Source organism: Nibrella viscosa (assembly GCF_039541875.1).
GTDB classification, from domain to species: domain Bacteria; phylum Bacteroidota; class Bacteroidia; order Cytophagales; family Spirosomataceae; genus Nibrella; species Nibrella viscosa.
Genome location: NZ_BAABHB010000020.1, coordinates 1 through 57,671, shown reverse-complemented (window position 1 = coordinate 57,671; position 57,671 = coordinate 1). Strand labels below are relative to the sequence as shown.

Here is a 57,671-nt window from a genome sequence, read left to right as displayed (position 1 = left end):
GCTATCTGACTACCGCTTTGTGCGGCTGGAAGAAACCCTGATCGAGTTCAATAACATCCAGGGGCGCAGCGAACGCATTAAAAATACACCGTTTCCCCGGCAGTTTAGTTTTTTCTCACGGGTATTTGTGTTTATTCACGCGTCGCTGCTGCCGTTTGTGTTTGTGGAGGAACTCCGCTGGGCCAGCATCCCGATTTCTTTGCTGATCTCCTTCGTGTTCCTGTGCCTGGACCTGATCGGTGAGCGTTCGGAAGACCCGTTTGAAAACCGGATTGAAGATGTACCAATGACGGCCCTTAGCCTCACCATTGAAACGAACCTGAAAGAACAATGGGGCGACCCCAACTTTCCGGCCCGGAAAAACGCCCCAGGGGGTATTGTGCTATAAGGCTACCGCTAAATAAAACGTTTGACTATTCTGAAAAAAAACAGCATAACTTAAAGCGCTGTTGCCGGAGATTTATTTCTCTATTCCAGATACTTACTTATACAAATGCGTACTCATCTTCAGAAAGATGACCTGGATTTGTTAGATTATAAAATTAGCATATATGAAAAGTATAGAGGAACGAATACGTCTGGCCGTAAGAAAAGTAGAAACATCGGATAAGCAATTAGCTAAGGAGTTTGAGAAGATACGCCGTACGGAAAGTGCGAAGGAAGAAGCCCGTAGTATGTCGGCCTTACTGGAGTCGGCGGTGATGGGGCCGGTACCGCTTAAACCGGGTATTGGCCTCGAAACCATAGTGCTTCGGCTGGGCCGGCCGGTGCTGTCGGTCCTGATGGATAGAGCCGTGCTGCAGTTCGGCGATGTAGAGAGTGAAGTCTGGCGGGAACGGCTGGAGAAAGCCGACGAACTGCTCACGAGCGCCATCCGATCCGTTGGCCGGATTGAACTGACTAATCATACCTTTTTTGACTGGGTTGGCACCGGCTGGCTCGTAGCGGACGATGTTGTGGTCACCAACCGGCACGTTGCCGAGCTATTTGGCCGCCATGAGAACTCGAAGTTTGTGTTCCGCCAGGGCCGGGGTGGTCGTACCATTTCGGCTACCATTGATTTTCTGGAGGAGTTCAGTCGGACCGACGATCTCACCTTCAGCGTGGAAAGTATACTCCATATTGAGCCGGAAAACGGCCCGGATATTGCCTTTCTGCGGGTAAAAGTAGAGGCCGGCCGGCAACTGGCCGAGCCTATTATGCTGGAGACGGACCGCATCACCGGTACACCCGATGTGGCCGTGATTGGCTATCCGGCCCGCGACAGCCGCATACCGGATCAGCAGTTGATGGTCGATATCTTCGGGGATGTTTTTGACAAAAAGCGACTGGCCCCCGGTCAGATTACGGGCCTTACCACCGAAGCGCTGCTGCATGACTGCTCCACGCTGGGGGGCAACTCAGGCTCCGTTGTGCTGGATATGCAAACCGGCCGGGCGCTGGGCCTGCACTTTGCCGGTCGTTTTCTGGACAGCAATTTTGCCGTCTCCGCCGAACTAATCAGCGACCGGTTGAAAAAATTTACGAAACAGCCGGTTCCCTCACCTTCGGGTAATAAAGACCAGGGATCATTTAACGGCATCCATCCGTCTACCCATATGATTAACATACCAGCCGGCGCCGGCCAGCCAGGGCAGCATACTATCCAATTCACTATTCCGGTCCAGATCAGCGTAACCATCGGCAATCCCGTTCAGAGTCCGGTGGCACCATCCGGGGGCAGCTCCTCTGCCGGCCGGCAGACCGGGGTTGCGGAGGAGGAGGACTTCATCGAAGAGGAAGCCCGACCCGCCGACTACGTCAACCGCCCTGGTTATGTGCCGGATTTTCTGGGTGCCAATGCCGAAGTGCCGCTGCCGGAGCCTGGCGATCAGCTCCGCGAGGATGTGCTTACCTTTACCGGCTTAGGCGGACAGACCGAGTACATTCTGAAATACCAGCACTTCTCGGTGGTGATGAGCCGCAGCCGGCGAATGTGTCTGTTCAGTGCGGTCAATATAGACGGCAAAACCTCGGCGAAGCGGAAGCGGGTAGGCTGGCGGCTTGATCCGCGCATACCAACCAACGCACAGATCAGGAATGAGTGCTACGGAGACCCGCCTAAATTTAGCCGGGGGCATATGACCCGCCGGGAAGATCCCGTTTGGGGTAGCGCCGATGCCGCCAGTACCGGCAACGCCGACTCTATGCACGTGACCAATGCCGTGCCACAAATGCAGCCCTTCAACGCCGGTATCTGGCTGGGTCTGGAAGACTATGCCCTGGACCATGCGCGGGAAGACGACATGCGGATCTCGGTCTTCACGGGTCCTGTATTCCGGGAGGATGATCCGGTTCGCTTCGGTGTCCGGATACCCCGCACATTCTGGAAAATCATCGCGTTCATTCATGACCATACGCAGCAGCTCAGCGCCACGGGCTACACCATGTCGCAGGAGGCTTTTCTGCGCGAGGAGGAGTTCGTGTTTGGTCAGCACCGGACCGCGCAGGTTCCCATCGCCGGCATTGAGGCCTTAACCGATCTGTCTTTTGGCCGGCTTACCGAAGCTGATCCCCTCAACAGGCAGCAGGAGGCTCCGCAGCCCGACCTGACAAGCCTCAGCCAGATCCGGTTCATCAGCCGGAATTCATAACGATAGTACAGCCTATTTATCCATAACCCTATATCCTTATTGCCATGAAAGAGCCCCATATTATCCTCCGGAGCCTTAGCGCTGTCACCCGTGATCCTTTTTTAGGCCCCATGTCAACCCCCAGCGGACCCGCTGGTATTGTGGTGGAGGTAGAAGACATTGAGCGCAGCAAGGTGGGGTCGGTTACCCAGCATGCCGATGTGCTGGCCATCGCACCTTCCATGCCGATGAAGCTGATTGAGCCTTTAGACGCTGAAGACGCGCCTGAACCTCTGGCGCAGAATACCACCTGGGGCGTAAAAGCCGTTGGAGCCGATACCTCGCCTTTTACCGGTAACGGTATTGTAGTGGCGGTACTCGACACGGGCATTGATGCCAGTCACCCGGCTTTTGCCGGCATGACCATTGAGCAGAAAGACTTTACGGGCGAGGGGAACGGCGATCAGAACGGGCATGGTACCCACTGCGCCGGTACAATTTTTGGGCGTGATGTGAACAATACCCGGTTTGGTGTTGCTCAGGGTGTACAGAAAGCCCTGATCGGTAAAGTACTCGGCAACCAGGGCGGTTCAAGCGAACAGATCGTCAGCGCCATTCAGTGGGCGGTGCAGGGTGGTGCCAACGTGATTTCGATGTCGCTGGGTATCGATTTTCCGGGGTTTCAGCAGCGGCTGCAGAACGCCGGTCTGCCGCCGGCCCTGGCTACCTCGCGGGCGCTGGAAGGCTACCGGGCCAATGTGCAGCTCTTTGAAAAACTGGCTGCGCTGGTGCGGGCAATGGGTAACTTTTCGCAAACGACGATCATTGTGGCAGCTGCCGGAAACGAGAGCCAGCGCAACGTAAATCCTAACTTTGAAATCGCGGTTAGTCCGCCTGCCGTTGCCGACGGCATCATTTCGGTAGCTGCCCTGGGGCAGGTGGGTACCACGTTTCGGGTTGCTCCCTTCTCCAATACCGGGGCAAATATTTCAGGACCCGGCGTCGGTATTCTGTCGGCCAAAACAGGAGGTGGCTTTCTCTCGCTGAGTGGAACCAGTATGGCGACTCCTCACGTAGCCGGGGTAGCAGCCCTCTGGGCCGAACGCATTAGAAGTTTCGGCTTTCTGAACCCCTTTGCCTTAACCGCGCAGTTGGTTGGCTCGGGCGTGACAACGGGTATGCAGGCCGGCTTTGATCCCTTCGATGTAGGTACCGGTATGGTTCGGGCTCCGCAATGATATGAGAAAAAGCCTGTCTATAGCCGCAGATCACCTGCCGCAGTATGATGAATTGTATGTGATCTCGGACCTTCATCTGGGTGGGAGGAACGGGTTCCAGATTTTCAACGCAGCGGCTGAGTTGGGGCATCTGGCCGATGTAGTGTGTAGTCGCGCCAAAGACAAGCAGGTTGCGCTGCTCATTAACGGCGATCTGGTCGACTTTCTGGCCGAAAAACCCGCCCTGGCCTTTGATCCGCACGGGGCCGTCGACAAGCTGGAGCGCATTGTGGGCGACCCGGCTTTTGCCCCGGTCTGGAAAGCCCTGCAGAAAATAGCCGCTACCAAAAACCGGTGGCTGATCATTAATCTGGGTAATCATGACCTGGAACTGGCTCTGCCGTGGGTGCGGGCCCGGCTGCTTGACCTACTGGCCGGGCGCGACGAAAAGGCCAGGGGGCGGATCATGCTTACCTTTGAGGGTGCCGGATTTCTGTGTCGCGTAGGTAAGGCAGAGGTGCTTTGCGTACACGGCAATGAGGTGGACACCTGGAATGTGACAGACTACGAGAGGCTCCGGCGCATTGGTCGGGACATGGTGCAGAGCCGCCCCGTTGATAGCTGGACACCCAATGCCGGTTCTCAGCTGGTGGTGGAGGTCATGAACGATATAAAAGAAACGTATCCGTTTGTGGACCTGCTGAAACCTGAGATGCAGGCGGTGATTCCGACCCTACTGGCCCTGGACCCCAATCAACGGATAAAAGTAAAGGCGATTGCGGCAACCCTTACCCGCCGTATCGTTGACAAAGCCAGGCGAATCACCGGTTTCCTGAGTGCAGAGGGTCAGGCGGAAATTGAACAGCAGGTTTTACCGCCCGACCTGCTGACCACTACCCAGCCCGATGAGCTGACCGGAGTAGCCAGACGGGGCGGCACTGCGTACAAAGAAGCCTTGCTGAAAGCCGCCGAAGCGCAGTTCCTACAGGGCGTAGACCCCTTGTCGCTGGTACCCGCCGACGCCAGGGGCGAATACCTGGGCCTTTCTGATGCGCTTATAAGCCTGGTTTCCGGCTCTGAGCCCCACGAAGTGTTGCGCCGGGCGCTGGAAAAACTTCAGCATGATCGGAGTTTTGATCTGACCGATGATGACACGACCTTCCGAGACCTTGACGAACTGATTGGCAACGGCCCCGACTTTCTGATTGCGGGGCATACACACCTCCGGCGGGCGTTACCCCGGCGAAAAGGGCGGGGGTGGTATTTCAACAGCGGTACCTGGGTTCGCCTGATCAGGCTGGACGCCAACGTGCTGAAGGATGCCGACGAATTTAAGAACGTCTTCGATGTATTTGGTGCCAGGGATATGCAAAAGCTGGATGATTTTCCCAATCTGGTACAGCGGCAGCTAACAGTTGTGGTTATTTGGGCGGACGGAGAACGGACGCATGGCGAATTACAGGAAGTACAAAAAACTACGTCGGAAACATACCAGCTCGTTTCTGTTGAAAAGAGTCGTTTCACCAGGCATTAACCCAATGGCAATGCGCACCATTACGCTTGAACTGCTGCGGCACGGTCCACCTAATAACCAGTTGCTGTCGCCACTGACACCCTATCTGGCTCTCTGCGAAAATCACGCAGCCGTGACCATCTATGTTCCCTTCGAGCATAATCAGTTTCTGCATCGGCTGAGTGGCCTTCGCTATGAAGCCGGCGACAATGCCCGTCTGTTTGAGCTTACCGATACCGCCAAGATAATTGGGGAACTGCTGGGAGGCATTCCCGGTCTGACGGCTGAGTCGAACAAATCGGATCAGTCGACAAATAGCCTGACGCACCTGCGGCTGATCATTTCGGCCTCCGAACTGGCCCTGCTGCCGTTTGAGCTTTCGCTGGCACCCAACGGCGTACCGGGTGCGGGGCAGCATTTGTTGTTACAACCCCAGATGCCCATCTGCCTGACCAGAGAAATCCGGCGCGTTCCCGGCGAACAGTTGCAGTGGCCTAAAAAACCGCGCATCCTGTTTGTGGCCGCAGCCCCTCCGGGCGTAGGTGACATTCCGTTACAGTCGCACTTGTTGACGCTGCGAAAACTCATTGCGCCCTGGGTGAAATATTACGATAAGAATAACCCGGACATGCAGCGCGAGAAGCTGGAAGAACACTTTGTTTTTCTGCCCGAGGCCACTATTGAACGCATTGAGCGGGCGTGCGCCACCAACTCGTTCACGCACGTCCACATTCTGGCCCACGGCATTAAGCGCGAAGAGAATTTTAACTCCCGCTTTTACCTGGCCTTGCACAATGAGCAGGACCCATCTAAGCCGGAGTACATTAGCGGGCACCGGTTAGCCACCGCGCTGCGCCCTTCTAAACGCCCCGATAGTGACAGTCTGGCCAAACCGGTAGTGGTTACCCTGGCCAGTTGTGATAGCGGCAATGTAGGCTCAGTGGCCGGAGCCGGGGCCAGTATTGCCCACGCCCTGCACGAGTCGGGTATTCCGATGGTGGTGGCCAGTCAGTTTCCGCTCTCGTTCCAGGGTTCCGTCAGGCTGGTGGAGTGTCTGTACGAAGGTCTCTTGTGGGGCGTCGATCCGCGCCGGTTGCTGTACGATCTGCGCCGGCGCCTGTACGCCCAGATGGAGAGTACCCACGACTGGGCCAGCCTGACCACCTATGCGTCGTTGCCGGCCGATATTGACCAGCAACTGTCGGACGTCCAGATTGAACAGGCCAGACACAGCATCGAGGCTGCCTTAAATTACACGGATGAGATTACGCGGCAACTGTCTTCCGACTGGAAAGAAATGAATTTTTCACCCTCTGACGACAAAAAACAGAGTATGTCGGCGGAAGCAAACGATGCCGAAGAACGAATCGAGAATGCCAAAGCACGACTTAACCGACTTCTGGAGCGGATACCTGATAAAAACATCGATATTTTCAGCCTACTGGCCAGTACCGAAAAACGGCAGGCTCAGATCCGGTTCACCATGAACGGGGAGGGTACGAATGATCAGGTTTTTACGCTCCTGAGTCAGGCGCGTGACCATTACTGGGAAGCCTATATGCTGAAGCGTAATAACGCCTGGCTGCTGGTGCAGTATATCTCCCTCACCATTGTTTTGCATCATATGGACATCAACGCTCGAAAACGGGTAGTGGGCAACAATGATTGGGAGTCGATCAATGACCTGTGGTTTCTGACGCTGGAACTGTCCCGAATCGACCTGCGTAGCAAAAAACAGCAGGAGGTCACCTGGGCCTACGGAAATTTGATCGAGATCTGGTTGCTTTCTTTGTTGCTGCCGGACAAAAAAAAATCCTCTGCAACTAATGAAGAGGCAGAGGAACAGGCGGTTGGCTGTGTCCATGCGTTACTCCATTCGGCGGGTCGGAACTCCTTTGAGGTTTATTCGACCCGCCGACAAATTGCACGGTATATTCACTGGTATCCGGAGCTGATCGAGTCTAGCCAGGTAAGCGTAGCTCACGTTGGGGCCGTTCGGCAACTAGCCTACCGAATTGTATCCTTGTTTCCGCAGGGAACAGAGGAAAGTTAGGAATGGCTACCCCCTTGGTTTTGCCTCACGCTGTCTTACGAGCCACCCGCCCGGCGCTTTTCTTCCTCTGCACCACCGGCCCGCCGGCGGGCCGGCGGCACCGTGTCGCGACCGAAACGATAGGTAAACGAGACGGTAGCTGCGCGGGAATCCTGCCGCTGGTAGAACCGCTCGACATAGTTGGCATAGCTCGATGTGGCCCGTACCTTATTGGTGAAGAACAAATCCGTGGCGTTGAAGCGGAACGTGCCTTTTTTGCCCCAGACACTCTTCTGCACGCCAACCGCTACCTGACCGAGCGGCCGCACCAGCATGAAACCGTACAGTTCGCGGGACTGGAACATGGCCGTCAGGTCGGCACCCCAGCCGTTGCCCAGCGTGAAGGTGTTGCTGCTGTTGATGTTGAACGCGGGCAGGCCTTTGTTGATGGAGGTTCCGGCCAGATCGCCGATAAAACGGCCGTAATACCCGACAAAGTTGTTCGACATGCCCCACCACCTGGTGACCTCAATCGGGATGGTTAGCGTGAGCGTGTAGTTATCCTGCCGCTTCAGGTTCTGGAACGTAGATACTACCATCCGGTCGCCGTCGGGGGCGGGCTGTACCACGTTGATGATGGGATAGGCCGTTGAACTGATACCGAAGGAGGTCACATACTTCTTCAGGAAGGTATGCGACAGGTCTACATTGTAGCTGAGCTGCGGCCGCAGGTAGGGGTTACCGGAGCCGTAGGTAGTGACGTCGATATAGGCCCGGAACGGATTGAGCTGACTGTACGAGGGCCGGTCGATCCGGCGGCTCATGGCTATAGCCAGTTCGTGTTTGTCCGACAGGGTTTGCTTAACAGATGCGCTGGGGAATAGCTGGAAATAGTTGCGGGTGAAGTTCTGATTGCCGATGTCCTGCCGCCCGATGGCCAGGGTCTGTTCGCCCCGCAGGCCAAGCTGGAACGATAGCTTTTTAACTGACCGGCTGTAGTTGATGTACCCCGCCCGGATGGTTTCGTCGTACCGGAAGCGGTTAGACTTGCCGGTGTCGATAACCGACTGCCCCTCGCTGAGGGTGGTGAACAGCACGTTGTTATCCGAATTGACTTTACTGATTTTGACGCCCGTTTCGAGCCGGCCTTTCGGGCCGAACGAGTGGCTGTAATCGGCTTTGGCGGATTGGATAATCAGCTCGCCGGTCTGGTCGCCGTTCAACTGAACCGGCGACCAGACCGGGAAGGTGTAGGTGGTTTTAAGCTGCTGCACCCGGTGGGTAGTGTAGTGGGCGTAGTCGGCATCGGCGGTCAGTTCGCTGCCCTGTTTGAAGGTGTGCTTCACGTTCAGGTTACCAGAGGCATTCGGGTTGAGCGATGTACGATCATTGGCCGACTGGTAACTGGCCAGCGGCTTTGCCCATTCGTCGTACGTTCTGCTGGCATTGCGGCCTTCGCTGATGACCTGGCTGACAACTCCACCGGCCGCTACACCGATCACCGTTTTCCTGGAACTGGTATACTCAGCACCGGCCCGCCAGTTATGCACCTGCCGGTCGTGTACGCCGTCGTTGGCCTGATCGCTGCTGCCGACAAACCGGCTGTTCTCAAAAAAATCACGGTGAATATCCAGAGCATTGACGGTACTCTGATTGGTGTAGGTGTAGTTGCCAAACACGTTCAGGTTCTTCTGCCGGTGGTTGAGCGATAAGCCACCGACCAGGCGACTGAACCGGCCGTGCCCGTAGCTACCATTGACGTTACCGTTGGTGCCGTTGCGGCCGTCTTTCTTCATTTTGATCGAGATGATCCCCGCACTGCCGGCGGCATCATACCTGGCCGACGGATTGGTAATCAGTTCAATTTTCTCAATTTGGTTGGCGGGCGTCGAGCGCAGCAGGTCGGCCAGTTCGCTGCCGGTCATGGGAATACGTTTGCCGTCGATCAGCACTAGTACGCCCTGCTTACCGCGCAGGCCAATGTTGTCGTTCTGGTCTACCGTGACGCCCGGTGCCCGGCTCAGGATGTCCAGTGAAGTGGCCCCGGCGCTGAGTGGACTGGACTCGACGTTGACGATCAGCCGGTCGGGCTCGCGCTCAAAGAGCGGCTTCCGTCCCTGTACCGTCACTTCCTGTAAGGTAGTGCTGCCGCTGGCCGTAAGTTTGATGGTGGGCAGGTTAGTACCCGTTTCGGTATGGCTGAACGGCTGGGTACGGTAGCGGTCGAAGCCGACCATCGATACCGACACAAAGTACTGACCCGTGGCGATGCGTTCAAACAGAAAGGCTCCTTTGCTGTCGCTGAACTCCGTTTTGACCACCACCGAATCACCGGCCCGGTGCAGCGCCACGGTAGCAAACTCAACGGCCGCCCCAGCGGGATCAATAAGGGTGCCGGTAATTGACTGGAGATCTTTGGCTTGGGCTGTAGTCAGCAGAGCTGGTAAAAAGAAGATAATGCTGACAACGAATTTTCGTAAAGTGTTCATCATGGTGTGGTGTGTTATAAGTGCTGACTTTTCTGACGCCAAATTATATGTTATATCATAGATAATAAAAAGCAATTGTTTAAACGGTAAAAATCCGGTATGAGTGGAGAAGAGAGGAAAGGGGTAAAAGGAGTAAAGGAGGATTACTTGGTTAGAATGGACCTGGCCAAACGGCTCCATGAGAAACTGCATATTAGAGCCGAGTTTATTTTGAAGACAGCCTAAAGCCCTCCGACGTCGGAGGGCTTTTTTGTTACCATGCAAAATAAGAGGGAGGATATGGAACCTTTCGCTGGGTAGTTTCGTGTAGCTTTTCTTCCGAATCGTAATCAAATGTTTTAGTTAGCACCTGTACTGCCAGGATTTCGTAATCCAATTTATTACTCGACTCTATAAAGGAAGCCCTAACCTCCTCTTGTTCTTTATCTTCTATCCGACCGATGTTGAAAAAGGACTAAGTTGAACAGGCTGCTGATAATTAGAGAGTTACTCCTCATCACCGGCAGCTTTACCCGACTTGCGTTCCCAGTTTCTTACCTCTTTGGTAATTAAATCGCGAATCAGAGCTTTATTTAGTCAAAAATAACGAAAAACGCCGGACACTGGACCGGCGTTTTCAGTAGGTTGTTATGCGGTAGAATTGCTACTACTCAATCGGCAACTGGTAATCCGTTTCCATAACAGCCTCCCATGAAAGCGTATCCAGATCAATGCGCTTGCCGGTTTCAATAGCGGCTTCCCGTTTGGCCTGCGCGAAGGCTTTGGCCCAGAAATCTCGTTCAATGACAGCACGCGTCAGGCTGGGACGTTCCTCCTGGAGGTCGCGGATAAGGAAACGGGCGTTCTCAATTGACAATGCCCAACTGCGGCTGCGTTTCTCAGGCTGAATAGTCCACTTCAAGATGTGCATCATCAGGCGGATTAACTGGCTTTTCAAAGCCCGGCGGCTTTCCTGCGACATGCTTTCGTAAAGGGCATCCAACCCCAGGGCTACTTCGTCAAACTCCTGGTTCTGAAGGGCCTCTCTCAATTCTGCCACCGACTCCTGGTACGATGTTGCCGTCAGTGTTTCCCAATTCCGTTTCATAACCGCTTTTGGTTGACGTTTTTATAAGACGTTAGACAGTAGACGTTAGACTAAAGATGTTAGACCTCAAAAACCTCTCCAGCGTTTAATATCTACTGTCTAACGTCCAACGTCCTTTCCGTAAAGATAACAGATTCCGGGCTCCTTACGCCTTTACATCCACCAATGCACCGGCTTTGATGTCTTCCACTACACCGGGGTCGAGCAGCGTCGAGGTGTCGCCGAGGTTGGAGGTATCTCCCTCGGCAATTTTGCGGAGAATCCGGCGCATAATCTTGCCCGACCGGGTTTTGGGCAGGCCATTGACAAACTGAATCTTGTCGGGCTTGGCAATGGGGCCGATAATCCGACTGACCGTCGCCAGAATATCCCGGCGCATCAGATCGGCTTCATGCGCAGGGTCACTCTCGGTGATGACGTAGGCGTAAATGCCCTGCCCTTTAATGTCGTGCGGGTAGCCGACCACGGCACTTTCCACCACGCCGGTGTGCATGTTGATGGCGTTTTCGACCTCGGCGGTACCGATGCGGTGACCGGAGACGTTCAAAACGTCGTCCACCCGGCCGGTGATGCGGTAGTAACCGTCTTCATCGCGCAGGCAGCCGTCGCCGGTGAAGTACATGCCGGGGTAGGTGGAGAAGTAGGTCTGGCGGCAGCGCTCGTGGTCGCCGTAAGTGGTGCGGATGATGCTCGGCCACGGGAACTTGATGCACAGGTTCCCACTGACGCCGTTGCCTTCGATAACGGCTCCGTTCTCATCAACCAGCACCGGCTGCACGCCCGGTAGGGGCAGCGTCGCGTAAGTCGGTTTGGTTTTGGTGATGCCCGCCAGTGGAGAAATCAGGATACCCCCGTTTTCGGTTTGCCACCAGGTATCCACAATCGGGCAGCGGTTCTTGCCGATGTTATCGTCGTACCAGTGCCAGGCCTCGGCGTTGATCGGCTCGCCAACCGAACCCAGCACTTTCAGCGAACTCAGATCATGCCCTTTTACATAGTCGAGGCCGAAGCCCATCAGCGAGCGAATGGCGGTAGGCGCGGTGTACAGAATGTCAACCTTGTGTTTGTCGACAATATCCCAGAACCGGCCGGCATCGGGCCAGGTCGGAATGCCTTCAAACATCAGGGAGGTAGCGCCGTTGGCCAGCGGGCCATATACGATATAGCTGTGGCCGGTAATCCAGCCGATGTCGGCGGTACAGAAATGAACATAACCCGGTTCGTACTGGAATACGTTCAGGAACGTGTAGGCCGTGTACACCATGTAGCCCCCGCAGGTATGCACGACCCCTTTTGGTTTGCCGGTCGAGCCGGAGGTGTAAAGGATAAACAGCATATCTTCGGCGTCCATCTCCTCGGCGGGGCAGTCGGCGGTCACCTGCTTCATTTCGGTTTCCCACCAGACATCCCGGCCTTTAATCATGGATACGCCCGTCCGGGTATGAGTCAGCACGATCACGCGCTTTACCGAAGGGCAGCCAATTAGGGCGTCGTCTACGGTATCCTTCATCGGGATACTCTTATTGCCCCGCATGGCTCCGTCGGAGGTGACCACCACGTTGCACTGCGCATCGTTGATCCGGTCGGCAATCGATTGCGCCGAGAAGCCCCCGAACACGACCGAGTGAACGGCTCCGACGCGGGCGCAGGCCAGCACGGCAACGGCCAGTTCGGGTACCATCGGCATGTAGATACAAACGCGGTCACCTTTCACTACGCCATTGCGCTTCAGCACGTTGGCGAAGCGGCATACCTGGTCGTGCAGCATTTTGTAGGTGAGGGTCACTGCCGGTTCGGAGGGGTCGTTAGGCTCCCAGATAATGGCCGGCTGATCGCCCTTATCGGCCAGGTGGCGGTCGAGGCAGTTTTCGGTGATGTTCAGTTTACCGCCGATATACCACTGAACGTTAGGTTCGTCGAAATGCCACTGGAGGGTTTTCGTCCAGGGTTTACGCCACTGAAAGTTCTGGGCTATTTCGCCCCAGAAGCCTTCAGGGTCTTCTACGCTATAGGCGTATGCCTGCTGATACTCCTCAAAGGTCCGGATTCTCATGTTGATTGGATATGATCGGTTTATGCTGCGTTTAGTTCGTTTGAAAGTGGGATGTTTGGTTCATGGTCGGCAATAACCACTTTAGGCTGAAATCTCATGTAGAACGGAGTTGCAATCCGTTGCAATACCTGTTTGCAACTCCATTTTACTCCCCTGAGCAGCCTGGTAGAACGGATTGCAAATCCGTTTTACTTGTCGCGGTTAAATTCGCCCTGAAGCGCATATTTGCCGAACAGCACCAGGCCACCGACGATGATCGGCACCAGCACCAGCAGCACGACGTAGCCGAATACCTGATCTTCCAGTTTTCCGCTGCCGATTTTTTCGATACTGTCGATCATACCGGCGTAACCAACATATAGGCCCAGGGCGATCCAGACTATGCCTAAATATTTTTTTATCGTATTCATGAAGCGTTTTGAGTTAAAAGTTGCCTTGGCGGTTTCAGGTTTCAGGTTTCAGATTGCTTCGCCCAAACCTGGAACCTGAAACCGCTTTTAATCATCTGCCCGGGTGTAGGCTTTGTTGTTGAGGTAGAGAACGCCGATGACGAAGCAGACGCCGGCGATGATGATCGGGTACCAGAGTCCTTCCAGATAGGCCTGTTTGATCACCGGAGCCTGCCCGGCTTTTTCGGCGGCTTCGTTTGCTTTCCTGGCGGTCTCGACCAGGGCCGTGGCCAGGAAGGGGGTTAATCCGCCGAAGATGCCGTTACCGATATGGTAGGGCAGCGACATGGAGGTGTACCGGATGCGCGTCGGGAACAGCTCCACCAGGAAAGCGGCAATCGGGCCGTACACCATCGTCACGTACAGTACCTGCACCAGAATCAGCAGAACCATCAGCCAGTAGTTGCTGCCGCTCAGCGTTACCGATTTGGTTACCTCCGGATTCGGTGCTTCCTGGAGGGCAACGGCCGGCACGGTTTTCTTTTCAACTTCTTTAACCGTGGTGCCGTCGGTGTAGGCGCGGGTTGTCGTTATGGTGATAAGCTGGTCACCGTTTTCCTGCGTTGTTGTAATCGGGTCTACTTTGGTCTGGTCAACCAGTTCCTGCTTGGTTTTCAGGTCTGATAGCTCGTACATCTTCTGGTAGATAGGCCGGTAGGTCAGCACGCCCAGCAGCATTCCCGCCAGCATGATACCCTTACGGCCGATGCGGTCCGACAGGCCACCGAAGATGATAAAGAACGGCGTGGCAATCAGCAGGGCAATGGCTACAATGTAGTTCGATTGCACGAACTCTATATTACAGGTCTTCTGGATAAACGACAGGGCGTAGAACTGACCCGTGTACCAGATCACCCCCTGACCCGCCGTCGCCCCGAACAGGGCCAGCAGCACCATTTTCAGATTATCTTTTTTTCCGAAGCTCTCCGCCAGCGGGTTTTTCGAGATTTTGCCTTCCGACTTGATCTTCTGGAACAGCGGAGACTCCGACATCTTCAGCCGGATGTAGATGGAAATAGCCACCAGAAACGCCGACAGCAGGAACGGCACACGCCAGCCCCAACTGCTGAACGCATCCACCCCAACGGTTTCGCGGGTGAGCACAATGACCCCCAGCGATACAAACAAGCCCAGCGTAGCCGTGGTCTGGATAAAGCTGGTAAAGAAACCCCGCCGGTGGTCGGGTGCGTGTTCGGCTACGTAGGTAGCGGCTCCGCCATACTCCCCACCCAGCGCCAGCCCCTGCACCAGCCGGAGCAGCAGCACCAGCAATGGTGCCCAGAAGCCGATGGTGGCGTAGCCCGGTATCAGGCCGATCAGAAAGGTAGAGCCGCCCATCAGTACCAGCGTGACCATAAAGGTGTACTTGCGCCCCACCAGGTCGCCAAGCCGGCCAAATACCAGCGCCCCGAACGGCCGGACAATAAAGCCGGCGGCAAACGTCGCCAGCGTCGACAGCAGGGCAGCCGTGGGGTTATCTTTCGGGAAAAACTGCGTCGACAGAATAGCGGCCAGGCTGCCGAAGATATAAAAATCGTACCACTCGATCAGGGTGCCGACCGATGAGGCCGAGATCACACTGAACAGGGTCCGGGCGTCGGTCGTAGGGTTGGATTCAGGCGTTGCAATCATGTATGTTTGGTTGTAAGGGTTCTCCTGCCTTGTAAGAATAAAGAGAATTATTGTATTTTCTAATTACCCGATTTTTCCGGGGCGATTTTGCGGGGTACCACCTGGGCTACGCCATCAGGCTAAAAGGGCCGGGCAAACCACTACCGGAGATTTTAAAGCGGATCAGATAGCTGTATCGGTATCGGCAAACGCCAGCCCGATATGGCGGGTTTGCAGCACCATCCGAATCTCGTCCAGAATAGCCGGGTCGTCGATGGTGGACGGAACGGTAAATGCTATACCGTCTGCCATTTGCCGGATACTCTTGCGCAGGATCTTGCCGGAGCGGGTTTTGGGCAGACGCTTTACAATGGCAACACTGCGAAAACTGGCTACCGCACCAATCCGCTCCCGGATCAGCGCAACCAGTTCGCTTTCCAACTGCGGCTCTTGAATCTGCACCCCGTCTTTCAGCACCACCAGGCCAATAGGCCGCTGCCCCCGAATGTCGCAGGCAATACCCATTACAGCGCATTCGGCCACGGCCGGGTGGCCTGCCAGTATCTCCTCCATCTCGCCCGTCGACAGCCGGTGGCCGGCTACGTTGATGACATCATCCACGCGGCCCATGATGAACACATAACCGTCCTCGTCGATGTACCCGCCGTCGCCGGTCAGGTAGTAGCCGGGGTAGCGGCTGAGGTAAGCCTGGCGGAAGCCTTCGGTATTGTTCCAGAGCGTGGGCAGACAACCCGGTGGCAGCGGCAGTTTTACGCAGACGTTGCCCTCCTGGTTGGGACCGAGCTGGTTACCGTCTTCGTCGAGAATCTGGACGTCGTAGCCGCAGACCGGCCGGGCTGAGGAACCTGGTTTGGGCGGTACTGGCTCCACACCCATCATGTTGGCGACCATCGGCCAGCCCGATTCGGTTTGCCACCAGTGGTCGATCACGGGCAGACCGGTCAGGTCCGTCAGCCAGTGGAAGGTAGAGGGGTCGCAGCGCTCGCCGGCTACGAACAGGTAGGTGAGGGATGAGAGGTCGTATTTTTTCTTTAATTGACCCTCCGGGTCTTCTTTTCGGATGGCGCGGAAGGCCGTGGGAGCGGCAAACAGAACCTTTACCCGGTGGTCTTGCACGACCCGCCAGAAGGTACCGGCATCGGGCGTCCGGACCGGCTTGCCTTCAAACAGCACCGAGGTGCAGCCATGCATCAGCGGCCCGTATACGATATAGCTATGGCCCACCGCCCAACCCACATCCGAAGCCGCCCAGAATACCTCGCCGGGCTTTACGTCGTAAATGGCATCCAGGCTGAACCGCAGCGCCACTGCATGGCCACCGTTATCGCGCACAATACCTTTCGGTTTGCCGGTCGTGCCCGAGGTGTACAGAATATACAGCGGATCGGTGGCATCGACCGGAACGCAGCCGGCCGGTTGGGCGTCGTGTACCAACGCCTGCCAGTCGGTATCCTGCCCCGCATGGAGCAGAGCCGGCTGCATGGGCCGCTGGAGAATCACGCAGCGGCTTGGGTGGTGCGAGGCCAGCCGCAGGGCTGCATCCAGCAGCGGCTTGTAGGGAATGACTCTGTCTACCTCAATGCCGCAAGAGGCCGACAGAACGACTTTAGGCTGGGCGTCATCAATCCGAATGGCGAGTTCGTGCGGGGCAAAGCCACCAAACACCACTGAGTGAACCGCTCCCAGCCGGGCGCAGGCCAGCATGGCAAACACTGCTTCCGGCACCACCGGCATGTAAATCACCACCCGGTCACCTTTACCAACCCCCAGCGACCGCAGCCCACCGGCCAGGCGGCTCACCTCATCCTGTAGCTGCCGGTACGTATACGCCCGGATAGTCTGCGTTACCGGTGAGTCGTACACCAGCGCCGGCTGATCGGCCCGGCCGTTTTCGACCTGGTAGTCTACGGCCGCGTAGCAGGTATTCAGCCGGCCACCGGCAAACCAGCGGGTCAGTCCGCCGGCGTCGGTCGACAGGATGCGCCGGGGCGGAGTATACCAGGGTACCGCATCGGCATACTGTTGCCAGAACGCTTCCGGGTTGGCTAAGCTGCGTTGGAACAGCTCGTAATAGGTCGTCTGTTGCTCCATGACTGACAGGTTCGGTAACGGGTTTGGGTATTCTCCCAAATGTATAGCAATAGCCCGGTATCAGACAATGAAATCATCAACTATGTATAGCATGGAAAGGAAAATTGATAGAATCAGGCAAAACAAAAACAACGACTCCGGTTTGGAGTCGTTGTTTTTGTTTTGCCTGAGGGGCAGGTACACACCTTAATCGGTAACCGTCACTTCCTGGTTTGCTTTATTTGGACGGCTAACCAGCTTTTTCAGCCCAACATCTTTCAGTTCGTAATAGATGTTCAGCGAATGGGCCGTCTCTTTGAATGCCAGCAGCATGTTATAGATATCATGATCGATGAAGCCGGCCTGGGAACCATCGATCACTACCCGATCGCCCGGCTGAAGCTCCCGCAGGGCTTCTTTCAGTTCGGGTTTGCTCAGGAAGTACATATCCTTCTGGAGCCGGATCAGCACATCTTTGCCGTTGCGGACAACCCGGAAGGTCGACTGCGAATTGGTGTACAGCACAAACAGAATGCCGACTACGGTACCTACGGCGATACCAATCAGCAGGTCGGTAAAGATAATACCCAGCACCGTTACGATAAAGGGGATAAACTGACTGAAGCCCTCTTTGTAATACTTCACGAAGATATCCGGCTTTGCCAGTTTATAGCCTACGGTAATCAGCACGGCCGCCAGACAGGCCAGCGGAATGCGGTTGAGCAGCGAAGCACCCAGGAAAACGGCGATCATCAGCAGGAAACCGTGGATAATGGCTGATACCCGGGTTCGTGCGCCACTGTATATGTTGGCCGACGTACGCACCACCACCGATGTAACCGGCAGACCGCCAATCAGGCCCGACAGCATATTACCCATTCCCTGAGCCACCAGTTCCTGATCGGGCGATGAGACCCGCTTTTCCGGATCGAGCCGGTCGGAGGCTTCCAGATTCAGCAGCGTTTCCAGACTGGCCACAATAGCGATGGTAATAGCCACTACATATACCTGCGGGTTGCTCAGTTCCGCAAAGTTCGGCATGTCGAAAATAGAGAAAAAGCTTTGGCCGGCGGCAATCTGCGGAATCTGCACCATGTGCTGACTGGCCGAGCGGCCCATATACAGCGTAGGAGCTGCCAGCCGGAACAGTTCATTCAGACCAATGCCTGCTAAAACGGCAGCCAGTGCACCGGGGAACACTTTAAAGAAGGTAACCCCTTTTTTGGCTATTCGCTCCCAGGCGATCAGCAGCAGCAGGGCCGATACACTGATAATGACCGCGCCCGGACTCATAGTGGCTATAGCCCGATAAATCTCCGACAAGGTGTTTTCGCCGTCGGCCAACTGCTGGAACTCAAACTCACCTTCGTAGTCGTTATCCCGGCCCAGGGCGTGGGGTATCTGCTTCAGCACAATTACGATACCGATGGCCACCAGCATACCTTTGATCACACTATCCGGGAAATAACCACTGAACCGTCCGGCTTTCAACAGGCCTAGGGCCAACTGAAAGACCCCCGCCAGCACAACTGCCACCAGAAATGTTTCAAATGACCCCAATTTCAGAATAGCATCGGCTACAATGACGGCCAGACCGGCCGCCGGACCGCTGACGCTAAGTTCTGAACCCGATAGCGAACCAATGACAATCCCCCCGATAATACCGGCTACCAGGCCCGAAAAAAGCGGTGCGCCCGACGCGAGAGCAATACCCAGACACAGCGGAAGCGCCACCAGAAATACGGATAAACCGGCCGATGCGTCATACCGGAGCAGGGTCGAGGGGTAATTCGTTAATGTCCTGAGAGGATGAAAAATTTTCATAAAGTTCGTGAAATGAGACCAAAGGTGTGCTTTTAAAAGCGGTATATCGTTTTTACCTACTACTAAGCGGCAAACTTTATAACGAAGATAAAAAGATTTATGAGTCTTGCAGAATAAGGTAATTTTACCGGGGATGGTTCACCTACCCAAGCTAATATCCGGAATGACTGAGCTGACTGCCGCCGAAAAACGGTTTATCCAGCAGAACCTACAGATTAACGTTCAAACCCTGCTGCTGCGAAAGCACGAGGAGACTATACGCTGGAAAGAAGTGGCGGCCCAAATCCAGGCCCGGCAGAAGGCTGCCCAGAAACTACCCACCTGGTACGCAAACCCAGATCTGCTCTTTCCGCCGACCCTGTCGGTGGAGCAGGCTTCTTCTGAGCGAACGGCCCGGTATAAAGCCTCGCTGGTAAATGGCCACCGCCTGCTCGACCTTACCGGTGGCATGGGCGTCGATAGCTGGGCGTTTGCCCAACGCCTTGACCAGGTCACGTATGTAGAGCAACAACCGGCACTGGCTGCGCTGGCGGCTCATAATTTTCCCATTCTGGGGATGACGAATGTGGAGATTCATCCTCAGGATGGTCTGTCGTACCTGCAATCAATGATTGATCCGGTCGATTGGATTTATCTGGACCCCGCCCGCCGGAACGAACACGGAGGTCGGGTGGTCCGACTGGAAGACTGTGTGCCGGACGTTACCGCAACCGGGCTGCTCAACCGGCTGCTGGCCAAAGCCGACCGGTTGCTGCTGAAGGCTTCTCCGCTGATGGATATCGATGCGGCTGTGGGCCGGCTACAACAGGTTGAGGCTGTGCATGTGGTGGCGGTACAGAATGAGGTAAAAGAGATCCTGTTTATAATCAGCCGTTTACCATTATCGACAGACGAGGTGAGCATTGCGGCCGTAAACCTGACCGAGCAGGGCGACGGGCCGGCGGTTACCTTCCGGCGGGCCGAGGAGCGGGCTGTACCAGTGACGTTCGGCAATCCGCTCCGCTACCTGTACGAGCCGAATGCAGCCCTGATGAAAGCCGGGGCGTTTCGGGTAGTGGCCGCCCGCTATGGGTTACAGAAACTGGCCCCGCACAGTCATTTATACACCACCGATGCGCTGGTGTGGCCCTTCCCTGGCAGGGTTTTTGACCTCATGGCTGTCAGCAGGCCCGACCGGAAAGAACTCCGGACGGTGCTGCCGGATCTGAAGGCGAACCTGACGGTCAGGAACTTCCCGCAACCGGCGGAGGAGTTGCGTAAAAAGCTGGGATTACGCGAAGGCGGTGACATTTTTGTGCTGGCAACGTCTCTATTAAACGGCGATAAACGGCTGCTGATTACCCGGAAGGTAACAAATGTGCAGTCATCTTAACAAGCATCGCTGATACGTACACGTTTGGTATATGCACTAAAAATGATGGCTATGAGAGGTACACTTTACCTGATTGGTCTGTTGCTGGTTTTCCGTAGTCTGGACCTGAGCGCCCAGACAGTTTATGCCGGCGAGCAGGTTATCGACAAGAACAAAATACCCGGTCTGTTTCTCACCGTTCCGCTGGAGAGCCGGATTGTGGAACGCGAATGGGAGAACCAGTTGAAAAGCTGGGGCCGGGTGGTAGGATCGAGGGGCGTTTATAAGGTGTCGACGGCAGATATACCGCAGGTATCATCGGAACCGATCAATCTGGTGAGCCAGGTAAAATCAGGCCGGAACTCAACTAGCATTTTTGCCTCATTTGATCTGGGGGCCGCCAACTACCTTAGGGTAGGTGATGGGAAGTACCGGGAAGCGGAACAGTTGCTAAAGGATTTTGCCGATAAAGTGGCCTATAGCGAGGAACTTCGGCTGGTGCAGCAGAGTTTCGACGAAGCGCAGAAGAGTCATCAGAAGACTGTACGCACCGGCGAGAAACTGCTACGGGATATCGAACGGAATAAAAAAGACAAAGAAGCCCTGCTCAAACGGCTTGACGAAAACACCAGAGAGCTGGAGCAGTTAGAAAAAGACATAGTAACGAACAAAGCCGATCAGACCAATGCGCTGACGGACGTTGAAAACCGCAAACGAGCGGTGGAAGCCGTGAAAGCGAAGCGAGGGGAACAGTGAAGAGGTAGTAGGTAGTGGGCAGTTGGTCGATGGCAGGTTATATTTCTGCCTGCTGCCCACTGCCAACTATAAAACTGCCGGCTAAAAATTTGAGGGGAGCGATAGAGGGGAAGAAAAAGCCCACCGGACGCCATCCGGGGGCTTTCTTTTTTTAGGCCGGCGAGGGTGCGTATACAGCCCCTGGTTTTTTAGTCATTTCGTCCGGGCAGATGTAGATTTGACGCAAAAGCGCTTGCTGAAACCGCTTTCAGCCTGTAAGTTCAATCGCCGTTTTTGATAAAAGGCGGTTCAACTCCAGCTATTAATAATTTACCCATCGTACAATGAAGAACATGAAATCGATTCTGCTCATCAATGCCGATGAGACAGAGCAGCAAAAGATGAAGCGGGCGTGTCAGCTGCAGGGCCTGACTATGGTAGGTCTCTTGACCTTATTTGACTTTATCGTAACGGCCCACCTGGACCTGCACGTTATCGATCCGGATGTATTGCCTTGCCACATTGTTGTTGATCTGGATATGGGCTATCAGCCGGCGCTGGATATAATCCAGGCTATTCGGCAGCATCCCTGTACCTGTCACATTCCCATTACGGTCTACAGCCAGTACGGTAGTGCCTGTATTATGCAGCGGGTAGCCGAATGCGGTGTACAGGCGTTTGTGGTACGTCCGGCCCGCTGGGAGACGCTGGCTAAGGAAATTGGGCGGCTGGTGTCGGCAACTTCCGATAATCTGGTACTTGACCGGCTACGGGCCGCCTAAAGAAAAGGTTTATTCAATTGAAGATAAAACATTGTCGGCTAAAAGCTTAGGTGGCTACTCTTTGTAAAATACCCGCTTTACCCGCTCGCTCACACCCGTCAGCAGCTCATATGGAATAGTACCAATCCGGGCGGCCAGCGTGGTGATCGGCATCTCCTCACCGAAAACGATTACGTCATCGCCTTCCAGGGCGGGGGCCTGCGTAACGTCGATCATGGTCATATCCATGCAAACGTTGCCGACGGTGGGGCATAAAACGCCATTGACGAGCACCTGACCTACACCATTGCCCAGCCGGCGGTCGTAGCCGTCGGCGTACCCTACCGCGATGGTGGCAATGCGGGCCTCCTGGTTGAGTACACCCCGGCGGCTGTAGCCGACGGTTTCGCCGGCTTTCAGTTCCTTGATCTGGCTGATTACGGTTTTCAGCGTACCTACCGGCCGCACCTGCGCTTTTTCGAGTTGGCTGGCTTCGACGCCGTACAGGCCGATGCCGACGCGTACCATGTCCAGCTTAAACTCCGGGAAGCGCACAATACCTGCCGAATTGAGCAGGTGCCGGATCGGCCGGTAGCCCAGGCCATTTTCCAGCGTAGCAACGCCTTTCATAAACTGCTCGTACTGCTCCCGCGAGAATGGGTTGAACTGCGCTTCGTCGGCCCCGACGAGGTGGCTGAATACCGAGGCTACCCGCAGGTTGGGATGGTCGTTCAGGTAGGCAATGACCTCGGGCAGGTCATTGGGCAGAAAACCGAGCCGGTGCATGCCGGTGTCCAGCTTCAGGTGAATCTTTACCTGGCCGGTGCCGGCAAAATCGCCGAACTCTTTAAGGATGCGGGCGCTGTACAGTTCCGGCTCCAGGTTGTACTCGATTAGCGTCCGGAAGGTTTCGGGCGCGGGGTTCATGATCATAATGGGCCGGTCGATGCCGTTCTGGCGCAGGAAAACACCCTCGTCGGCATAGGCCACGGCCAGGTAGTCGACCCGGTGAAACTGGAGCAGTTGGGCCACTTCGGCGCTGCCGCTGCCGTAGGCAAAGGCCTTGACCATGACCATGAGTTTGGTACCCGGGCCTACCTTACCCCGGTAATAATTGAGGTTATGCGTAAGCGCATCCAGATTGATCTCCAGCACGGTGCCGTGTACCTTGCGCTGTAGCCGGTTGACGATCCGCTCGAACGAAAACGGGCGCGCCCCCTTCACCAGGATGGCGCTGTCGTGCAGGCGGCTGAGCGGAAACTCGGTCAGAAACTGGTCAGTGCCGGGATAGAACACACACTCAGGGGCATCGGGCAAAGCGGTAAAGGCATCGGCGTTGCGCCCGATTACCGGACCAATGCCGATAAACTGACTGACGCCCTGCTCGGCAAGGAGCCGGCCGATCTGCTGGTACAACTCATCGTCGCGCTGCCCGGATTGCAGCACGTCTGACAGAATGACCACTTTCCGGCCCCGGTTGATCTGTTGATGCAGGAAGTTGAGCGCCAGTTGCAGCCCGGCCATGTCGTTGTTGTACGAGTCGTCGATTATGGTGCAGCCGTTCATGCCTTCTTTCAGCTCCAGGCGCATAGACACGGATCGAAGGCGGTTCAGGCGGCTTTGCAGCCGGCTTTCGTCCAGCACGCCGAGCGTGAGCAGGGCCACAACGCAATGGATGATGTTTTCTACCGAGGCTGGGTCGGTAAACGGAAGCTGTAGTCGCCAGTGCCCGTGCTCGGCGGTAAGCGTCAGGCAGTCGCCTTTCACCTGGGCCTGATAAACGGCATTTTTGGCCGGAGTTGATTTGTCGGTGCGGAGCGACCAGTGAATCAGCCGGATGGTGGGGTTAACGGCCCGCAGCAGCAGATTGATTTCCTCGTCAATGTTGGTATAATCCTTCCGGTAGATAAGCGTTTCGGTCTGGGTAAACAGCCGGAGTTTTTCGGCCACCTTTTGCTTGCGGCTGCGGAATCCTTCGTCGTGGGCTGTCCCGATATTGGTAAAAATGCCCAGCGTAGGCCTGATAATGGGTTGCAGGGCCTGCATTTCGTGCGGCTTGGAGATACCGGCTTCAAAAATACCCAGTGTATGCGTTTCGTTTAGCTGCCGGACCGATAGCGGTACCCCCACCTGCGAATTATAGCTCCGGGGGCTCTTGGCAATGACGTAACTACTGGCCAGCAATTGTGCCAGCCATTCCTTAACAATGGTTTTGCCGTTGCTGCCCGTAATGCCGATCACCGGAATCCGGAACTGGCTCCGGTGCCGGGCCGCCAGTTCCTGCAGCGCCCGCAGGCTGCTGTCTACTTCTGTAAACTGAGCCTCTGAATAACCGGCCAGTTCAGCCCGTCGTTCGGGGGTAAGCGCGGCCATCTCCACCACAAACTGCCTTACGCCTTTGCGGTACAGCTCGCTAATGTAGTCATGGCCGTCGTGGTGTTCGCCCCGGATGGCAAAAAAAACGCTCTGGTCCGGCACAATCACCTGCCGGCTGTCGGTAACCCAGTATGGCGCGTCGATGGTTAAATCAGGCATGGTACTTGTCGGTCACTATATAGTCACATCCACCCCCGGCGTCGGAAGTAGATAATCATCACTACTGCCAGCAGGCCCATAAAAAGCCAGACTTTGTAGTAGCCGAGGGGGTCTTCCAGCTCGGGCATTATCTTAAAGTTCATCCCGTAAATCCCGGCAATGAAGGTTAGCGGCATAAAAATAGCCGAAAAGATAGTCAGCGTTTTCATGACCGAGTTCATGCGGTTACTCACCGTCGACAAATACACATCGAGCAGGCTGGCCATCAGCTCCCGGTACGAGTCAATGGTTTCGAGGACCTGCGTCACATGGTCGTACAAATCGCGCAGGTAAGGGTTCGTGTGCGCATCGATCAGGGGCGATTCTTCGCGCACAAGCAGCCCCAGCATGTCGCGGAGCGGCCAGACCGACCGGCGGATGACCCCCAGTTCGCGCTTCAGGCCGTACAAGGTTGCCAGTGTCGGCTGGCCGGCGGTATTCTGAACAATGCGGTCCTCGATAATATCGACATTACTGCCGATCTGATCCAGTACCAGGAAGTAATTATCTACAATCAGGTCTATGAGCGCATACAGCAGGTAGTCGGGGCCGTTCTGGCGGGTTTTGCCGGCAGATGCCACGATCCGGTTCAGCACGGGTTTAAAAATATCGCCCTCCCGTTCTTCCTGAAAGGAGAGGAGATAATGCCGGCCCAGCACAAAGCTGATATGCTCTGTATCTACTTCCTGAGTGGTGGTATTGTACCGGAGCATCTTCAGGGTAAGATACAGCGTATTGTCGTCGTACTGCTCCAGTTTAGGTTTCTGGAGAGTGTTCATGATATCTTCCAGCATCAGGCGATGCAGCCGGAAGTGCTGCCCCAGCGTTTCAATGACCGGCGGCTCATGGATACCATCTACGCTGATCCAGGAAATAAGGGACGTGCCCGGTGCCGGAATCTGGCAGTGCGTTAGTTTGCCGGACTCATCGATCTGGTAGTTAGCTTCGTTGTACTCAATCCGTTTGATGCGGGTTGCGTGTTCAATTTCCTGGCCGATGTAGGTCAGCGTTCCGGGCGAGGCACCCAGCTTTTGTTTGTATAGTTGCTTCCGCCGTCTGGCCATAGGGTTTCCGCATTATTGGCGTGCTCAAAGATAAACGGATTAGCTTTACCGCCGGGTAGCCGGCGCGCCAAAATTCGCCGGTAGCGTTGCGGGATGTTACAATCGTTTAACGGCCAGGTTGACGCGGGCGTCGAGGTGCAGCAGAATGTCGATACTGGTGGGTCGGATGGCGATTTGCCGGGGAACCAGCCTGAACTCGTTGATACCAAGGGCCGCTTTTCGGCCCGCTTTACTGCGGGCAAAGGCCAGTTCGACTTTATCCGGAAGCTGATTGAGCTGGCTGCGTAACGGAACATTCAGCAGACTTTGCAGGGTGTCTTTTACCGTATCGTGCAGGAGCCAGTCGGCGGTCGAAAGCAAAAGTTCCTCCGTGAGTACATCAAAATCAACATGTTTGACCATCAGCATCTGCCGGGTGGTGTCAAATTCGGGACGGCCCCGAAAGAAAAGAGTTCCATTGACGGCTCCGCCTACTTCCGTCTCCACAATCAACGTCTTTCCCCCACCATACAGCCGGGCTTTTTTAATTTTGAGCATATGGCCGGCAACTTTCAGCTTCTCGTTCCGGATTTCTTTCTCCAGAATCTTATTGATGTCTTCGTAGTAAATACTCGTCAGCATATTGAGGTCACTGACCATAGCGATGGACTTCACCCGTTCCAGCCGGGGTAGTTTGCCCGACAGCGCATACTGCGGCCGGGGACCGAAGGCCGAGCCGATGTTCAGAAAAATCCGGATGGGCAGCACCAGGTTCTGCCGATTGCCGCCGATGGGCGCCACCTGCACCCGGTAGGGTTTGGGAATCAGCCAGACCGAATCTATTTTCTTATGAATCAGCAGCGGTTTCTGAATATCACGCCAGACTTTGCTCAGTTCCTGGTCCAGTCGCAGGTTTTGGTACACGGCCCGGTCAATGGCGATTTCGATGCTGTCTTTGTTCTTCTCAATCAGATTCTCCACCGTCTTCACCACCGGTATCTTAAAACCCAGAATCTTTAAGGACGGTGGTTTTACCCATTCATATTTGTAGAACGTCGATTTGGTTTGTACCCGCCAGTCGTTCCGGACGTTCAGTGGGCTCTGGAACCGTACGTCCATAATGCAGAACGGCTCCCGATCGGGGTCTTTCTTTTTACTCAGCCGGAGCGGATTGTTGAGGTAAATAGTTAGCGGGGCGCTGAAACTCATTTTATGGCCGTCGTAGGTGAGCCGGATAGGGCCGGAGCGTTCCACCTTCAGGTCCAGCTTCCGCAGTTTTTCGTTCTTCAGGTTACGCTCACTCACCAGCACAATCTTCAGCTTATCGTTGATTTTCTGTTCGAGGTCGGCAATGCGGATGATAATCGGGGAGCTGACGTACGAGTTGCCGACGGTAAGGGAATCGTCGAAATCGGTAATTTCCGGGCGCTGAGGTTTGACCTTTTGGCAGGCAACAACGCCCCCCAGTATAAGCAGCAGACATAAGCCGGCCAGCAGCATGTTGCCGGGCCGGTACAGGCATCCATCGGTGTCCATACGTTGAGTAAATCGGAAAAAGATAAAACGCAGCCTACCAGGCCGACGCTTTACCGGATTGCCTGACCGCACGAACGGGGGTATCCGTATCGCATCCGCACCCTTTTGCGCAACCGGCTTTTTTGGTAAAAAAGCTTTTCCATACCCGCCGGCCCAGAAAAGCCAGCGCAGCCAGAAACACAAGTCCTATTATGATCTGTTCCAGCATGAAAACGCGTAATTACCCCGGCTACCGGGTATGATTATACTAACATAGTATCGGCAGCCTATACTAAACTACGTGCTCCAGCCAATTGTTCCGGGTGGCCAGCTGATAAATGTGCTGGTAGTGGTGTTCGCCATGCCAGGCGTACAGGGCTATGACCTGATGCAGCGAAAACTCGCGTCCGTTTTCGGGATGATGATAGGTACGTTGCAGGTCCTTTTCCGACAGCGACTCCAGAATGGTAGCCCAGCGCAGGTGCAGGTTACTCAGAATCACCAGCGAGGGGGCAATGCTAAGCAGTGAATCGGGCAGTTTGGCCCACTCGCCCTCTTTGTAGGGTTTAATGGTCGGATTGTCTTCCGTCAAGGCCAGTTTGGTGCGCACATAGGCGTTGATGTGGCTGTCGGTAATGTGGTGAACCAGCATCCGGACGGTCCAGCCGTCGGGCCGGTAGGGGGTATCCAGCCGTTCGTCGCCCCATTTGCCCACCAGGTCGGTGAGCTTCTTCGGCAGGTGCGCAATCTGCTCAATGGCTTTTTCTGTCTGCTCAAACGTATAGGTCTGAGCCGGCGCAAATTTCCCGATCGGGTAGCGGAGAATATCGATGTCCTGCATGGCTGTTTCAAGTTTCAGGTTTCAGGTTCCAAGTTAAGGAGTCAGCCAACAACTTGAAACTTGGAACCTGAAACTTGAAACAAAAACTAATCTTCCCAAAAACTCCGTATCTCCTCCAGCAGCTCGGGTTGCATGGCGCAGCCGGCAATGACGTCGCCCCGGAAAAGGAATTCGTCGCCCCCGTGGAAGTCGGTGACAATGCCGCCGGCTTCTTTCACCAGCAAAACGCCGGCGGCCATATCCCAGGAGTTGAGATTGAATTCGTAAAAGGCTTCAAACCGGCCGCAGGCTACGTAGGCCAGGTCGAGGGCGGCCGAGCCCATCCGGCGCAGGCCGTGGGTTTTCTGCATGAGCGTCTCCAGGATCTTGAGGTAGCGGTGCATCCGGTCGAAGCGGGTGTACGGAAAGCCCGTAGCCAGCATACTCTCGTTCAGCGTTTTGACGGGCGACACCCGGATGCGCTGCCCGTTGCGCCAGGCTCCTCCGTCTTCGTAGGCCGAGTAGCACTCGTCGCGGTTGATGTCGTACACTGCCCCGGCAATGGTTTTACCCTTGTCGATGAGGCCCACACTGACGCAGAACATAGGGACATTATGGATGAAATTGGCCGTGCCGTCGAGCGGGTCAATCACCCAGTTCAGGCCGTTGCGGTCGGCGAGTTGCCCGGTGGTGCCTTCTTCAGTGATGAAGCCGGCTTCGGGCAGCAGCTTGCTCAGGCTCTCGACCAACTGCACCTCGGCTTCCTTATCAACGTACGACACCAGGTTATTGACGTCTTTATACTCGACGGCTTCCTGACTGAAGGAGAGCCGTTCCTGCCGGATAAACGCCCCGGCCTGTTTGGAAATGGTACTAATCTGTTGCGTCAGCGAATTCAGGTCGTTCATAAAAAAGTGGTTGGGACTCAGGCGGCACTGGTCAGCACCGCCTGAGGGGCTTTGTGCTTGATAAACATATGGTAGGCGCAGCGGACCAGCAGCGTTAGGATGAACAGCGAGTCGGCCTGCCCCGGCACGTTGGCTCCGTACAGAATCAGCGAAATCAGGGCCAGCGCAAACGTCAGCCGGAAATAGTTGATGGTGCGTCTGGGATGACCCGGCTGCGTAGCCCAGAAAATCAAGGGCATATGGAAAGGCGGCAGCCACACCAGCGAGGGATTCCAGGCCGTAACACCGTGGTCGGTGGCTACCCATAGCAGCAGCAGAATCCAGCCGCAGACACCCGCAAAGCCAAACAGCAGGTGATCGATCCAATAGCCGGGCTGTTGCCGCATAAGCTGACGACCCGTCAGAATGCAAACGAGCAGCAGTAGAAGCCCAAACACAAACTCAGGCGTTGCGTAGAATGGAATCGGCAACGGTTCGGCGCGAATGGCCTGAAACACCGTCTGATCAACCGTCACCAGCGGAGCCGGTTGTCCGTCGGGTTGCAAAATAGTGGCATGGGCAAATTGCTGGTACAGGTTCTCGGGCAGAAACATTTCCTGGTAATCCGAGGCCGTTTCGTCGGCCGGGCGACCCAGTCCTACATTCATGCCAAAACGCGCCCAGGGCTGATTGCCCAGGTAATCGTTCATCCACTCCCGGAACGATTTGGTGCCCAGATTAAACGATTTCGATAACTTAATACTGTCGGCGGCTGCTTTGAGGATAATGTCACGCGGGCGGCTCGAACAATTATCGTAGTAAAACTTATAGCGGTACGAGCGGTTTTCGGGCAAATAATTCGTCTCCAGCAGGTCCGACAGCCGTTGCCGCTGCGTAGGAGAGAGGTTCAGCACCTGCTCCTTCACCGACCGGTTTTCGTACTGCGAGCCGTAGACCATAGACGACATATCCGCTACCGAGAGCTGGTAAGGGAGCGTGCCCTGCAAAAACTTCAGGTAAAAGTTTTCGGTCCGGAAATCGAAGGTGCCGTAGTTGTACACCTTATCGAGGCCGTTGGCGGGGTCGTAGATGCGAATGGCGGTGTGGCCAAACGACGAATACAGTTCGGCACCCGGCGATACGGTGATCAGGCTGACGCGGGCCGAGGGGGAGAGCGGCTGGGCAACCGACAAAGTTGTAATGAATAAGGAACAATAAATAATGAACAAAAGGTGTTTATTCATCTTCATCTTCCTCCACGTCGGCGGTAGAGCGGTCGCGTTTGCGTTTTCCTTTTTCCGGTTCTTTTCCCTGAACAACAATGACAAGTTCACCTTTAATCGTTTTTTCGGCAAAGTAAGCAATTATTTCGGGCAACGTGCCCCGTACGGTCTCTTCATAAACTTTAGTTAACTCACGCGACACACTCGCCAATCGGTCGGAGCCAAAATACTGGGCAAACTGTTCCAGCGTTTTCAGCAGCCGGTGGGGCGATTCGTAAAAGATCATCGTCCGCTCCTCCTGCGCGAGCTCCTGCAGGCGGGTCTGGCGGCCTTTTTTGTGCGGCAGAAAGCCTTCAAAGGTGAATCGGTCGGCGGGCAGACCGGAGTTAACCAGGGCCGGTACAAAAGCGGTCGGGCCGGGCAGGCACTCCACGGGTATCTCGTTCCTGAGGCATTCCCGCACCAGCAGAAAACCAGGGTCGGAAATGGCCGGTGTGCCGGCATCGGAGACCAGCGCGATGGTTTTGCCGCTCTTGATCTGGTTAACGATCCGCTGCACCGTTTGGTGTTCATTGAAGATATGGTAGCTATGCAGCGGTTTGCTGATACCTAGGTGTTTGAGCAGCACGCCCGACGTGCGGGTGTCTTCGGCCAGAATGGCGTCGGCCTCTTTGAGGATGTTTATTGCCCGGAGGGTAATGTCTTCGAGGTTCCCGATGGGGGTGGGTACAAGGTATAGTTTCATTTACTCGCGTTCTTCCAGCAGCAGGTCAATGGCCTCCGCCAGTTTACGGTCTTTGTCGGTGACAATATTGCCCGCATCGTGTGTGTTCAGTTCGATGCTTACCTTGTTGTAGACGTTCGACCACCAGGGGTGATGATTCATCTTTTCGGCGAGCAGGGCCACGCGGGTCATAAACGCAAAGGCTTCGCTGAAATCGGCAAAGGTAAAGGCGCGGGTGAGTTTGTTATCTTTTTCCTGCCACATGGTTGTAAAGAAATGCGTTGCAACTTACCACAAAACCGGCGTATCGGAAAAGTGTTTTGCCGAAGGCGACAAAACAAAAGCCCCACTCCTGCTTGAAGTGGGGCTTTTTTCGGCATCTAAACCGCTGCCGGGGGTTACTGCTTCATTAATTTAATCAGCTTAACCTGCTGCTCGGTGATGGCCTGTAGCAGCAGCACACCGGTAGCCTGCCGGCGCACATCGAACGTCTGCCGCTCGGTGTCTGCCGCACTTTCAATATGGCGGCTTTCGATAACTCTGCCCTGCAGATCGGTAAGGCGCAGTTGCAGCGACTTACCTTCTGCTCCGCGAATCGCCACCGTCAGTTCATCCTGAACCGGGTTACCCAGGGTGGTTACCTCCAGCTCACTGGCTACCTCCGGCGTACCCAAGCGGCCTGCCGATCTAACGACCGTCAGCGTGAAGCTGGTAGTACCCGAGAGCTTACCGGGGTCGGTGGCCGTCAGCGTAATGACCGACACCCCAACTGCCGAAGGCGCTCCACTGATGGTGTTCGTTTTGGTGCTGAAGCTTAAGCCCTTCGGTAAGCCACTCACGCCATAGCTGAGTTGGGTCGGGGTCTCGTTATCTGTAAACACCTTGGTCACATCCAACGAGTACGACTGTCCCACTGCAATGGTGGTATTGGAAACCGGTGTCGCTACATAGGGCCTCGTGTTACCCTGATTCACCGTAATGCTGAAGCTGGCGCTGCCCGTTAGGCCGCCCGGATCGGTGGCCGTTACCGTTACGGAGGTTATACCCGTTACCGACGGCGTACCGCTGATGGTCAGCTTCGATGCGTTGAAGCTTAGCCCATCCGGTAAAACGGAGGTGCTGTAAACGAGCGATTTTGGCGTTTCGGCATCGGTAAAGGCCGGTATGCTCATACTGAAGGCCACACCCACCGTCGCCGTCTGGCTGGCAATAGTCGAAGCAACCGGTGGCGTATTCGGAACCGGCACTACGCTCAACGTAAAGCTGGCGCTGCCCGTTAGGCCGCCCGGATCGGTGGCCGTTACCGTTACGGAGGTTATACCCGTTACCGACGGCGTACCGCTGATGGTCAGCTTCGATGCGTTGAAGCTTAGCCCATCCGGTAAAACGGAGGTGCTGTAAACGAGCGATTTTGGCGTTTCGGCATCGGTAAAGGCCGGTATGCTCATGCTGAAGGCCACACCTACCGTCGCCGTCTGATTAGCAATAGTCGAAGCAACCGGTGGCGTATTCGCCGGCGTGTTGACCGTGACACTCACCGGAACCGCTACGGTCTGACTGACCGGTGAGGTGGCATCGGTTACCACAACCGTAAACGTTTGCACACCTGCCGTTAAACCGGAAACGGTTGCCGTAGCACTAGTTCCATTCGTGATGGTTCCGGGACCGTTCCAGACGTACGTATACGGAGCTGTACCGGCAACGGCATTTACTACCAGGTTAGAAGACTCGTATGGGAAAATAGAAGCCGGGCTGGCCGATGCGGTTGCCGAAAGCTTCGATATAACCGTTACGGTTACCGAAGTCGGATTGCTCAGACACTCACCTACTTTGCATTGTACGTTATACACATAGCTGCCCGGCGTAGTTGTAGCGACGGTGATCGAACTACCTGTACCACTTGCGGCACCGGACCACACCAGCGTACCGGTGCAGCTTGTCGTTGACAGTACCACACTCGGCGAACCCTGCACCGCCGTTACACTGGCCAGCGCCGGTGCCGTTGGTAGCGGATTTACCGTTACCTGAGCCGAAGCCGTAGCCGAGCAACCGGCCGCTGAGGTGACTGTTACCGAGTAAGTACCCGTAGCCATGGCGCTGATGGTAGCTGTTGTGGCTCCTGTGCTCCACAGATACGAACCTCCTCCACTGGCCGTCAGCGTCGCACTCTGACCCTGGCAAACCGTGACACTCGACGGGGTGACCGAAGCCACCGGCAAGGCATTCACCGTTACGGTCGCTGTTGTGGTAGCCGTCTGGCTGTTGGCATCCGTCACCAGTACAGTGAAGACGTTAGCGCCCGTAGCCGTCAGACTCGCTACGGTTGCGGTAGCACTCGATGCGTTGGTGATTGTACCGGCACCGGACCAGGCGTAGGTATATGGCACCTGACCACCACTCACCGACACGGTCAGGGTAGCTGTACCACCGACGCAAACCGCATTTGGCGTAGCCGTAGCCGTCAGCGAACTGATCGGGGCGGGCGTTATCGTTACGGTTGCCGAAGTCGGATTGCTCAGACACTCACCTACTTTGCATTGTACATTATAGACATAGCTGCCCGGCGTAGCCGTCGAGACGGTGATCGAACTACCTGTACCACTTGCGGCACCGGACCACACCAGCGTACCGGTGCAGCTTGTCGTTGACAGTACCACACTCGGCGAACCCTGCACGGCTGTTACACTGGCCAGCGCCGGTGCCGTTGGTAGCGGATTTACCGTTACCTGAGCCGAAGCCGTAGCCGAGCAACCGGCCGGTGTGCTGATGGTTACCGAATAGGTACCCGTAGCCGTTGCGCTGATAACCTGCGTGGTGGCACCATTGCTCCACAGATATGAAGCACCTTCGGCGGCCGTCAGGGTTGCTGACTGGCCCTGGCAAATTGTGGCACTCGACGGGGTGACCGAAGCCACCGGCAAGGCATTCACTGTAACGGTAGCCGTTGTCGTGGCCGTCTGCCCATTCTTATCTGTAACTACTATCGTAAACACATTAGCCCCGGTAGTGACCAGGTTAGACACCGTTGTGTTGGCGCTGGTGTTGTTGGCAATCGTCCCCGGTCCGCTCCAGGCATACGTGTACGGAGCGGTACCACCACTCACCGATACCGACAGGTTCGTCGTTCCAGAGGTACAGATGGCACCTGGCGTAGCCGTAGCCGTCAGCGAACTGATCGGCGCTGCATTTACCGTTATACTCACCGTCGCCGAAATAGTCTGGCTGGTCGGAGTAGTGGCATCACTGGCTGTTACCGTGAAGGTTTGCACACCCGTGGTCAGACCCGATACCGTAGCCGTGTTGCCACTGGCATTAAGCGTGCCCGGACCCGTAAAGCTGTAGCTGTAGGGAGCCGTTCCGCCCGTTACCGTTGCCGACAGGCTGGTAGTACCGCTGGTGAGCAGTGTTGTCGGATTGGCTGAAGCAACCAGCGTCAGGGCAGTAGCGGGCGACGTCAGATTCAGGCCAATAATGACCGGATCGTGATCGGAGGCACGGTAGGGGGCAGCGCTGTAAAGACTGCTAATCTGTCCTGCCGATTTATTTTCCGTGTTATAATCCAGTACAATCGGCTCATCGGCGTTGATGTGCCACTTATCAGCACCGCTCACCTGTCCCTGTAAACTGGACGAACCGAGGGCATGGTCAAGTGCCCCAACAAAACCGTCAAATACATACGAGTAGGTTGTGTTAGGTACCAGATTGGTGTACCCACCATTTTCCAGTGTTGTCAGCGGGTCTTCTTTCGCATAAGCGTTCAGGTCACCCACAATCAGGTAATCCGGATCGGTTGTGCCTGTTGGCCTGGTGGCTAACCAGGAAACCAGGTCCTGCGCCTGCCGCGTACGGGTTCCGTTGGAAGCAGACTGTCCATCACCGCTATCGGTATCACCGGCACCGCCCGAGCTTGAGCCTTTCGATTTCCAGTGGTTAGTAACCAGCGTAAATACGCCATTGGTTGTGTTATCCCGGAAAGTCTGGGCCAGTGAGCGCCGACCAACCGCCGTAAATGCACCGGTTCCGTAATTGGACGGAATGGCAGCGGATGCCCCTAACGGCGTTACTTTGGCGGGCTTGTAAATGATGGCTACCGTAATGGCATCGCTTGAGATACAGCCTGAGTTAACGAAGGTGTAGGAATTGGCACCGGCAACGGCGTTCAGTCCATTAATCAAATCCTGGATAGCACTGTTGCTGCCGAAACCATTGTTTTGCATCTCATTCAGCCCCATCACGTCAACCCCGGAGTTAATAATGGCACCAATAACCTTATCGCGCTGACGGGTAAATTCAGTCTGGTTAGTGGCTCCACGTCCTGCAATAGAACCACCATCGCATTTGGTGAAACTGGCGGTACCAAAGGTGTTGAAGTAGTTCAGCACGTTGAAACTGCCTGCTTTGAGTGTTCCTCCTACCACAGGCGGATTAGCCGGGCGTGGGTTGGTCGGCTGGAAATTAGCATCGGCCCCGTTTGTGGTTTGCAGACGATACCCTTCCAGACGCTCATCCAGCACCGCCGTGATGCTCTCGACCTGATCGCCACCGCGCAGGGTATTCGATGCGCTCAGCGGCTGACCGCCCCGGCCAAAGATGATCGGGTCGGGGTTCTGGGTGGTGCTGCCATCATCCAGAATGATCTTGCGTTTGGCTACCTCCGCCAGATAGGCCGTGTAACCGGGTACACTGGGGGTGCTGAACTGCGTGTACTGATCCAGACGGGCGTCGGTGCCCGGCACATCCGAAGCACCCGTTGCCGAAAGCACCACCTGACCATAGCGGCCCAACTGGAAGTACTCGGTTACGGCCAGATTGCCGCTGGCGGCCCGCATATTGACCAGCATCCCTTCATACCGCTCCAGGTCCGAGACACTGCCGACGGGCAGCGTTACGGTAACGGCAGTGGGCAGGGAGGCCGTGCCGGTTTTAGTCACACTGCTCAGATTGCCTAGCTGCGTGAGGCTGCTGCTGACGCCGTTGCTGCTGCTGGTAAACTCGGCTACGATACCCGTCACGCGGACTTTGTCGCCTTCACTGACGGAGAAGGAGCCAGTCGGGTCGAAGACGAAAATTCCTTCGGAGGTAGCCGGGTCGGTGTCGGCATCACTATCCTCCTCCTGCACGTAGAAACCGTTGAGTTTGGTAGCGCCGGTGAAGGTGCGGGTAACCACGCCTTCAATGGTCCGTGTACCACCAAATGCCGTGTTGAAGGTTGAACCACTACCCTGTATATCGTGGATCAGGGTGATGGTGACCTGCGATGAGACTACCGTGCCACTCACCGGAACAGTCTGGGTAGCGCCCCCACCGGTCAGGGTGATGGTGCCTGAGTAGGTACCGGCCGGCAAGCCTGCTGCCAGTTGCACCGTCACCTGACCACCCACCAGCGCTGAATTGCTAAAGGGCAGGGTAGCAGGGGAGACGGTGAGCGCCGTGCTGGATGAACTTGCCGTAATGTCGCCGGACTCAGCATTCAGATTACTGCCGCTGATGGACAGCGTTTTGCTGGCCGGGCCATTGCCTTCCACATACGACAACCCATTCGCTCCGGTAAGGGAAACCGGAGAGGCTGTTAGCGTTGCCACCGGTGGACCTGCTGAATTTACCGTTCCGATAACCGTTAAGTTATCGAAGCGCAAGGTTCCGCCCGTACCTGTAGAGCCATAGCCATACAACCGGAAGGTAGTCGGGGAAGTCCGATTAGTTAAGCCGGTCAGGGTAAAAGACGCATTGGCGAAGCTACCATTACCAGGACTTGCCACATTGCCGATGTTACTGGCATAATCGTCGGCACTTGAACGCAGGGCTACGTTAGCCGGACCGGTACCAGACCGTTGCATAGCAACGGTTATGGTAGTCAGATCTAAGGTGTAGTTCGCTGCGGGAGCTACGGTGAACTCCAGATAGTCGTTATCTGACGTGACAACTGAAGTAGAAGCACTCCATCCGGCAGCCGTGTAAGCCCGGCCTGGACTACCTCCAACATAAGTCACACTAGTTACACCCGTACCAAAAGCAGCGTTGCCGGCTGAGGTGTTGGCCGCTACGGTAGTTGGCGTGTTTACATCACCTTCAAAGGTCCAGGTGGCCAGAGTAGCAGCCGCCGGGGGAGTTGTTGTCGCACTAACCGTTCCACTCACGGCCACAGTAGCCGTTGCCGATCCACTGACGTTGGTAATAGCTCCACTTATGGTACCGCTGCTGAATCCTGTCAGACGTGCGTAAATCACGGCAGAGGTGGTAGACTGCGGCAGCGTCAGCGAACTGGTGAAACTGCTATTGTCCGTGCTGACGACCACGCCTGCGGGAGCCGATACCGACACCAAAGCGGTCAGGTTAGCGGCTGTCAGGGTATAGCTCTGGCTGGCTGACGGGTTACCTTGTGTAGCCGTAAAGCTGGTCAGACTCGTCGGGTTGGCCGACAGCGTAGCTACAGGAACATCCGTCACCGTTACACTCACCGTCGCCGAAATGGTCTGGCTGGTCGGCGTAGTGGCATCGGCCACCGTTACGGTGAACGTTTGCACCCCAGCCGTCAGATTCGTGACCGTAGCTGTATTCTGGTTCTGGATAATGTTGCCCGGTCCGCTGAAAATATAGTTGTACGGACCCGTACCACCCGTTACCGTGGCCGAAAGGCTGGTAGTACCGCTGGTCAGCAGTGTTGTGGGGTTTGCTGTTACATTCAGGCTCAGCGCCGTTACCGGTGAGGTCAGGGCCAGCCCAATAAGGACCGGGTCGTGGTCTGAGGTCCGGAACTGATCCGGATTGTACAGACTCGCAATCAGTCCCACCGTCTTGAAGTTGGTATTGTAGTCCAGCACACTCGGCTCATCGGCGTTGATGTGCCACTTGGTCTTACCCGTCACCTGCGCAGTCAGCGAAGCACTGCCTAATGCATGGTCCAGCGCACCCACAAACCCATCGAACACATACGAGTAGGAGGTGTTGGGTACCAGGTTGGTATAGCCACCCTGCTCCAGCGCTTTTACCGGATCTTCCAGGGCATAGGCGTTCAGGTCTCCCAGAATCAGGTAATCCGGATCAGCCGTACCCGTAGGCTTGGTGTTTAACCAGTCTACCAGATCCTGCGCCTGCTGGGTACGCGTACCGTTAGAAGCACCCTGTCCGTCACCTTTGTCCGTATCCCCGACTCCACCCGCGCTGGAGCCTTTCGACTTCCAGTGGTTGGCCACTACCGTGAAAACCTCATTGGTAGCATTCTCCCGGAAAGTCTGGGCCAGGGGCTGACGTCCTACCCGGCTAAAGGCCGCACTCGTCGAGAGAGAAGCGGGAGTACCTACAGGGGTTACCTTAGCCGGCTTGTAGATCATGGCCACCGTAATGGCATCTGTCGAAATATAACCTGAGTTAACAAACGTGTACGTACCGGGGGCGGTGGCCGTATTCAGGCCGTTGACCAGATCCTGAATGGCACTGGCTGGGCCAAAGCCGTTGTTTTCCATTTCATTCAGGGCCATCACATCCGCTCCGGAAAGTGTAATGGCCTGAACGAGCTTAGTACGCTGGCGTGTAAACTCCTCGGGGGTTTCGGCACCGCGCGGCTCAAACGTAATGCCGTTGTAGGTGACCAGAGGTTGGCCAGATGCGGGATTGCTGTCTAAGTCGTTAAAGTAGTTCAGCACGTTAAAGCCGGCTACTTTCAGGGTTCCGCCTACTTCAGCCGGGGTCGTCGGCCGCTCGTTGGTCGGCAGGAAGTTGACGCCCGTTGTAGTTTGCAGCCGATACCCTTCCAGGCGCTCATCCAGCACCGCCGTGATGCTCTCGACCTGATCGCCACCGCGCAGGGTATTCGATGCGCTCAGCGGCTGACCGCCCCGGCCGAAGATGATCGGATCAGGGTTTTGGGTGGTACTGCCATCATCCAGAATGATCTTGCGTTTGGCTACCTCCGCCAGATAGGCCGTGTAACCGGGTACACTGGGGGTGCTGAACTGCGTGTACTGATCCAGACGGGCATCGGTGCCCGGCACATCCGAAGCACCCGTTGCCGAAAGCACCACCTGACCATAGCGGCCCAACTGGAAGTACTCGGTTACGGCCAGATTGCCGCTGGCGGCCCGCATGTTGACCAGCATCCCTTCATACCGCTCCAAGTCCGAGACACTGCCGATGGGCAGCGTTACGGTAACGGCAGTGGGCAGGGAGGCCGTGCCGGTTTTAGTCACACTGCTCAGATTGCCTAGCTGGGTAAGGCTGCTGCTGACGCCGTTGCTGCTGCTGGTAAACTCGGCTACAGTACCCGTCACGCGGACTTTGTCGCCTTCACTGACGGAGAAGGAGCCAGTCGGGTCGAAGACGAAAATTCCTTCGGAGGTAGCCGGGTCGGTGTCGGCATCACTATCCTCCTCCTGCACGTAGAAACCGTTGAGTTTGGTAGCGCCGGTGAAGGTGCGGGTAACCACGCCTTCAATGGTCCGTGTACCACCAAATGCCGTGTTGAAGGTTGAACCACTGCCCTGTATATCGTGGATGAACGTGATTGTTGTCGGTTGGGCATTTACAGTTGCACTCACCGGAACAGTCTGAGTAGCGCCCCCACCGGTCAGAGTGATGGTGCCTGAGTAGGTGCCGGCCGGCAAACCTGCTGCCAGTTGCACCGTTACCTGACCACCCACCAGCGCTGAATTGCTAAAGGGCAGGGTAGCAGGGGAGACGGTGAGCGCAGTACTGGATGAACTTGCCGTGATGGAACCCGATTCTGCGTTTAGACTACCGGCAACGACTGCTAAGGTCTTGCTGGCTGGACCAGTACCTTCTATATACGTTAAACCATTCGCTCCGGTAAGGGAGTTGGGCGTAGCGGTAATGGATGGGAGAGAACCACGGGGGGTTGGCGCACCTACTTCAAAGTCATTAGCGTTATTGTCCGTGTCGGTATAACCGTTGTTTTTCCGTATAGCTGCGGTCGTGTTGGTCAGCGATGCCGTTGGCGAGGTTTCCGCACAATTGGCGCTTCCGTAACCAACAAAGTCAACCACGTTTACTCCGGTTGCACACGAGCCGGATAAGGGGGTGGTTGACTTCACCAGCGCTACTTTTCCGGAGCCGGCTGCCATGGCAACATTTGCTATAACATCAGGAGTTGGTAAATCGGTAGTACCTCCATTTCCGGCAGCCTGCTGAATCAGGTAATACTTGCCGGGCTGAATCGTACCGCTCAAAGGGGTAACCTGCCAGGAGCCAGTTCCTGTTGCACCAGCATACTGCACACTCCAGCCCGTTACGTCGACCGGTGAGCCGCCCCGATTGAACAACTCAATGAAGTCATTCTTGTAGGTGGCTCCTGCGTTTCCGCCACCGCCATATACCTGGCTGATGACAATGGTGCCTGCCGAAGTCGGCGTTACTGATGCACTCACTGAACCACTCACCGCTACATTAGCCGAAGCTGTACCACTCAAATTGGTAATGGTGCCGCTGTACGAAGCCGGCGTTGCCGAACTTGCCAGCCGGACCGCAATGGTCTGGCTAACGGCCCCGCTTACCTGGGCTACCGTTGTCGAAGTAGCAAACGTGCTGCCGTCCGCGCTAACCTCAAAACCTGCCGGAGCCGATACTGACACCGAAGCGGTCAGGTTGCTACCCGTTAAGGTGTACACCTGCTGAGCCGAATTCGTACCCGTCAGTGCCGTAAAGTTTGTGAGTGAGGACGGCAAGGCAGTTAATGCCGATTGTTCGTTTACCTGACCACTAGCCGAAATAGTAGTTGATGTAGTACCGCTGGTGTTTGTAATAGCTCCACTGAAAGAGCCAACTGAAGCACCGCTCAACCGAACGTACACCACACCGCCTTCTGCGGGAAGTGTTGTAGCGGACGCAAACGTGTTTGCATCAGAACCGCTGCTCACCTCAAAGCCATTTGGTGCTGATACGCTAATAAGATTGCTTAGGTAGCTACCCGTCAGTGTGTAGCTCTGCAGGGTAGATGGCGTACCCTGAGTTGTGCTGAATCCGTTGAGGGCTGTCGGATTGGCAAGGAGCGTAGGGACATTCGCCGGATTTACCTGTCCGCTCAGTGTTACTGAGGCTGTGAGTGTGCTATTGGCGGTATGGGTAATTGTGCCGCTGAACGGACCCGCGGCTACCGTATTGGCCAAGCGGGCGTGAATGACCTGCGAGAGGTTGCCCGACGTGGGTGTCAACGATAGCGGATCTGTAGTGAATGTACTGCCGCCGTTCGTACTTAACTCGATACCGCTGGTTGCATTTACTGAGACTGGTGTATTCTCTAAATTAGAGCCCGTTAAGGTGTAGGACTTTGCGTTTGAGGCTGTTCCCTGTGTTGCAGCAAGACCTGTTAATGCATTTGGCGTAGTTGTTAGCGTAGGGGTAACAGAAACAATATCTCCAGTTACTGTAAGATTGTCTATTGAAATTTTAGGACGTGAGCCGGTTGTACCACCGGTGCCATTGTAGTAGTAGAAGCGGAACCTTACTGTCGCCGTGTTATCTAAAGTTCCAGGTATAGATACAGAGACCAAGGCAGACCCGGCAACGTTGTTAGTAGCTACGTAATTGGCGTTTAGGTCAGTATAGGTAATTCCATCCTTGGAAGCATATACTTTAACAGTCCCTTTTCTATCTCCTATACTATTGAAGACTGTTGCCGCATCAAATGATAAATTGCCCGCTTTAAGACCTGTAAAGTCTATAAAGAAGTCAAAAGCAACACTCGATGTATTGTCTGTAGCACCAGTTGATAAAAGTACTATATTTCCTGTGCCCTTTTGGACGCCACCGGTACTTCCAGTTACAAATGATGTAGAAGCAGTGGTTGTCTTTGTTGGATCAGGAATGGTAGCAGTTCCACTTGGTAAAACACTGCCGAACCGGTTAGCACCAGTGCCGCTAGCGAAGCCATTGGTCCAGTTTGCAATGTCTGAGAAATTCTCAGCGTAGGTTAGATTAGGTTGTGATGCTAAAGGAACAGGTGTCTGCCCCCAGGCACTCCCCAGCGGTACCAAAATAGCAAGCCACAAAAGTAGTTTGTTGAAAGTCTGTAGATTGTTTGTCATGTGTGTTGTTATAAACCAGATACGAAAGTACCAGAAATTTATTAAACGGTCAGTTACTAAATTGTTAACATGGCGAAAGAATCCAAAAAGAAAGGCAAATACTACCAGAAGAGTTAAATAAAAAAGCCCTGAAGTAAAGTGACTTCAGGGCTGTGGTTACAAGGCAGAGAGGAAGGGATTCGAACCCTCGATACGCTTTTGACGTATACACACTTTCCAGGCGTGCTCCTTCAACCACTCGGACACCTCTCTAATTGGGGCTACAAATATGCAGCTTTTATCACGTTTAATCAAGAAGTCGCCCCGGCTACTCACTCATTTCTCCGCAAAGCGACAGGGCCAACTCCTCCCGCAGCAGTGCGGGGTCGGCTATACGGCCAAGCAGCACCATCAGTTTGGTGATGGCGGCTTCGAGCGTAATGTCGGCTCCACTCACCACGCCGATCTGTTGCAGCAGCTTGCTGGTCTGGTAGCGGCCCTGCGTGACGCGGCCACCTTCGCACTGCGAGACGTTAAAGATGACGATTCCCCGGTCGATAGCTTCTTTCAGCGCGTCCAGAAACCAGCTATCCGTAGGGGCGTTGCCGGCTCCGTAGGTTTCCAGCACCACGCCCTTCAATCCGTGAATACCCAGCACCGAATTGACTACCTGCGGGGTAATGCCCGGAAACAGCTTCAGGATGGTCACGTTGGTGTCCAGCACCGTATGGATGTCCAGCGGCTGCCCGGGCCGGCAGGGGCGAATAAACGGATAGTTATAGTCGATGCTGACGCCGGCAATGGCCAGGTGCGGGTAGTTTTCCGATTTGAAGGCGTTGAACTGCACGCTTTCCTGCTTTTTGGCCCGGTTGCCGCGCAGCAGCAGCGAGTTAAAGTAAATGCAGACTTCCGGTACTATCGGCAAGCCATCCTGCTGGGCGGCCGCTATTTCGAGGGCGGTGATGAAGTTTTCACGAGCATCGGTGCGGGCCACGCCGATGGGTAACTGCGCCCCGGTCAGGATAACCGGCTTACTGAGATTCACCAGCATATAACTCAGCGCCGAGGCTGTATAAGCCATGGTATCGGTGCCGTGCAGAATCACGAAGCTGTCGTACTGCTGGTAGCTGCGTTCAATGATCCGCACCAGCTCTACCCACACGGGCGGCTTCATGTTGGAGGAGTCGATGATCTCGCGCAGGGTCAGCAGCGTGATCTCAAAGTCGAGCCGGCGGATTTCGGGCACTTTGTCGAGTACCTGCTCAAAATCAAACGGCAGCAGTTGGCTGGTTTGGGTATCATACACCATTCCCAGTGTACCGCCGGTGTAAATGACCAGCACCGACGAGCGGGGACGTTTGGGTAAGGCCGGGTTTATGCGAACTGTGGTATAGGAAGACATAGGTGTGGTAACGTTACTCCGGCAATAAATTGGCGTACAGGGCCGGTAAGAGCGATACCGCGTTGGCGGTGGTGTGCCGGGCCACGTCGTCAACGCTGATGCCCTGCAAATCGGCGACGCGCTGGGCGATCAGCCGGAGGTTGCCGGGTTCGTTGCGTTTACCCCGATACGGAACCGGGGCCAGGTAGGGGCTGTCGGTTTCCAGGACCAGGTGCTCCAGGCTCACATGCGGTAGCACATTATCCAGGCCGCCGTTCTTAAACGTAACCACTCCGCCGATACCGAGTTTAAAACCGAGATCAATCGCTCGTCTGGCCTCGTCTAAACTTCCAACGAAACAATGGAAAATGCCGGTCAGATCCGGTAACGACAACTGCTCGATCACATCGGCGGCTTCGGCAAAGGCATTGCGGTCGTGGCCGGCGCGAACATGGATGGAAACGGGTAATTTGAGCCGGGACGCCCACTGCAACTGTGTGCGGAAGGCGGTGAACTGTTGGTCTACATACGTCATGTCCCAGTAGAAATCCAGACCGATTTCACCGACGGCGATAAAGGCGTGGCGGTTGAGTTGGTCTTCCACCGCAATGATTTCTTCCTCCATGGTTTCGCACACGTAAGAAGGGTGCAGACCCATCATGGGCAGGCAGCGGTCGGGGTATTGGTGGGCCAGCGCCATCAGGCCGGGAATGGTTTCCCGGGCGCAGTTGGGCATCCAGATCTGGCTGATCAACTGCGAGGCTGCCTTCTCCAGCATAGCCTCCCGGTCAGCATCGAACTGCGAATCGTAGATATGAGCGTGGGTGTCGATGAAGGTCATGGGGAGTTGTTATTAGTCTGTAGTCTGTAGTTTGTACGGGGTCGCCCGGCGTTCTTAAGTTTATGGTCTGTAGTCTAATGTCCAACGGCTGATGTAGGAGTAACCGCAAATCAGGGGTTAAATGTTCGGTCTTTCCAGATTACCGGGGTGGGTACTATATAGTACAGCAGCGAGACAAACCAGTTGACGGACATTACCAGATCATACGGCAGCAGGTAGGGCAGCAAATCAAACCGCCGGAAGCGGACGGCTACCCGGACAATCTGAAACGACTGCCACAAAAACCGAGCGAGCCAGAGCCCCAGCGCCAGGCCCGGTTGCCAAAGAGCCAGCAGCACCAGCATAGGCAGAAAAAGGGCCTGGGCCACCAGCAGCACTACAAAATACCAGGGTAGCTGAAAAGCACCCACCATCCAGCGCTTTCGCTGCTGCATCCACGAACGCCGGTCGGGCAGGGCCTGCGTACTGGCCAGAACCGCCGGCTCGTAGCGGTGCGCAAAGGTATAACCCTGCTTCAGCACCTCCCGGAACAATTGGTAATCTTCGACCAGAGAGAACGGCAGCTTTTCGTAACCGCCGATCTGCTCGTACACGGCCCGCCGAACGGCCATGTTGTTGCCCATTGCCGTCAGCGGAATGTTCCAGTCGGCAAACTGCTTAATGATATTTTGGGTGACCAGCCACTCGATCGCCTGAATTTTTGTCCAGAAGCCTTCGCCGGCAATCTGCGTACATCCCGTGACAATGCCGGTGCGCGGGTCCCGAAACGCCGGCAACAGCCCCTCAATCCAGGTGGGGGGAACGGCCACATCGGCATCGGTGAAGAAAAGATAGCGCCCGCTCGCCTGCCGGGCCAGTTGCGCCAGCACATTGGCTTTACCCATTTGCTGGTTCACATTCGTGGTAATATCGACTAAACGAAAGTGAGGCTTATCACGAATAAACCACTCAACCACTGAACCAGTACCGTCCTCAGACCGGTCGTTGCCCACCAATACCTCCAGGCAGGCGGTCGGGTAGGTCAGGCGGTCGATGGCCTGCAAACAGGTCAGAATATTGGCTTCCTCGTTCCGGGCGGCAATCAGGATGCTGACCCGCTCGCGACCGGCCTCAGGCATAAATCAACTGAGGAACAGCCCGGAACTCATACCCCCGCTCGGCGAAGTGGGCCAGCATCCGGGGCAGGACGTAGCGCATATTCGGCCAGGCTTTCAGGCTGTCGTGAAAAACCACAATGGAGCCGGGTTCGGTGTACTGAATGGTTTTGCGCAGGCAGGTTTGGGGGGAGAGCGAAGTATCAAAATCTCCCGACAGCACATCCCACATCACAATCGAGTGCGTATCGAGCAGGTCCAGCGCCTGACTCCGGCGGATACGGCCGTAGGGCGGACGGAACAGCGTGGTTGCTACCCGCAGTTCGTCCTGCGCTTTATAGACGTTCTTCAGGTAGGTCTCGTCGTCGGTTTTCCAGCCGTTCAGGTGGTTGTAGGTATGGTTACCAATGGCGTGGCCGGCCTCAATCACATTATAAAAAATGTCGGTATGTTTACGCACATTATCGCCGATGCAGAAGAACGTAGCCTGAGCGGCATATTTGTCGAGTTGTTCGAGTGCAAACTCGGTGATGTCCGGAATCGGGCCATCGTCGAAAGTCAGGTAGATCACCGGTTCAGAATCGTCGAGCCGCCACAGGAACTCCGGGTAGATAGTGCGGAGGAGAAAGTTAGATTTATGTAAAAACAGAGACAAGTCGTTGGTTGCGTTATATAGGTTGTTCCTGTAGTTGCCGGCCGTTAGTCATCAGTATGGTTGGGACGATACCTGATAAACTGAATTTGCTTTATTTCAGTTTCCGGTCTTTCCACTCAAAGCCTTTTCGCTGAGCGGCTAAGCCAAAAAACATAACGTAAAAGGGATAGAGCCATTGCGTCAGCGGTATCCGGCTGACGGCCGCTTTTTTCTGTAAAAAAACAAGAACCTGACGTAAAAACAAAAATTCCGGCAACGCCTTCAGTAGAACCACACTGATAAACCCTTTAAAATCAATCCAGTTGGCCAGCCAGCTTATCAACGAGACAACCACACTGGCGTTGCTCAGAAAGATAAAGACGGCCAGCACCGTAGGCAGATACCTCTGGTAAGCCCGCCATTTGCTGGCCCATCGTTTGCGCTGGTTATAAAATGCCCGCCAGGAGGTATGCGGCCCGGTCTGCACAATGGCCTCCGGACTTTTCAAAAACCGGAGCCCCTGCGGGTACTTGCCGGCAATCTTGTGCATCAGCAGTTCGTCGTCGCCGGAGGCTACATGGTCTACGCCGGCAAAGCCGCCCACTTCCTGAAAGACCCGCTTTTCGTAGCAAAGATTAGCCCCGTTGCACATGGTAGGTACGCCCAGCGCCAGGGTGCAGGCCCCGGAACCGATCAGGCTGGCGCCTTCTACCGTTTGCAGGTAATCAAATACCGAATGCTCCGGCGTAAACGTGACCGGACCGCTGATGAGCCGGGCCTGCGTGGCTGCGTAAAAAGCGGCTATGGTTTCCAGCCAGCGCGGCCCCACCCGGCAGTCGCCGTCGGTAGTGACGATGAGTTCTCCCTGGGCCAGTTCGATGCTTTGGTGGATGGCTCGCTTTTTGGGTGAAGCCGTACGAACGTCGCTCAGCGACAGCCAACGCAGCGAAAAAGAAGCCTCACGGGCAAAGGCCTGCGTCAGGGCCAGGGTGGTATCGGTAGAGGCATCGTCGGCCACAATGACTTCAAACCGGCCGTATGTTTGCTGGTTGAGGTCGTGGAGCAGATGAGGCAGGTTCTGAGCTTCGTTCCGGACCGGAATAATGCATGTTATGAACGCATGGCCGCTTGCCTGAGCCGGTGGGTGAAACGCTGGCATACGCAGCCATGTCACCCAAAGCGTCAGGGTGAACAAGGCGTAGAGCAGTGTAATGCCGAGGAGCAGCGGAAGCAGCATAAACAGCATGAGCTACGGCTCCTTCCGGACGGCATCTGCTTCCAGCACCACGCAGCTATACGCCGGCACCCGCACCTTACCGCCTTTTATAAGCCGGCTTTTACCGGAGGTGTCAAAAATAACACGGCTCTGGGCTGTGCCGGCCGGATACAGTACCACATCCCGCCCGTCTTTCGACAGATTATGGATGACCAGCACCGAGCGGTTGCCCGACTGGCGCGTGAACGCCAGAATGCCTTTCTGCCGGATAGGACTGACGGCAATCTGGCTGAGGTTATCGTTCAGCACGGGGTGGCTGTTGCGGAAGTGAATCAGCTTCTGATAATGGGAAAACAGCGAGGCCGGGTCACCAACTTGCCGGGCCAGGGGTACTACCGAGGAGTCGGTCGAGTGGCGGGGCCGTCGCCAGCGGCTGCGGTGTTTGTCTTTCTCGCGGGTATCCCACAGAAACGGCTCCCGAATGTATTCGTCGGGTTTCATACCCAGCATACCAATCTCTTCGCCGTAGTAGATATACGGGTTGCCGGAGAGCGTGAGCAGGAAAGACGCGGCCACTTTGAGGTGGTTAGTGTTGCCCTTCAGCACGCTGCCAATCCGGTTCTGGTCGTGGTTGGTGAGCATGGTGGCATCGATAAACCGGGGGTTTACCTGCCGAAAGATCTTGTGGTTGGTAACCAGCATAGACACTACGTCGGCGGTATCTTTTTCCTGCGGAACAATCTGCTGCAGAGCCAGGCTGAGGTCGAAGTTGAAGTTGGCTTTCAGGCCCCGGAAGTAGGGGGCAATGTGTTCGGCGCGGGTCCAGACCTCTCCTACGGTGTACACGCCGGGTTTTACGGCCTCCATCTCGCGGCCAAACTCTTCCCAGAACTGGTGATTCTTAGGCTCCTCCCAGTCGGGATAGATATGCCGGGCGGCATCGAGCCGGAAGCCGTCGACGCCCACCTCCTGCAGCCAGAATTTGCCGGCTTTATAAATTTCCTGCCGCACCTTTGGGTTGTCGTAGTTCAGGTCGGGCATGCCGCTCCAGAACAGGGCGTAGTATTTTTCGGAGAACGGAGCCCCGTTGACGCGGTGCCAGGGGTTGCGTTCGCCGGAGTCGGCGGTGGTTTCGCGGGTGGCAATATTCAGGGAGTCGATCTGTTTTTGCGACATCCAGACGTACCAGTCGTGATACGGGTTGTCTTTGCCTTGGATAGCCTCCAGAAACCAGGGGTGCCGGCTACTGCTATGGTTGATTACAAAGTCCATAATAACCCTGATGTTGCGCTTGTGGGCTTCGGCCAGCAACCGCTTAAAGTCATCCATAGTACCATACTCCGGATCGATGCCGTAATAATCCGTTACGTCATACTTGTGGTAGGTGGGCGACGGATTGATGGGCATCAGCCAGATGGCCGAGATGCCCAGATCCTTCAGGTAATCTAGTTTGGACGTGACGCCGTTGAGGTCGCCGATGCCGTCACCGTTGCTGTCGCAGAAGGCACGGACAAAGATTTCGTAGTGAACACCGGTTTCACCCAGTCTGGGTTGGTTATTGTTGGTGTTACGCTGGGGTATTACCTGAGCGGCTGCGTTGGCAATCATGCAGAACAGAAAAAGGATATTAAGCGGTAAACAGGCAAGGAGGGTCATGATGTACCCCGGTCGGGTCGCCGGTGCGATGTAAATCCGGCTGTGAAGTTAAGAAGAAGAATAGAGTTATGAATACATCCGGATTTACATCGCACCGGCGACCCGACCGGGGTACTGAAAAAAAGGCATAGCAGGAAAAATCCTGCTATGCCTACTTCATCATAGGTTGACTCAAGCATTATTGTTTGGTAAGCGAGTAGGTATAGTTCCCCGCATTAACCAGATTCAGGGTTATCAGGTACCGGCCCGTTGCCGGCACTGCGTACCATAACCCACCACCTTCTCAGAATAGCTACGCAAAAGTACCATTGCCCGCAACTCCTGTCGCCCCACTTTACGTTTTCCTGATTAACTAATTGTTTACGCAGATGTTTGCCGGTAAAAGGCTTAAAAAGACAGCTTAACACTACAAAAATGGGTGCCACTTTCGTAAGGTGGCACTCGTTTCTTATTGCTCAGAGGGCTTCAACATCAGCCTGAGTTGCTGAAAAGTACTCACTTGGCGTTTGATTGGTAATTTTTTTGAAAGCCCGGTTAAAAGAGGTTTTAGAGTTAAACCCAACATCGAACGCCTGGCTCAGCAGGGTGTATTGTTTATACCGTGGATCTTCCATTCGCTTCTTCAGCTCTTCCACGCGGTAGTAGTTAATGAAGTCGAAGAAGTTTTTCTGGAACCCTTCGTTGATCACCTTCGAGAGTACATGCGGCTGTAGCTTCAGGCGACCGGCCATTTCGTTGATGGTCAGGCTGGGGTTGGTGTAGGGCTTGTAGCGCTTCATATACAGTTCTACCTGCTGTTTCAGGACAAGCATATCGTTGTCCAGCGCCCGCTCTTCGGAGGGCGTATCCGGATCGGTACCGGAGGCTTCCAGGGGCGGTTCCGGCACCGGCTCCGGCTGGTTGAATAATGTGACCGGCTGTAGCGGACGCAGCTTGAAGATCTCCGGCTGGTGAATGGCAAAGTAGCCCAGGAAATAAGTGATGGTAGAGAAGGCCAGCCAGATAATGTCTACGCTGCCGGCGGCTACCATAGCGATGTTGAACCCAAACAATTTTTCCAGGACGACCAGCATAAACGTAAACAGCCATAACAACAGGCAAATGGCCTGAATCACGAGCACCGTGTTGAAATACTGGAGATTCTGCTCGTAGGAAATGCTGGTCTGGTACCGGGCTTTGTAATCCTGAATGGTCCGGCGGCAGATAAGCCAATAGCCGGTGTTGAACAGCAGCCCCAGCAGGCCGCTGGCATAAAACAACGTCTGCACATCCCAGTCGTGGTTCACAATTTTCAACTGAAACAGTTTGCTGTTCATCAGAAAGAACGGCAGGTAGGCAAAAAACTGCACGGCCGCCGGAATAAAGTGCAGGTACCAGTTGGCCCTGAGCCGACTTTCGTTGAACAGCAGTTTGCGGATGTAGATGTAAAAGAGCGGGGCGTAGGTAAAGATGATAAAATCGGGCACCAGCAGCAGTTTGGTGTAGGTCTGGGCCACATCGCGGTAGCTGCTGACGGTGCGGATAAACAGCATCACCGAAGCCATACCCAGCAGAATAACCAGCCAGTTGTTGGCCGCCCGGTTGTAGTTCTGGATTGTAGGAATGGTAATGATCAGCAGCAGGCCCTGAAAGGCCGAAAAAAGAAGCAGCAGGTCGTAGACCGAATAAAAGGTAAAGGTGCCGGTGAGGTCTTCCCAACTCAGAATGGTCACCTCAATGGCCTTGTTATCAATATTATCGTGGCGAAACAACACCCGGTTGGGCCGGACTTTGCCGCTTTCCCAGCCTTCTGTCGACTCCCAGTTGCCCCGCGTAAATTTGTATTCCAGCCGTTCCAGATCGGTAGCCACAGTCACCATGTAGGTGCCGTTGGCCTGCCGTTGGAGCTCGTGCAATTCATCGCCGGGGTCCCATTTGTTAAAATTTCCCGTGATATACAGCTTGGCATCGTGGGGGGTGTTTTCGGGGATCGCCGTGATGATGAACCGATAGGTGGGGGTATGTTCCCAGCCGGCAATGGTGACCCGCACATGGGCCGGGTCGGGCTCCGTAACGGCATCGTAGAACCGGTTAGCCCGGTTGCCGCCCCGCGAGTTGCCCTCTACGGTCATCCAGCTGCCCTGCGTAAACTTATATTCAAATTGCTTCAGCGATGCCGGCAGTGTAATGGTGTAGTGGCCGTTGGGTGCTCGTTTGAGTTGGTAGGCCGGATCACCCGGATTCCAGTTGTTGAACTCGCCGGCGATAAACAATGCAGCTGAGCCCGGTAAGAAGGCCGGATACTCCACCACCTCAATCACAATCTGCGCCCGACTCGCTACACTCAGAAAAAATAGCCCAAAAACAATGCTCAGTAATGCCCTCATCTCTCCGTTGACACATCCATACCTGTTGTTTTCTCAAAGATAAACGATATGGCGCAAAGCTATAGTCCGCCCGACTAAAGAAAGTTTCGGTCTGGACACCATCAGCCCGCAACCGCTGCCCAGCCCGACCGGGCCTGCACCAGTTCTTTGCCGTGCTGGTTCAGCAGCCGGTGGACATACCGGCCGGGCAGCTCCTCACCGACCTGAGCCACAATCTGATCGGCCAGGCTGCTCTCGGCCCGGAACAGCACATCGAGCGACCGAAGGACCAACGGCTGCGAACTGGCCGGTACGCTTTCGATCAGCCACTGAAAATATACGCTGTTATTGACATGGCCGTTTACATCCAGGTCCTGCGTCCGGATCTGGAACGTGCGCTGCGTGACCGGCTCCGCCAGGGCGGGCAGGCGGTCGTCGGCTTTGGGCAGAGCCGCTACGCCGGCAAAGGGAATAAAGGTGTCCTGGACAAAAGCCGGTACGGTAACTAACTGCCGCTTCCGGATGTCCATGACCAACCAGGTGCTGGTAGCCTGACCGATGCAGGTGCCAGCCGTGTCGTAGATGTAAAAGCCCCGGTAGAAAAACCGCTTCTCCACACCAGATGGTATGGTTTCGATCCGGACGGTGTCGCGGTGCTGCGGCCAGTGAACGACCTCCAGCTTCATCCGGTACAAAATCCAGGTCAATCCCTCTTCCAGCAGGCGGTAGACCGATACACCCAGGGCGTCGGCATGGTTCCAGGCTACCTCCTGCAGCAGGTTTACTAAGGCATACGGGGTAAGATGTCGGTTGGCGTCGACTTCGCTGATCCGGATAGTAAACGTTTCTACATGGGGCTGCATGAGGCCAAAGGTACGAGGAAAGCAAAAATGAATTTTCTTTTCAATAATATTGTATATACATTAAATGTCGATGTAAATAATTTTTACCATGAAAACCGCGAGAAGTATTGATAAAATTGTATATGGTCAATGGGTAGATATGGGAGGTATGAACATACGGCAGCCGTTACCGTCCCGCCAACTTGCGTATCTGGATCCGTTTGTCCTGCTGCACCACGGTCATAACCTCATCGGCGAAGGTGTCGAGGTAAAACATGCCGGAGTTGGACCTCACCCACACCGGGGCTTTTCGCCGGTTACCTTTGTGTTTACGGGTGGGATACATCACCGCGACAGTCGACAGAACAACAGCAAAGTGTACGCCGGTGGTACCCAATGGATGAATGCCGGTATGGGTATTATCCACAGTGAACGACCGCTTGAAACCGAGCAGGAAATCATTCAGATGTGGGTAAACTCGCCGGCAGCCTATAAAATGGACCAGCCCGCCTATTTTCCGCTCTCCAGAGAAGAGACACCTTCTTTCACCAGCGACGATGGCCTGGTGACGGTGAATGTTGTTGCAGGTGACCTGAACGGCGTGAAAGGACCCATTCCGACGCTGACGCCAATCAACGCCTGGACGCTCTATCTTAAAGCGGGGGGCCGGATAAACCTGCCCCTGCCGGTTACGCACAATGCCTTTATCTACCTGCTGGACGGTCGTGTGCGGGTGAGCGATCAGACGGAGGTAAACGGCAAAAACATGATTGTGCCGGCGAACGATGGTGAAGAACTTACTCTGGAAGCGCTGATGGATACCAGGGCGCTACTGATGACGGGCGAGCCGATCGGCGAAAAAATTGTTGCCCAGGGACCGTTTGTGATGAACAGCGAAATAGAAATAATGGAAGCTTACCGCGACTTTCGGAAAGGGAAAATGGGGATTCTGATCGAGGAGTAATTCTTTTTTGTCATGCTGACGCAGGAATACGGGTAGAACTACCAGCGACGTACTTCGGCATTGGCCACCTGGCTGCGTCAGCAAAAACTACTACCACTTCACAATCTTCCGTACCGCCTGCTTATGGCCCTGCTGGATTTTCAGCCAGTACAGGCCTCTGGGCAGTTGCTGTAAACTAATAGGTTGGCGGAGGAGCGAAGCGGTTTTCTGCACCGTCTGCGACCGCAGCACTTGCCCGCCGGGGCTTCCCACTTGCAGCTCAACCGGCCCGATATACGTATTTTCGAACTCCAGCAGGGCAGTCTCCGCCGTTGGGTTGGGGTACAGCAGAATCCCGTCTGGGACGGGTTCCAGTCCGGTTATTGTGCCCGTTAACGAGCCGGAGTACGGCACCAGTCCGGCTTCAGGGGCAGGTAATTTTTCGGTAGTATACAAATGAAACTCGCCCGGCTGCAGCGACAGGGCCGTTTGCGTATTGGTTACTTCTGTTTCCTGGCCGGTAAAATAGTCGTACCATTTGCCGGTTTTTGGGAAACCAGCCTGCGTAGCCTGCATCTGCCCATCAAAGTTGCCAATAATGAACACCGTCATGCTCGGGTGGTTGAGCGTGATACGTTTGACCACCTGGTCGAAATCCAGCGTAAAATCCGTGGTCTGGAACGCTGGCTGCCTCATCTTCAGCGTAATCAGCTCCTGGTAGACCCGAAACAGTTTCCGGCGCTCGGGGTCCTGCAGGTATTCCCAGCGGATGGGTTTGGTGCCCGTGCGGCCATTTTCGTTGATAGATACGTCGTAGCCCAGTTCGCCGAACTGCCACAGGAGTTTAGGGCCGGGAACGGGCAGGAAAAAGGTAGCCGCCAGCTTGGCCCGGTCCAGCGCCGTTGGGAGATTTCGGGTGTTGTAACTGCCGGCCACCCGGCCGTTTTGCCGCACATCGTACACCAGCCGTTCTTCATCGTGGCTTTCCAGGTAACCGACCACATTGGGGTTCTGCCAGCCGCGCTGTTTGTAGGAAATCCAGTTCGGGTTGGCGGTGAAGCCTTTGGCCAGGGTGCGGTACGGATCGTTGAGGTTGCCCCAGAACAGCATGCCGTAATCAGCCAGTTCCCGCTCTTCGGTATTATCGGCAAAGTGCTCCAGAATGACGTAGGCTGTGGGGTCTACACTGCGAATCTGGTTGTAAATGCGCTTCCAGATGGCTACCCGGCCGGCATCGTAAGCGCTCCAGGCCCCTACATCATTGCCGGTGTTTTTCTGGGTAAAGCCTTTAGACAGGTCGAACCGGTAGCCGTCAAACTTGTATTCGTCCAGCCAGAAGCGGTTGACGCGCTCTACGTAGGCCTGCGTGGCCGGACTTTCGTGGTTGAAATCAAAAAAGACGCTGAAAGGGTGCGTGGCCTGCAGGTTAAAGAACGGGTTGTTGGCTGCCGGCCTGCTCCCGTCCCAGTACAGCCGGACATAGGGAAACTCGTAATCGGCCTGGTTCAGCACCATGTCCAGAATGACGGCAATGCCGTTTTCGTGACATTTGTCGATAAAGGCTTTCAGGTCGTTTTTGGTGCCGTATGCTTTGTCGGGCGCAAAGTAGAAAACCGGGTTATAGCCCCAGGAGTCGTTGCCCGAAAACTCCATAATCGGCATCAGCTCAATGGCATTGATGCCCAGTCGCTTCAGGTAGGGAATGGAGTCGGCAACGGTCTTGTAGGTGCGGGCACCCACAAAATCACGGACCAGCAGCTCATACACGACCATATTCTTCGGGTCGGGGCGCCGGAAATTTGGTACCTTCCAGGTATACGGTGTCTGGTTGGTTTGCAGCACCGACACAATGCCGGAGGCCCCGGCCGGATACGCCTTCAGGTTTGGGTAGGTGGTAGCGGTTATGAACCGGTCGTTGTTGGGGTCCAGAATCGTTTCGGCGTAAGGGTCGGCCACGGCAATGGTTCCGTCCACCAGGTATTGATACGCCACCTCCTGACCGGCCGGCAGGTTATTCAACTCCAGCCAGTACCGGTTACCGTCGGGCGTCCGGTTCATCAGGTATTGGGCCGACGGGCTCCAGTTATTAAACTCACCGATGAGATACACAAAGCTTTTTTGCGGGGCAAACAGCACCAGTGTAGCCCGGTTAGCAGTCTGGTAATTGATGCCGTCCCGCAGACCTGCTGGCAATGGCGCCACCGGCGACTGCGGCCGCACGGTGAAGTAAAAGGTGTCGGCGGCCGTTTCGGTAGCGGTCTGGGCGCGGAAGATAACCGTCCGGCGCTGCCCCGGCTTTGTGCCGGAATTTAGCGTAAAGCGCAGCGAGTCCTGATTGGCGGCGGTGGCAACGGGGGTATTATCCAGCAACAGGCTCAGGTTGGCCCGCTGCGAAGCCGTAGCCCGGACCAGCAGATTCTGGTTAGGGTCGACAAAGAAGTTTTTTTCGGTAGGGGCGAGCCGGGCCACGCTCAGCCGACTGTCGTAGATGCGGATAAAAAAGTCTTCGGTCTGGGCCTGTCCGTTGCCGCTTTTTAGCAAAACCCCCAGCCGGCGAATAGGCTTATCGGCCGGAACCTTGAAATACTGACGCGGCACCAGCTTGATTTGCCAGCGGTTGTTACCCAGCGGGCTCATTTTGCCGGGTTCGTACGGTTTAGAGAAATCGGTCTGACCGGTGGGCTGGTACTCAAAGGCGTTGCCGGTGTCGGTGGTGCCGGCTCCCGACCACAGATACACATCGTCGGTTTTGCCGAGCAATCCACGGGCGCGGGCGTCCTGTGCTCGTGATACATCGAAAATGATGGTAACTTCCTGGTCTGCAGTAGGAAAGGCCGGAATGGTGGTGATTGCCTGGCTGTATCCGAAATGCCGGAGGAGGAAAAGAAAGAAACTAACGGAGAGGGCGCGCATCGATCATAGGTTTATCAAGGCGCTAAAATAACGGATTGACCAGGGAAACCGTAATAGACTCGCTTCGGCGTGGCCTGTCTTCATCGGCCAAAGCCGGCGGGTGAGCCCAGGCGGGTCGGACGCGAGTGTAAGGGATATGTATCTAAAATGCACCACCTGGTATACGTTAACCAACGCCCCCATATGTCACTGGCTGGCTCACAAGCCACAATAAATGGCCATACTTTCGACCTTTACACTCCTGCCGGGATGGGCTGTTTACCTAACAACCGGATGCGTAGCTCTTGTCGATCGGCATCACAGTAAAGCACAGTCTAAACGACTTAGCCAAAGACTAATGTTGTAAGTAGAATATGTTTAGAATAAATCCAATAGTTAACAGCACAATACCTAAAAGGCCCACAATCAGAGGAGGACGAGCTTGGGTCTTCATCCGAACGAGTAGCATTCCATAAAGCAGGCCAGTTACCAGTAAGCTGCCAAAAATCAAAATTGTTATGGGTAGCCAGTCTTGATGAGTTAGATTAAATTGATATTGCAGGACGATAATAACAAATCCTCCTGCAAGCAACCCTCCACTTATAGCCCGCATAAAGCCAAGAATTAGCGTTTGCATTTGAGGCTCTAATTCCTCCCATTTCTTATGAGTCGCTACTTGATGGTAGCTTAAAAAAGAGGGCTTTATAAAATAAATGAATCCAAACAATAAGAGCAGCAATGCCGCAAAATAGGTACAAACGGTTGCAGGCCAGTTACTCATATAAAATACGTTACTTAATACTCATCAAGTGCCATTCAAAAGGGCAATTTAATAGTTCTACTGGGTTCGTTCGTCCGCGAACTCGGTGGCGGTTGCGCAGTTTGCTTGGTATACGGGCGGGCTGCCTGTCGCCGGAGGGACGACAGTGCAGTGCAAACCGAGCAATGATAAATTACGCAACGACGCTTTGTTGCTGCCGAAAGAGCGTACCTGACCAAACAGCAAGCACGATGGAAAGGATAACCTGCCCCCATCCCGTCGCTTTTTCGATCCCGTTCAACACGGCCAGCGTGTGAACGACGATCAGGGAGAGATTGGACAACATTATTGTTAATAGCATGACTTTACCCCCTAACGTGGAGCCAGCATTGCGCACATACCAGCACGCAGCGCCATAAGCGAGTAAGTGAGTACCGTAACTTCGTGCCACCATTTTAACCCCGTCATTGAGCCAGGAGGGGTTTGTAAGATATTGCTCCGCCATAAACTCAGGGGCAAAAGTAAGGCTCAGCCCAAAAAGTGAAACGACGACCGCTACGAATTTGAATAGATTTTTGGCATTCATTGTATGGTAAGTCTGCGAGTTACAAATTACTTTTGTTCAGCCTGCTTATGTCGAGCGCAAGTTGACTAAAAAAACAAGCACCTGCCCTCCTTCCAAACTTTTGGTCTGTTACTTGGTCCCGAATACGCTAATTTGGAAATCCCCTATACATTATGTAGAGTTGTTTGATATTTGAACCAAAAGGTGCTTCATTCGCTATAATCCAAAGTTTATGATTAGCTATTAACGCTTCTTTTGCCGCTTGAAAAGCCCAATCAGGCCACGCTGAAATATATTGTTTTTCATCATCCTTGACACACACCATATTATGGCTCGTTAGGTTTGATCCTACATAAATTACCTGGCAAAAATTTACGTAAGTTGCTTTGGCAGCAACTTCACTAACAAGTTTCTCAAATTCGTTATTTGAGAAAAGAAGTTGTGAGTCCATTTGCTTTATAAATTTAAATTTAGACAAAGATTATACTGAGCCTCTCAGGGGCGTTTTAATTGTCAGACACAACTCACCTGATAAGCTTGCAAGCGACTTATGATTTTTCTCACCCAACAAGTTATTGTACGCAATATCAATAAATTACAAAGTGCTATAAATCAACTATTTGTAGTTTAGTCTGATGTTCACCTTTATATTCGCAGCTTAGTGGCTGACCGTCCACAATGATAATTGAATTCAGCAGAATGGCAAGGCTTATGTTACGAAAAATCGCCGGCAATTTATTAATCGTACGGGGTGCATTTCAATTTGTCGTATTGATGTATGTGAGTTGATTGGTTGACGGGGAGCGCCTTAGGTTGTACCTTGAGCTAGCTAACTAACTACTACTCCGATGCTGACCGAAGAAGAATTCCTGGCCC

Annotated in this window: 39 protein-coding genes and 1 tRNA gene (1 of these 40 running past the window's edge); 10 read left to right on the top strand and 30 right to left on the bottom strand. The window is 54.9% G+C overall.

All coding sequences use genetic code 11. The features are described 5' to 3' along the window. The 5 genes from ABD931_RS27795 to ABD931_RS27775 all read left to right on the top strand — a co-directional run. Positions 1 to 388, top strand: partial view of a bestrophin family protein gene (locus ABD931_RS27795; protein ID WP_345271330.1) — the 3' end only. It extends 572 nt beyond the left edge of the window; 388 of the gene's 960 nt are visible here — the last part of the coding sequence; its start codon lies off the left edge, out of view; its stop codon occupies positions 386 to 388. A 163-nt stretch (positions 389 to 551) separates the two neighbouring features. Continuing rightward, a complete protein-coding gene (locus ABD931_RS27790) occupies positions 552 to 2,633 on the top strand; it encodes a DNA/RNA non-specific endonuclease (protein WP_345271329.1) in 2,082 nt (693 codons plus the stop codon). A gap of 44 nt (positions 2,634 to 2,677) precedes the next feature. Then, a complete protein-coding gene (locus ABD931_RS27785; protein ID WP_345271328.1) occupies positions 2,678 to 3,850 on the top strand; it encodes a S8 family peptidase in 1,173 nt (390 codons plus the stop codon). Position 3,851: 1 nt separating this feature from the next. Beyond that, a complete protein-coding gene (locus tag ABD931_RS27780) occupies positions 3,852 to 5,363 on the top strand; it encodes a metallophosphoesterase (RefSeq protein WP_345271326.1) in 1,512 nt (503 codons plus the stop codon). 4 nt (positions 5,364 to 5,367) lie between these two features. After that, complete coding sequence (locus ABD931_RS27775; RefSeq protein ID WP_345271325.1) at positions 5,368 to 7,395, top strand: CHAT domain-containing protein; 2,028 nt, start codon at positions 5,368 to 5,370, stop codon at positions 7,393 to 7,395. A 35-nt stretch (positions 7,396 to 7,430) separates the two neighbouring features. Here the strand turns inward: ABD931_RS27775 and ABD931_RS27770 are convergent, their stop codons facing one another. From ABD931_RS27770 to ABD931_RS27740, 7 genes are all read right to left on the bottom strand, one after another. Continuing rightward, positions 7,431 to 9,866, bottom strand: coding sequence for an outer membrane beta-barrel protein (locus ABD931_RS27770; protein ID WP_345271324.1), 2,436 nt, complete (start codon positions 9,864 to 9,866; stop codon positions 7,431 to 7,433). A 643-nt stretch (positions 9,867 to 10,509) separates the two neighbouring features. After that, entirely contained in the window at positions 10,510 to 10,950 is a 441-nt protein-coding gene (locus ABD931_RS27765; protein WP_345271323.1) for a DUF29 domain-containing protein, read from the bottom strand. 145 nt (positions 10,951 to 11,095) lie between these two features. Beyond that, positions 11,096 to 13,003 carry an acetate--CoA ligase gene (gene acs / locus ABD931_RS27760; RefSeq protein ID WP_345271322.1) on the bottom strand — a complete coding sequence of 636 codons (1,908 nt, stop codon included), beginning with the start codon at positions 13,001 to 13,003 and terminating at the stop codon, positions 11,096 to 11,098. A 188-nt stretch (positions 13,004 to 13,191) separates the two neighbouring features. Beyond that, positions 13,192 to 13,413 (bottom strand): DUF6814 family protein, encoded by a 222-nt coding sequence (locus tag ABD931_RS27755; RefSeq protein ID WP_345271321.1) that lies wholly within the window; start codon positions 13,411 to 13,413, stop codon positions 13,192 to 13,194. 87 nt (positions 13,414 to 13,500) lie between these two features. Next, positions 13,501 to 15,084, bottom strand: a complete 1,584-nt coding sequence (locus ABD931_RS27750; protein WP_345271319.1) for an MFS transporter — start codon at positions 15,082 to 15,084, stop codon at positions 13,501 to 13,503. A gap of 162 nt (positions 15,085 to 15,246) precedes the next feature. Continuing rightward, on the bottom strand, positions 15,247 to 17,175 hold the full coding sequence (locus ABD931_RS27745) for a propionyl-CoA synthetase (RefSeq protein ID WP_345271318.1): 1,929 nt from the start codon (positions 17,173 to 17,175) through the stop codon (positions 15,247 to 15,249). 186 nt (positions 17,176 to 17,361) lie between these two features. Beyond that, entirely contained in the window at positions 17,362 to 18,978 is a 1,617-nt protein-coding gene (locus ABD931_RS27740) for a SulP family inorganic anion transporter (protein WP_345271317.1), read from the bottom strand. A 163-nt stretch (positions 18,979 to 19,141) separates the two neighbouring features. Between ABD931_RS27740 and ABD931_RS27735 the strand changes: the two genes are divergently transcribed. From ABD931_RS27735 to ABD931_RS27725, 3 genes are all read left to right on the top strand, one after another. Then, complete coding sequence (locus ABD931_RS27735; RefSeq protein WP_345271316.1) at positions 19,142 to 20,350, top strand: THUMP-like domain-containing protein; 1,209 nt, start codon at positions 19,142 to 19,144, stop codon at positions 20,348 to 20,350. Positions 20,351 to 20,401: 51 nt separating this feature from the next. Continuing rightward, positions 20,402 to 21,085 carry a hypothetical protein gene (locus ABD931_RS27730; RefSeq protein ID WP_345271315.1) on the top strand — a complete coding sequence of 228 codons (684 nt, stop codon included), beginning with the start codon at positions 20,402 to 20,404 and terminating at the stop codon, positions 21,083 to 21,085. Positions 21,086 to 21,408: 323 nt separating this feature from the next. Further along, a complete protein-coding gene (locus ABD931_RS27725; protein WP_345271313.1) occupies positions 21,409 to 21,846 on the top strand; it encodes a PleD family two-component system response regulator in 438 nt (145 codons plus the stop codon). A 54-nt stretch (positions 21,847 to 21,900) separates the two neighbouring features. On the opposite strand, the gene ABD931_RS27720 is transcribed toward ABD931_RS27725, so the two are convergent. The 10 genes from ABD931_RS27720 to ABD931_RS27675 all read right to left on the bottom strand — a co-directional run bounded on the left by ABD931_RS27720 (position 21,901) and on the right by ABD931_RS27675 (position 40,774). Beyond that, positions 21,901 to 24,360: a bifunctional UDP-N-acetylmuramoyl-tripeptide:D-alanyl-D-alanine ligase/alanine racemase gene (locus ABD931_RS27720; RefSeq protein ID WP_345271312.1), complete on the bottom strand. Its 2,460-nt coding sequence runs from the start codon at positions 24,358 to 24,360 to the stop codon at positions 21,901 to 21,903. Between the two features lie 23 nt (positions 24,361 to 24,383). Then, on the bottom strand, positions 24,384 to 25,463 hold the full coding sequence (corA, locus tag ABD931_RS27715; RefSeq protein ID WP_345271311.1) for a magnesium/cobalt transporter CorA: 1,080 nt from the start codon (positions 25,461 to 25,463) through the stop codon (positions 24,384 to 24,386). Between the two features lie 96 nt (positions 25,464 to 25,559). Next, entirely contained in the window at positions 25,560 to 26,978 is a 1,419-nt protein-coding gene (locus tag ABD931_RS27710; RefSeq protein WP_345271310.1) for a DUF4403 family protein, read from the bottom strand. Positions 26,979 to 27,012: 34 nt separating this feature from the next. Further along, entirely contained in the window at positions 27,013 to 27,186 is a 174-nt protein-coding gene (locus ABD931_RS27705; RefSeq protein WP_345271309.1) for a FeoB-associated Cys-rich membrane protein, read from the bottom strand. 63 nt (positions 27,187 to 27,249) lie between these two features. Beyond that, positions 27,250 to 27,798, bottom strand: coding sequence for a YfiT family bacillithiol transferase (locus ABD931_RS27700; RefSeq protein WP_345271308.1), 549 nt, complete (start codon positions 27,796 to 27,798; stop codon positions 27,250 to 27,252). Positions 27,799 to 27,884: 86 nt separating this feature from the next. Beyond that, entirely contained in the window at positions 27,885 to 28,685 is an 801-nt protein-coding gene (locus ABD931_RS27695) for an inositol monophosphatase family protein (RefSeq protein WP_345271307.1), read from the bottom strand. A 17-nt stretch (positions 28,686 to 28,702) separates the two neighbouring features. Next, positions 28,703 to 29,857, bottom strand: coding sequence for an Lnb N-terminal periplasmic domain-containing protein (locus tag ABD931_RS27690; protein WP_345271306.1), 1,155 nt, complete (start codon positions 29,855 to 29,857; stop codon positions 28,703 to 28,705). Between the two features lie 43 nt (positions 29,858 to 29,900). Further along, a complete protein-coding gene (gene rsmI / locus ABD931_RS27685; protein WP_345271305.1) occupies positions 29,901 to 30,632 on the bottom strand; it encodes a 16S rRNA (cytidine(1402)-2'-O)-methyltransferase in 732 nt (243 codons plus the stop codon). Then, positions 30,633 to 30,875, bottom strand: coding sequence for a 4a-hydroxytetrahydrobiopterin dehydratase (locus ABD931_RS27680; protein WP_345271304.1), 243 nt, complete (start codon positions 30,873 to 30,875; stop codon positions 30,633 to 30,635). Positions 30,876 to 31,009: 134 nt separating this feature from the next. Then, positions 31,010 to 40,774 (bottom strand): ExeM/NucH family extracellular endonuclease, encoded by a 9,765-nt coding sequence (locus tag ABD931_RS27675; protein WP_345271303.1) that lies wholly within the window; start codon positions 40,772 to 40,774, stop codon positions 31,010 to 31,012. Between the two features lie 451 nt (positions 40,775 to 41,225). Here ABD931_RS27675 and ABD931_RS27670 point away from each other — a divergent pair, with 451 nt between their 5' ends. Next, positions 41,226 to 41,531, top strand: coding sequence for a hypothetical protein (locus ABD931_RS27670; RefSeq protein ID WP_345271302.1), 306 nt, complete (start codon positions 41,226 to 41,228; stop codon positions 41,529 to 41,531). A 280-nt stretch (positions 41,532 to 41,811) separates the two neighbouring features. Here ABD931_RS27670 and ABD931_RS27665 read toward each other — a convergent pair. From ABD931_RS27665 to ABD931_RS27625, 9 genes are all read right to left on the bottom strand, one after another. Continuing rightward, positions 41,812 to 41,899 (bottom strand) — tRNA-Ser (locus tag ABD931_RS27665). Between the two features lie 55 nt (positions 41,900 to 41,954). Then, positions 41,955 to 43,028 carry an asparaginase gene (locus ABD931_RS27660; protein ID WP_345271301.1) on the bottom strand — a complete coding sequence of 358 codons (1,074 nt, stop codon included), beginning with the start codon at positions 43,026 to 43,028 and terminating at the stop codon, positions 41,955 to 41,957. 13 nt (positions 43,029 to 43,041) lie between these two features. Next, on the bottom strand, positions 43,042 to 43,848 hold the full coding sequence (locus tag ABD931_RS27655; RefSeq protein ID WP_345271300.1) for a TatD family hydrolase: 807 nt from the start codon (positions 43,846 to 43,848) through the stop codon (positions 43,042 to 43,044). A 110-nt stretch (positions 43,849 to 43,958) separates the two neighbouring features. Beyond that, positions 43,959 to 44,966: a glycosyltransferase gene (locus tag ABD931_RS27650; protein ID WP_345271298.1), complete on the bottom strand. Its 1,008-nt coding sequence runs from the start codon at positions 44,964 to 44,966 to the stop codon at positions 43,959 to 43,961. Further along, positions 44,959 to 45,591, bottom strand: a complete 633-nt coding sequence (locus ABD931_RS27645; protein WP_345271353.1) for a polysaccharide deacetylase family protein — start codon at positions 45,589 to 45,591, stop codon at positions 44,959 to 44,961. The genes ABD931_RS27650 and ABD931_RS27645 overlap by 8 nt, the downstream gene beginning before the upstream one ends. A gap of 97 nt (positions 45,592 to 45,688) precedes the next feature. Further along, positions 45,689 to 46,813: a glycosyltransferase family 2 protein gene (locus tag ABD931_RS27640; protein ID WP_370469363.1), complete on the bottom strand. Its 1,125-nt coding sequence runs from the start codon at positions 46,811 to 46,813 to the stop codon at positions 45,689 to 45,691. 12 nt (positions 46,814 to 46,825) lie between these two features. After that, positions 46,826 to 48,448: an alpha-amylase family glycosyl hydrolase gene (locus ABD931_RS27635; RefSeq protein ID WP_345271297.1), complete on the bottom strand. Its 1,623-nt coding sequence runs from the start codon at positions 48,446 to 48,448 to the stop codon at positions 46,826 to 46,828. Positions 48,449 to 48,903: 455 nt separating this feature from the next. Then, entirely contained in the window at positions 48,904 to 50,814 is a 1,911-nt protein-coding gene (locus ABD931_RS27630) for a helix-turn-helix domain-containing protein (protein ID WP_345271296.1), read from the bottom strand. Between the two features lie 101 nt (positions 50,815 to 50,915). Next, positions 50,916 to 51,656 carry an acyl-[acyl-carrier-protein] thioesterase gene (locus ABD931_RS27625; protein WP_345271295.1) on the bottom strand — a complete coding sequence of 247 codons (741 nt, stop codon included), beginning with the start codon at positions 51,654 to 51,656 and terminating at the stop codon, positions 50,916 to 50,918. A gap of 88 nt (positions 51,657 to 51,744) precedes the next feature. On the opposite strand from ABD931_RS27625, the gene ABD931_RS27620 reads away from it, so the two are divergent. Beyond that, a complete protein-coding gene (locus ABD931_RS27620) occupies positions 51,745 to 52,599 on the top strand; it encodes a pirin family protein (protein ID WP_345271294.1) in 855 nt (284 codons plus the stop codon). 90 nt (positions 52,600 to 52,689) lie between these two features. On the opposite strand, the gene ABD931_RS27615 is transcribed toward ABD931_RS27620, so the two are convergent. The 4 genes from ABD931_RS27615 to ABD931_RS27600 form a co-directional block, all read right to left on the bottom strand. After that, on the bottom strand, positions 52,690 to 55,491 hold the full coding sequence (locus ABD931_RS27615) for an alpha-amylase family glycosyl hydrolase (protein WP_345271293.1): 2,802 nt from the start codon (positions 55,489 to 55,491) through the stop codon (positions 52,690 to 52,692). 334 nt (positions 55,492 to 55,825) lie between these two features. Beyond that, positions 55,826 to 56,251 carry a hypothetical protein gene (locus ABD931_RS27610; protein ID WP_345271292.1) on the bottom strand — a complete coding sequence of 142 codons (426 nt, stop codon included), beginning with the start codon at positions 56,249 to 56,251 and terminating at the stop codon, positions 55,826 to 55,828. A gap of 172 nt (positions 56,252 to 56,423) precedes the next feature. Continuing rightward, complete coding sequence (locus ABD931_RS27605) at positions 56,424 to 56,816, bottom strand: hypothetical protein (RefSeq protein ID WP_345271290.1); 393 nt, start codon at positions 56,814 to 56,816, stop codon at positions 56,424 to 56,426. Between the two features lie 127 nt (positions 56,817 to 56,943). Further along, complete coding sequence (locus ABD931_RS27600) at positions 56,944 to 57,246, bottom strand: hypothetical protein (protein ID WP_345271289.1); 303 nt, start codon at positions 57,244 to 57,246, stop codon at positions 56,944 to 56,946. Between the last annotated feature and the right edge of the window lie 425 nt (positions 57,247 to 57,671).

Excerpts from the sequence above, each read along its gene's own strand:
- ABD931_RS27790 (WP_345271329.1), top strand. The coding sequence starts at position 552 with ATGAAAAGTATAGAGGAACGAATACGTCTGGCCGTAAGAAAAGTAGAA.
- ABD931_RS27785 (WP_345271328.1), top strand. The coding sequence starts at position 2,678 with ATGAAAGAGCCCCATATTATCCTCCGGAGCCTTAGCGCTGTCACCCGT.
- ABD931_RS27780 (WP_345271326.1), top strand. The coding sequence starts at position 3,852 with ATGAGAAAAAGCCTGTCTATAGCCGCAGATCACCTGCCGCAGTATGAT.
- ABD931_RS27775 (WP_345271325.1), top strand. The coding sequence starts at position 5,368 with ATGGCAATGCGCACCATTACGCTTGAACTGCTGCGGCACGGTCCACCT.
- ABD931_RS27770 (WP_345271324.1), bottom strand. The coding sequence starts at position 9,866 with ATGATGAACACTTTACGAAAATTCGTTGTCAGCATTATCTTCTTTTTA.
- ABD931_RS27765 (WP_345271323.1), bottom strand. The coding sequence starts at position 10,950 with ATGAAACGGAATTGGGAAACACTGACGGCAACATCGTACCAGGAGTCG.
- acs (WP_345271322.1), bottom strand. The coding sequence starts at position 13,003 with ATGAGAATCCGGACCTTTGAGGAGTATCAGCAGGCATACGCCTATAGC.
- ABD931_RS27755 (WP_345271321.1), bottom strand. The coding sequence starts at position 13,413 with ATGAATACGATAAAAAAATATTTAGGCATAGTCTGGATCGCCCTGGGC.
- ABD931_RS27750 (WP_345271319.1), bottom strand. The coding sequence starts at position 15,084 with ATGATTGCAACGCCTGAATCCAACCCTACGACCGACGCCCGGACCCTG.
- ABD931_RS27745 (WP_345271318.1), bottom strand. The coding sequence starts at position 17,175 with ATGGAGCAACAGACGACCTATTACGAGCTGTTCCAACGCAGCTTAGCC.
- ABD931_RS27740 (WP_345271317.1), bottom strand. The coding sequence starts at position 18,978 with ATGAAAATTTTTCATCCTCTCAGGACATTAACGAATTACCCCTCGACC.
- ABD931_RS27735 (WP_345271316.1), top strand. The coding sequence starts at position 19,142 with ATGACTGAGCTGACTGCCGCCGAAAAACGGTTTATCCAGCAGAACCTA.
- ABD931_RS27730 (WP_345271315.1), top strand. The coding sequence starts at position 20,402 with ATGAGAGGTACACTTTACCTGATTGGTCTGTTGCTGGTTTTCCGTAGT.
- ABD931_RS27725 (WP_345271313.1), top strand. The coding sequence starts at position 21,409 with ATGAAGAACATGAAATCGATTCTGCTCATCAATGCCGATGAGACAGAG.
- ABD931_RS27720 (WP_345271312.1), bottom strand. The coding sequence starts at position 24,360 with ATGCCTGATTTAACCATCGACGCGCCATACTGGGTTACCGACAGCCGG.
- corA (WP_345271311.1), bottom strand. The coding sequence starts at position 25,463 with ATGGCCAGACGGCGGAAGCAACTATACAAACAAAAGCTGGGTGCCTCG.
- ABD931_RS27710 (WP_345271310.1), bottom strand. The coding sequence starts at position 26,978 with ATGGACACCGATGGATGCCTGTACCGGCCCGGCAACATGCTGCTGGCC.
- ABD931_RS27705 (WP_345271309.1), bottom strand. The coding sequence starts at position 27,186 with ATGCTGGAACAGATCATAATAGGACTTGTGTTTCTGGCTGCGCTGGCT.
- ABD931_RS27700 (WP_345271308.1), bottom strand. The coding sequence starts at position 27,798 with ATGCAGGACATCGATATTCTCCGCTACCCGATCGGGAAATTTGCGCCG.
- ABD931_RS27695 (WP_345271307.1), bottom strand. The coding sequence starts at position 28,685 with ATGAACGACCTGAATTCGCTGACGCAACAGATTAGTACCATTTCCAAA.
- rsmI (WP_345271305.1), bottom strand. The coding sequence starts at position 30,632 with ATGAAACTATACCTTGTACCCACCCCCATCGGGAACCTCGAAGACATT.
- ABD931_RS27680 (WP_345271304.1), bottom strand. The coding sequence starts at position 30,875 with ATGTGGCAGGAAAAAGATAACAAACTCACCCGCGCCTTTACCTTTGCC.
- ABD931_RS27660 (WP_345271301.1), bottom strand. The coding sequence starts at position 43,028 with ATGTCTTCCTATACCACAGTTCGCATAAACCCGGCCTTACCCAAACGT.
- ABD931_RS27655 (WP_345271300.1), bottom strand. The coding sequence starts at position 43,848 with ATGACCTTCATCGACACCCACGCTCATATCTACGATTCGCAGTTCGAT.
- ABD931_RS27650 (WP_345271298.1), bottom strand. The coding sequence starts at position 44,966 with ATGCCTGAGGCCGGTCGCGAGCGGGTCAGCATCCTGATTGCCGCCCGG.
- ABD931_RS27640 (WP_370469363.1), bottom strand. The coding sequence starts at position 46,813 with ATGCTGCTTCCGCTGCTCCTCGGCATTACACTGCTCTACGCCTTGTTC.
- ABD931_RS27635 (WP_345271297.1), bottom strand. The coding sequence starts at position 48,448 with ATGACCCTCCTTGCCTGTTTACCGCTTAATATCCTTTTTCTGTTCTGC.
- ABD931_RS27630 (WP_345271296.1), bottom strand. The coding sequence starts at position 50,814 with ATGAGGGCATTACTGAGCATTGTTTTTGGGCTATTTTTTCTGAGTGTA.
- ABD931_RS27625 (WP_345271295.1), bottom strand. The coding sequence starts at position 51,656 with ATGCAGCCCCATGTAGAAACGTTTACTATCCGGATCAGCGAAGTCGAC.
- ABD931_RS27620 (WP_345271294.1), top strand. The coding sequence starts at position 51,745 with ATGAAAACCGCGAGAAGTATTGATAAAATTGTATATGGTCAATGGGTA.
- ABD931_RS27615 (WP_345271293.1), bottom strand. The coding sequence starts at position 55,491 with ATGCGCGCCCTCTCCGTTAGTTTCTTTCTTTTCCTCCTCCGGCATTTC.
- ABD931_RS27610 (WP_345271292.1), bottom strand. The coding sequence starts at position 56,251 with ATGAGTAACTGGCCTGCAACCGTTTGTACCTATTTTGCGGCATTGCTG.
- ABD931_RS27605 (WP_345271290.1), bottom strand. The coding sequence starts at position 56,816 with ATGAATGCCAAAAATCTATTCAAATTCGTAGCGGTCGTCGTTTCACTT.
- ABD931_RS27600 (WP_345271289.1), bottom strand. The coding sequence starts at position 57,246 with ATGGACTCACAACTTCTTTTCTCAAATAACGAATTTGAGAAACTTGTT.